Below are 50013 nucleotides of genomic sequence, written 5' to 3'. Positions count from 1 at the left end.
TCAACTCCCCATACGACACCTCCCGACCCTCGAACACCACCGCCACCGCATCCGGGGACTTCACCACCTGCGCCTCGAACAACCCCGGCAACGTCCCAACCGACACCGGCACCGCCGTGTCGTTCCACCCCACCAACACCCGCTCACGCTCAACCGCATCAAGCACCTCAACACCCGAAACCCGCAAGCCCGGATCGGCCACGACCAGGGTTTCGAGCAGCCGGGCAAAACGCTCGGTGTGCGCGGCCACATCCTCGGACCCGTATATCGCCGGATTCGCGTTGACCGTCAACCGGATCCCGTGTCGCCCGCGGTCGTAGACCACGAAATCCAGATTCTTCACCACCCCGTTGGACAGGTTGTGCACCGTGGCGTGGTGGCCGGCGAAGCGCAGCGCATCCTCGTCGAGCGCCATCACGTTGACGCTCGACACGAACAGGTCTCCACCCAACCCGACGCGTCCGAGGTCCCGGCGCATGTCCTCGAGCCGATAGTTCTGGTGCCGCAGCGCACCACGCATGACGGCACTGACCTGTCGCATCAGGTCGGCCAGCGTGGCACCGGAGTCCACGGGTATGCGCAGCGGAAGGGCGTTCGCAAGATCTCCGGGGACGGTGCGCTGCAGTTCGCTGGTACGGGCGCTCACCGGCAGGCCGAGCATCGCCTCGTCGCCCCCGGTCAGCCGCGCTGTATACAGAGCCGCCGCGGCCATCACCAGCACCGGTAGCGCGGTACGGTACCCCTTGGCCGCCGCACGCAGCCGTTCTGCCGTTTCCGGTGCCATGTCGACGGTGTGGCGCAGGAAACCGTTCGAGGCCGGGGCGATGCGTCCGGCCAGGCTGACCGGCTCCGGCGCGTCCGTCAGCGCCTGCGTCCAGTACTCCCGGTCAGCCTCGAACCGTTCGGATGCGCGGTAGGCCGCGTCCTGCTCCAGCAGGTGGCGCAGCGGTGGCAGTGCGGCCCCGCAGTCCTCCCGCCCCTCGGCCGTGGCCGTGTAGATCTCAGCGACCCGCCGGGCCACCAGGAACCCGCTGTAGCCGTCGCCCACCAGGTGATGTCCGCGCTGGTACCAGAGGAGCCGCTCCGGGCCGGCCACGAACAGCACCATCGTGTACAGCGGGCCGCGTTCGAGGTCCATCGGACGTGCCATCTCTGCCCGCATCCAGGCAAGCGCATCGGCCAACGGATCATCCGCGCCGCTGACGTCCACCACGTCGAGGGGCCAACCCGGCTGCGGATCGACGAATTGGCTCACCCGGTCCCCGACCTGTCGGAAGCGCAGCGACAGCGCCTCAGCCTCCGCCACCGTTCTGCGCAGCGCCGCCTCGAACAGAACGACGTCCACCGCGCCGTGGATCTCCACATACTCCGCGATCTGGTACGTCATGCCGGCAGGAGCGAACTGCTGCGCGAACCACACGCCCACCTGGCTCGCCATCAGGTTGAGGTCACCGTTCACAGAACCAGACATGCGTGCGCCTTCCAACTAAAACGGACAGACTTCTGACGTGTGATCAGTTCCGTACGCACATAGTCGGGCTTTCCCCGAGAAAGTGGACACGCGTTCGGTGATCATGCGGCGAGCGTGAGCCTAGCGGACTCGTACTGGTACCGGCCTTTGCAGATCGTGGGGCTGTTGTGTCCGTTGGCGGAGTGCCTGCGGCGGGTGTTGTCGCCGGTGAGCCACTGGACGACAGTCGACCCTGCCCCGGACGGAGTGACGCCCAACGCGCCGTACGCGTGGGCGAATTCACGCGATGTGTCCTGTCCTGGGCGTCGTGACCGGAGTGGGACACCACGGGGCCACGGCATCGGCCTTGAGCTCCTCCGAGGAGTGCCTCAGCGCTATCGGCGGTGTTCGCTTCTCCGGATCAAGCAGAGGAGTCGATTACCTGAAGGCTCTTCGGGCGCATATCCGTCCAGGAGGACTCAACAGAATTGAGGCACTCTGCACGCGACGCCTCCCCATATGCACCATTCCAGCCATCTGGAACAGCATTGCTCGCCGGCCAGAGCGAGTGCCGGCCCGCACCGTTGATCAGGACGAGAAACCTGCGGCGTCATTCTCGAACGGGTTCACAGCTCAGCCCTTACGGTAGTCACTCATCACTCATGGCCGTAAAAAGTCGTTCCGACCGTGGTGTCGGTGGTGGCAGCGAGGAGGACGGCGTCTTCCTGGCGGCTGCCGATGATGCGCACCTGACGCACGCCGGAGCGCAGCGCGTCGAGCGCGGCAGTGAGCTTGGGAAGCATGCCGTCCTTGGGCGGCTGGTTGCGCAACAGTTCGTCGAGCTCCCGGCTGCTCAGCCGCACGATGCGGGACTTCGGGTCAGCCGGATCCCGCAGCAGGCCGTCCACGTCGGTGACGTAGACGAGACGCTCGGCGCACAGGGCTGCCGCGAGGGCGGCGGCGGCGGAGTCCGCGTTGATGTTGTGCGGGACTCCCGCCTCGTCGGCTGCCACGCTCGCGACCACCGGCACCATGCCGGCTCGCCACACCATGTGCAGGACGTCCGTGCGCACCTCGGCCGGCTCGCCGACGTAGCCGAGGTCCACCGTGCCGCCGCCCGGGCGAAACGTACGGGCCCTGATCAGCCCCGCGTCCTCGCCGGACAGGCCGATGGCGCGTATGCCGCTGCGGCCGAGCTGGCCGACCAGGTCCTTGTTGAGGCGGCCGACCATGACCGTACGGACCACGTCGAGCATCTCCCGGTCGGTCGCCCGCAGCCCGTCCACGAAGCGCGTGACAAGGCCCCGTCGGGTCGCCTCCTCGGTCACCGCGCGGCCGCCGCCGTGCACCAGCAGCACGCGACGGCCGCCGCGCGCGAGCGTGGCGAGGTTCCGCGCGGCCGAGGACGACAGGAGGCTGCTGTCGAATGCGGCACCACCGTACTTGACGACGATCACCGGAGAGTCGTGCGCTTCGGCCACCGGGTTCATCGAACGGCGCCCGGCGTGGCGAGCGGTTCGGTGACGACTTCGGCGATACCGGCCCGCTGTTGAACTATCGGCGTGTTGACGGCGGTTCCCTTCCCTCGGACTCGACCAGCAGTTCCCCGTCCTTCTGCCGGCGGACCGTTGCCGCCACGGGCACCCGCTGTGACAAACGGGGCATTTGACAGTGGTGGGACGTCAGAGCACTGACAACCAAGATCAGCTTTCCGACCCTACAAGTTGGCCCGCCCGGCTGCAATCCTTTGATCTTCGCCCCGCGGTACCTCGAAGGCGCCGAAAACCCGTGCGACCTGGTGGTGTTCACAGAGGAGGCCCCGGCGCGGTCGTGTCGGTGGACGCGGAAGGCGTGTCGGTGGACGCGGAAGGCGTCGAAGTCGACGACGACGTCGGGTCGGGTTCTCTCATGAAGGCCTCGCGTCGAGGCGCGCAACCGGCCCGGGCTGAGGAGGCGACCGCGAGTTGATCAGAGCTAGCATTTCAGATCATGACGACGACTCAACCGCTGGACAAACAATCCGGGTCCACTAGGAGCGGTACTGGCACCGAGAACGGGACGAACGGCACAGGGACGAGCGCGAAACGCGGATTCCCGAAGATCGGCCCGATCCTGCCGGCCCGGCTGCGACCGGTGAACCGCCCCACCATGTGGATCGAGATCGCGCTCATCGGCATCGCCTACTACTGCTACCGGGTGACGCAGAACGCGGCGAGCACCGGCGGCTCGGCCCCCTACCACCGGGGCCGGGACATCCTGAGTCTGGAGCACGCGCTCCACATCGACATCGAGCATTGGCTCAACCACACGATCGCCAAGGTCGGCTGGCTGGTCGTGGGGATGAACTACTACTACGCGACGCTCCACTTCATCGTCACGATAGCCGTCTTCATCTGGGTCTACCTCAAGTTCCCTGACCGCTACCGCGCGGTCCGCACCGTGATGTTCGCGATGAACGGCGTGGCCCTGATCGGCTTCTACCTCTATGCCGTCGCCCCGCCGCGCCTGCTCGACCCGACCCGGTTCATCGACACGTTCTGCGTCCACCACACCTGGGGCGAGCAGACCTGCAGCGGAGTGGCGGGCCTGTCCGGCTCGATGACGAACGAGTTCGCCGCGATGCCGTCCCTCCACATCGGCTGGGCGGTCTGGTGTGCCCTGGCGATCGCCCACCTGGCCAAGCGTAAGTGGGTGAAGATCCTGGGCATCCTGTACCCGGTGGCGACCTTCACGGTCATCATCGCGACGGCCCAGCACTACGTCATGGACGTGATCGGCGGCCTGGTCACCCTGGGTGCCGCCTTCCTGGTCCAGCGCATCCTGCAAGGACGGCCCGTCTACGGCGCGCTGCCGCATCCGGACCCCGTCCGGATGCCACAGCAGGGCGCGGCGGATGAGGACGACGTCGCCACGGCCTGGGCTTCCGCTCGGACCGTACGGCTGAAGGATTGACCTCCAGGACTTACGCGTAGGCGCGCCACCTACTGACGAGTAGGCGCGCCACCGGTCCAGCAGCGGGAACGGCAGCGGGACCGGCGGTGGGCCGGACCACGGGTCGGCGAGCACACTGGAAGGGCTGTTCCCCTGGAGCCGGCGACAGTCCTGGATGGTGGGCCATGCCAGAGGTCACTGATGCGGCACGGACCGTGATATTGACCGTGGACGACGATCCCGCGGTGTCCCGTGCGGTTGCCCGGGACCTGCGCCGTCGCTACGGGAGCGACCACCGGGTGGTCCGCGCAGAGTCCGGCGCGTCGGCGCTGGAGACGCTGCGGGAGCTGAAGCTGCGGGGCGCGCCGGTGGCGGTGATCCTGGCGGACTACCGGATGCCCCGGATGAACGGCATCGAGTTCCTCGAAGAGGCGCTCGATCTCTACCCGGGAGCCCGGCGGGTGCTGCTGACCGCCTACGCCGACACCGACGCCGCGATCGACGCGATCAACGTCGTCGACCTCGACCACTACCTGCTCAAGCCGTGGGAGCCACCCGAGGAGAAGCTGTACCCGGTGGTGGACGACCTGCTGGAGTCGTGGCGGGACACCGACGGCCTGGCGGTGGACACCACGAAGGTCGTCGGGCACCGCTGGTCGGCCCGGTCGTCGCAGATCCGGGAGTTCCTGGCCCGCAACCAGGTGCCGTACCGGTGGTACTCCAGCGAGGAGCCGGAGGGCATGCGCCTGCTGGCCGCCGCCGGGCTGGACCCGCGGCGGCTGCCGCTCGTGGTGGTACCGGACGGCACGGTGCTCGCGGAACCCGAGGAACGCGACCTGGCCGCCCACGTCGGGCTGTCGACCACCCCGGCGGCGGACTTCTACGACCTGGTCATCGTCGGCGGCGGCCCCGCCGGGCTCGGCGCGGCCGTCTACGGAGCCTCGGAGGGCCTGCGCACCGTCCTGGTGGAGCGGGAGGCGACCGGGGGCCAGGCGGGCCAGAGCTCGCGCATCGAGAACTACCTGGGCTTCCCCGACGGGGTCTCCGGCGCGCAGCTCACCGACCGGGCGCGCCGCCAGGCCACGAAGTTCGGCGCGGAACTGCTCACGGCGTGCAAGGTCACCGGGCTGGAGGTGAACGGGGCCGCCCGCACGCTGCGCTTCGCCGACAGCTCCGCCGTCTCGGCCCAGGCCGTGATCCTGGCGACGGGCGTGTCGTACCGGCAGCTGGACGTGCCGGGAGTCGCCGAGCTGACCGGGCGCGGGGTCTACTACGGCTCGGCGCTGACCGAGGCGGCCGCCTGCCAGGGGCAGGAGGTGTTCATCGTGGGCGGGGCGAACTCCGCCGGCCAGGCCGCGATGTTCCTCGCCCGCCATGCCCGGCAGGTCACCCTGCTGGTGCGGGCGCCGGAGCTGGCCGCCTCGATGTCCTTCTACCTGCTGCAGCGGGTCGAGGACGCCCCCAACATCTCCGTGCGCACGGACACGGTCGTCGAGGCGGCCCACGGCAGGGAGCACCTGGAAGGGCTGACCCTGCGCAACCGGGTGACCGGGCGGTCCGAGGCGGTCGACGCCCAGTGGATGTACGTCTTCATCGGCGCGGAGCCGCTGACCGACTGGCTGGACGGCACGCTGCTCAGGGACCCCCGCGGCTTCGTGCTGACCGGCCCCGATCTGAGCGCCGACGGGCGCCCTCCGGCCGGCTGGGTGCTCGACCGGTCTCCCTATCATCTGGAGACCAGCGTGCCAGGGGTGTTCGCGGCCGGGGACGTGCGGGCGGAGTCCGCCAAGCGGGTCGCCTCCGCGGTCGGCGAAGGCGCCATGGCCGTCATGCTCGCGCACCGGTACCTGGAGCAGTCATGACTGCCGCCCGCCCGGCGGGCTGCGACGAGCAGGAGCTGCGCACGCTCTTCCTGTTCGAGAAGCTGACCTCCGGGCAACTCGCCCAGCTGTGCCGGGACGGCCGTGTGGAGTACTTCGGCCCGGGCCCCGTGTACCGGGAAGGCGATCCGGCCGTGAACTTCTACGTGCTGTTCCACGGCACCGTGGTGCTCTCGCGCCGCGTCGGCGGCCAGGAGGTGGATGTCAGCCGCACCTCCGCGCCCGGGGTGTACGCCGGGGCCTTCCAGGCGTACCTGGGCGACCAGGTGCCACAGGTGTACAACAACTCGCTGCGGGTCACCGAGCGGTCCCGGTTCTTCGTCCTGCCCGCGGCAGCCTTCGCGCAGATCGTGCGTGACTGGTTCCCGATGGCCGTCCACCTGCTGGAGGGCCTGTTCTTCGGATTCAAGAACACCCAGGACGCGGTCGGGCAGCGGGAGCGGCTGCTGGCCCTCGGAACGGTGACGGCCGGGCTCACCCACGAGCTGAACAACCCCGCGGCCGCCGCCGTGCGCGCCACCTCCGCGCTGCGCGAGCGCATCGCCAGGGCACGTCGGGAGTTCGCCGCACTCACGGCCGAGCCACGCCGGGGCGAGGACCTGGCGTGCCTGAGCGATCTTCAGGACCTGACCCTCGGCCGGATGGGGCAGGCCCCGCCGCTCGGCCCGCTCCAGGCCACCGACCGGGAGGACGAGGTCGGTGACTGGCTGGAGGAGCACGACGTCGCCGACGGCTGGGAGCTCGCGCCGGTCCTCGTCCAGGCGGGGCTGGGTACCGACTGGCTGGACCCGATCGCGGGTGCGCTGCCCGCCGAGGTGCTCGGCACCGCGCTGACCTGGCTGACCTGCACGGTCGAGGCCGAACTGCTGCTGAACGAGATCGAGGACGCGACCCACCGCGTCTCCGCGCTGGTCGGGGCGGCCAAGCAGTACACGCAGCTGGACCGGGCCCCGTACCAGCGGGCGGATGTCCACGAGCTGCTGGACAGCACGCTGTTGCTGCTCGCAGCGAAGATCGGCCCGGAGATCACGGTCGTGCGCGAGTACGACCGCACACTGCCCCGTGTCCCCGGCTACCCCGCCGAGCTGAACCAGGTCTGGACGAACCTGATCGACAACGCCGTCTGGGCCATGCGCAGCGCCGGAGCCGGCGACGGCACCCTCACCGTCCGGACCGCGCGGGACGGGGAGCAGGTGCTGGTCGAGTTCCGCGACACCGGCCCCGGCGTGCCCGCCGATGTGCAGAGCCGGGTCTTCGACCCGTTCTTCACCACCAAACCCGTCGGCGAGGGCACCGGCCTGGGCCTGGACGTCTCCTGGCGCATCATCGTCAACCGGCACCGCGGCGACCTGCGCCTCGAATCCGCGCCCGGCGACACCCGCTTCCAGGTCCGCCTCCCGATCCACCCCGCAGCGACCGACGCCCCGCCGGAGCAGGCCTGAAGCGATCAGCGGGGCGCGGCGGGCAGCGGCAGGCGGCGGCTCTACGCCTCAAGGGTCTTCGCGGCGTCGCGGATGACGTCGAGGACGAAGTCGGGGTGCGAGAGCATGGGCACGTGGCTGCTGTCGACGGCGTAGGTCTTCGCGCCGATGCGCTCCGCGGCGGCCCGCTCCAGGTCCGGGTTCACGGTGCGGTCGTTGTTGGCGACGATGTACCAGCTGGGCTTCGTGCGCCAGGCGGTGCCGGGAACCTGCTGATTGAACAGCTCCGCGACCGGCACGGCGCCCGTCGCGAGGACGAACTTCTGCTCGGCTGCCGGCAGATCGCCGCAGAAGTCGCCGATGCCCGACTCGAGGAGCCAGAGGCGGCCGTCGGTGATATCGAGGTGCTCGAAGACGGGCATGCCCGCGAACTTGTTCTGCTGGTCCTGCGAGGTCTCGTCCTCGTCGGGGGCGAGCGCGGCAATGTAGACCAGAGCGCCCACGCGGTCGTGGATGCCGGCCTTGGTGATCAGGGTGCCGCCGTAGGAGTGACCGACGAGCACGACGGGGCCGGGCACGTGGTTGATGGCACGGGTGACACACGCGACGTCGCCTTCGAGTGAATCGAGGCCGTGCTGCGAGCTGAGGACCTCGTGCCCTTCAGCCTGGAGCGTGGGGATGAGCTTGCTGAAGCACGACCCGTCGGCCCAGAGTCCGTGGGCGAAGACGATGCTGGCCTTGCTGGTCATGGTTTCCCTTTCGTGGACACCGAGCCGCGACGGCAGAACTACACTGGGTGTCCACGCTATGACCGTTCGCAGCGAGCCGCGACTGCCGCCCGGCCCCGGACCGCTCCGGCGGCCCGCCCCGGAGGTGGCCCTCCGGTCGGCGGGCCGGCGCCCTGCGGCCGGGACGCCCGCGACCTCATCGGCGCCACGATCGCGGCGACGTGGCGACCTGACAGCACCTGGCCCAGCGCCTCGCAGAGGTTCCGGTGCCACCAGCCGGAGTGCTCGGCCTGGTACGGGCTGCTGAGCCCGGCGTCCTCCGCGGCCGACATCGGACGACGGTTCTCGGCCTCGAACCGCGGAGAGCGATGCCTTGCCGACGCAGCGTCAGATCCAGTGGCCCGATGATGGTTTGCGAGTAGCAGACCGCGAGAACGAGGTGCGGTATGACGCCCAGTCCGTCCCCCAGCCCAGCCACCCGACCACCCGATCACCTGGCCACCCGACCACCCACCCCCGGCGCGGTCGTGCTGTCCGGGGTCAGCAAGGCGTTCGGCGCGGTACGCGCCGTGGACGGCATCGATCTGGAGGTCGGACCCGGCGAGTTCTTCTCGATGCTCGGGCCCTCCGGCTCGGGCAAGACCACCGTGCTGCGCATGATCGCGGGCTTCGAGGCCCCGAGCGCCGGCCGGGTGCTGCTCGGTGGCGTCGATGTCACCCGAATGGCGGCATTCGACCGCGACGTCAACACGGTGTTCCAGGATTACGCCCTCTTTCCGCATCTGTCGGTGCGGCAGAACATCGAGTACGGCCTGAAGGTGAAACGGGTGCCCCGGGCGGAGCGGGCCGAGCGGGTCGCCGAGGCGCTGGCGACCGTGCGGCTTCCCTCCTTCGGCGACCGGCGCCCCGCCGAACTCTCCGGCGGGCAGCGCCAACGCGTCGCGCTGGCCCGCGCCCTGGTCAACCGCCCGCCCGTGCTGCTGCTCGACGAGCCACTGGGCGCCCTCGATCTGAAGCTCCGTCAGGAGATGCAGCTCGAACTCAAGCAGATCCAGCGCGAGGCCGGCATCACCTTCGTCTTCGTCACCCATGACCAGGACGAGGCACTGACCATGAGCGACCGGATCGCGGTCTTCAACGCGGGGCGGATCGAGCAGGTCGGCACACCCGCCGAGGTCTACGAGCAGCCGGCCACCGCGTTCGTGGCAGGCTTCGTCGGCACCTCCAACCTGCTCCGGGGCGCCCTCGCCGCCCAGGTGTTCGGCGAGTCGGGGACGTACTCGGTGCGTCCCGAGAAGATCCGCATCGCCCGTCCCGACGAGCCGACCGGTCCCGACGAGTACGTCGTCACCGGGACGATCGGCGAGGTCGTCTACGCCGGCGCGCAGACCCGCTTCCTGGTGGACCTGGCGGCGGGCGGGCGGCTGGTCGCCGTCCGGCAGAACCTCGAAGAACCCGGCGCCGATGCCACCCGGCGCCGGGGGGCGACCGTCCTGCTGGCCTGGCAGCGACAGCACACCGTCCGCATCAACCCCTGACCACAGTGAGGCAGTTCATGAGCATCCCGCACCTTCCGCACCTCCAGCACGCCCCGACCCCGCGCACCCGCACCCCACGCACCCGGATCCGGACCCGCACCGGGACCGGGACCCTGCGCACCCTGGCAGCCGCCTCCGCCCTGCTGCTGGCCACCGCATGCGCATCGAACGCCGGTGGCAGCAGCGCGAGCACCGGGTTCGCCCCGCCGAGCATCCCCGCGCACAAGTCCCTGGGCCCCGGCGAGGGGACCGTCAACATCGTCGCCTGGGCCGGCTACGTCGAGTACGGGCAGGACAGCAAGACAGTCGACTGGGTCACCCCGTTCACCCGGCAGACCGGCTGCAAGGTGAACCTCAAGGTGGCGGGCACCTCCGACGAGATGGTCGCGCTGATGAAGACCGGCCAGTACGACACCGTCTCGGCCTCCGGCGACGCGACGCTGCGCCTGATCGCCGGCGGCGACGTCGCGCCCGTCAACACCGCGCTGGTGCCCAACTACGCGGACATCTACCCCGGGTTGAAGAACCAGCCGTGGAACTCGGTCAACGGCGTGCCGTACGGAATCCCGCACGGCCGCGGCGCCAACCTGCTGATGTACAACACCGACAAGGTCACCCCCGCCCCGACCTCCTGGGGCGCGGTCTTCGCCGCCAGTTCCCCTTACGCCGGGCACATCACCGCGTACGACAGCCCGATCTACATCGCCGACGCCGCGCTCTACCTGATGAAGACCAGGCCCGAGCTCGGCATCCGGAACCCCTACGCCCTCACCCCGGCCCAACTGGACGCCGCAGTGGGGCTGCTGAAGGTCCAGAAGAAGCAGATCGGCTCCTACTGGAGCGACTACACCAAGGAGCAGGCCGCATTCGACTCCGGCGATGATCTGATCGGCACCACCTGGGAGGTGATCCAGCAGGCGGTCGCCACCGACGGCAAGGTGAAGACGCAGGCGATCCTGCCCGCCGAGGGCTCCACCGGCTGGTCCGACACCTGGATGGTCTCGGCGCACGCCCAGCACCCCGACTGTGCCTACCAGTGGATGAACTACATCGTCTCGCCGTCGGTCAACGCCCAGGTCGCCGAGTACTTCGGCGAGGCCCCGGCCAACTCCAAGGCCTGCGCGCAGATCACCGACAACCCCGGCTTCTGCGGCGAGTACCACGCCACCGACGAGAGCTGGTGGAAGAACGTCTACTTCTGGACCACGCCCACCGCGCAGTGCGCCGACGGCAGCGGCCGCAACGACTGCACCACCTACGCCCAGTGGGTCACCGCCTGGAACGGGATCAAGAGCTGATGGCCTCCCCCGCCGCGGCCCGAACGCCGGTACGCACCCCGGCACGCACCCCGGTGCGCAGGCTGGCCGGGGCGCTGTCCCGGCACCCCGGCCTGCGGCTGACAGCGCTGCTCGCGGCGCCGATGACCTGGCTGGTCCTGGCGTACCTGGGGTCGCTGACGGTGTTGCTGCTGTCGGCGTTCTGGACCACCAACGAGTTCACCTCCAACATCGAGCACCGCTGGACCGCCGACAACTTCCGTTCGCTGCTGACCGATCCGCAGTACCGGGAGGTCGCCCTGCGCACGCTGGGCATCGCGGTGTCGGTGACGGTGATCGACGCGGTGATCGCGCTTCCGATGGCCTTCTACATCGCCCGGGTGGCCCGACCCGGGAACCGGCGCCTGCTGCTGGTGGCGGTGCTGACGCCGCTGTGGGCCGGGTACCTGGTCAAGGCCTACGCCTGGTGGGTGATGCTCAGTCACGGCGGCGTGCTGGACTGGATAACCGCCCCGTTCGGCGGGCACTCCCCCGGGTTCGGCGTGCCGGCGGTGGTCATGGTGCTCGCGTACCTGTGGCTGCCCTACATGGTGCTGCCGCTGTGCACCGCGTTCGAGCAACTGCCCGACAGCCTGCTCGCCGCCGCGGCGGACCTCGGTGCCGGACCCTGGCGGACCCTGCGCACCGTCGTGCTGCCACTGGCCAGGCCGGCGCTCATCGCCGGGTCGATCTTCACCTTCTCGCTGAGCCTGGGCGACTACCTGACCGTGCAGATCGTCGGCGGCACCACGTCCATGCTCGGCAACGTCATCGCGTCCAACGTGACGCTCAACCTGCCCCTGGCGGCGGCGGTGTCCTGCGTGCCGGTGCTGCTGATCATCGGCTACCTACTCGCCGTGCGCCGCACCGGCGCACTGGACAGCCTGTGAGGCCCTGGTGCAACTCTCCCGCACTGCCCGGATCCTGCTCCGGACGGCGACGGCCCTGGGGTTCGCCGTCATCTACGCCCCGCTGCTGCTGGTCCTGGTGAACTCCTTCAACGCCTCGCGCTCGTTCGCCTGGCCCCCGTCCGGCTTCAGCACCCGATGGTGGGCGGCCGCCTGGCAGGAGACCGGGTTGCGCACGGCACTCGTCACCTCACTCAAGGCCGGACTGGGCGCGACCGCGGTCGCGCTGGTGCTGGGCACCATGGCGGCCTTCGCCGCCACCCGGTACCGGTTCTTCGGCCGGCAGTCGGTCTCGTTCCTGCTGATCCTGCCGATCGCCCTGCCCGGCATCGTCACCGGCATCGCGCTCAACGCCGCGTTCCGCACCGTGCTGAGCCCGCTCGGGGTCGGCTTCGGCCTGTTCACCGTCGTCGTCGGGCACGCCACCTTCTGCATCGTGGTGGTCTTCAACAACGTGTCGGCGCGGCTGCGACGCATCGCCCCCTCGACCGAGGAGGCGTCGGCGGACCTCGGGGCGCACACGTTCCAGACCCTCTGGTACGTCACGCTCCCGGCCGTGCGCGGCGCGCTCCTCGCCGGCGCCCTGCTGGCCTTCGCGCTCTCCTTCGACGAGATCGTGGTGACCACCTTCACCGCGGGCCCCGGCACCCAGACCCTGCCGCTGTGGATCTTCGACAACCTGGCCCGCCCCAACCAGGGCCCGGTGGTGGACGTCGTCGCCGCGGTGCTGATCGTCCTGGCGGTACTCCCGGTCTACCTGGCCCAACGCCTCTCCGGCGAGCCACTGCGCTAGGCAGTGTCCTGGCGATCAATCATCCGGCCAGATCTGGTTCTTCGACGTTCACAGACGGGCCCACTACAGCTGGCTGAGGACCGTCGGGTCCGTGATCTTCGTGTCGTCAGCCAGCATCATCGCCTTACTGAGGATCACGGCCAGCATGCGGTCGCCCTCGAAGGGAAGGTAACCGGCCTGCGGGGCGGCCGGGTCGGACTTCGGGACGATGCACAGGTACTGGTCGTTCGGCGTCATCAGGATGTTCCCCGAGCCGAGGTGGATCTTGTACGTGTGGCGCTCACCCTTCACGTGCAGGAAGCGGCCTTCGATGGTGCAGCGGTCGGCGATCGCCAGCCGGGGGACGAGCCGCTCCAGCAACACGCGGCGCGTCTCGGCGCTCTGGGTGAGCTCCCCGAAGCCGTACGACGTCCAGTACTCCCGGAAACGGCCCTCGGGTCCGCCGTCCTGCCAGGTCGGGTCGTTGCCGACGCTGGCCACACCCACGAACAGGTCGATGTCGCGCAGGACTTCGGACAGCACGAGCGGCGGTACATCGGCGATCGGGACGGACTCGGCGAGGACCTCGTGACGCTCGCCGTACCACAAGGTGTGCCGGCGGCCGAGTTCGTCGAGCCTCTTCAGGCGCTCCACCGAGAGCCGGTCACCGGGCAGGCCGCGGGCGATGACACCGATCTGCTTGCCCTCACCCACCGCGCGTGGTGAAGCCGACCGCGCGGCACCCGCCACCATCCTCAGGGCGAGCCTGTCACACCCGACTCGAGGTGCTGCGGCTGCCTCATTGCCGCCCGGCTCGCCCGTCGCTTGCGCGGCTGCCCGACCTACTGGCGCTCACTGGGCGGTAGGCGGTACACGGTTAGGTAGTTCTACCGATGCCATGGCCACCAGGGACGGCGATGATCGTCTTCGCAGGCACCGCGTTCGCGGGCTGCTTCCGCCCCTTCGTGGTGCGAATCCGCCGCCTCGCGCGCGGCCAACGCTGCCACAGCACTGGAGAACGTTCCTATGTCCCGCCATTCCCATGTCGCCGTCCTCACCCTCTCCCTTGCCGTCGCTGTCGGGCTCACCGGCTGTTCGTCCGTCGGCGCCACGACGACATCGACCTCCGCAACGAGGTCGACCTCCGCGACGACGTCAACCTCCGCAGCGGCATCGACCCCCGCGACGACGTCGACCTCCGCGGGTGCCGGAAGCACGTCAGGTATGTCCACCGCACCCGCGATGACGCAGGCACTGCAGGCGATAGCCGCAAAGGTGGGCGGGTCGCCGATGAAGGTGCTGGAGATCGACCTGACCGATGACAGCATGGCGATCCAGGCGGTCGACCCCGCGAAGCCCACCGAGGTCAACGAGTTCACGTACCGCGACGGGAGCGTCCAGGACCCGCAGCCTGTCGACATCAGCGGCAGCGACCCCGGAGCCCTGGAACAGAACCTTTTCGACGACTCCTCGATCAAGCCCGCTGTTGTCGCCAAACTGATCGTCGACGCAGTCCCCGCTTCGAAGATCGACGGCGCCAAGGTCGTCAGCACGATCATCAAGCGCAACCTTCCGTTCTCTGCCGACATCCAGATCGTTGTCAATGTCAGTGGCACTCGCGCCACCAAGCAGGTCCGGGCGACGGCCGACGGCACGGTCACGGGGATTGTCTGACGGCCCGCCACGCTCCCTCGGCCGGCCGACCGGCAGTGGTGAGCGCGAGGTCGGAGCGGGCACGCGTCGTGCGGGCGGCGACGCATCCAGAGCGCTCACGGCTGCCAGTGGAGCAGCAAATCGGCGATAACGGCTTCCTCGATGGGTTTGACACCCAGTCGATTGTTCATCAGGTGCACGTAGTGGAAGAGGAGGTGCGCCGGGGTGCGGGCGGCCGGGTGGGCCAGCCGGTCCCGCAGGGCCCGCTGGTAGTCCAACAGGGCGGGGGAATGCGGGCCCTGGCGGATCGCGGTGGTGCGGGCGCGCAACGGTGCCTCGGCACGGGCGGCCGAGTCGGCTGCGTGCTGCCGGGCGAGGGCGGAGTGCGGGCCGTTCTGCCCGGTCCAGTACCACCGCATGTTGTAGAGGAAGGAGCGGTGCTGCGCCTGGGGCAGCAGGTCGACGGCGAGGCGGGTGAGGAGGGTGGCGTAACCGAACCGGCCGGCCCAGTACGTGGCTCCGAAGAGACCGAGGGCCGTGTCACTGGAGGCCTGGAAGAGCAGCTCCGCGCCCGCGAGCCCGGCCGGGCCGCCGTACTTGGTGAACTCCGGTTCGTAGAGCGCCTTTTCGACTCCCTGGTGAAGTCCCTCGCGGCCGATGTCCCGGAGCATGCGGTCGGCCGTCGGCTCCAGCTCCGCGAGCGCGTCGAGCGGGCCGGCGATCCGCAGCCGGATCTGGAGGCCCCGGTGGTCGGCGAAACGGAGGAAAAAGTACCGCCCTTCGGGGATCAGGCACCGCGCCTCGCGAATGACGGCGCGCAGCGCTGGGTGCTCCAGTACGGCCTGGGTCCCTTCGAAGGAGTCGACGAGGATGCGGTAGTAGAGCCAGTCCTGTTCCATCGGGCCTCCTGGCAGCGGGAGCACGGTTCCTGAGTCACGGGTCACGGGGTCACGGGTCACGGGGTCATGGGTCACTGGGTCATGGGTCACGGGGTCATGGGTCACGGGGTCGCCGGATCACACCCACGGAGTCACTGGTCGAGGCGGAGCAGCGCGGCCAGTTCCGCGGCGTGCGCCCGGCCCGACTCGTCCGTCAGCCACCAGTGCCCGGGGCCGGGCAGCACCTCGGCCAGGACGACGCTGCCGTGGTCGGCCCGCTCGACCGCCTTGAGCAGCACGGCGAGCGAGTGCGCGGACCGGAGGTCCACCCAGAACGGCTTGGCAGGCAGGCCTGAGGCGGGTTCCGACCCCAGGTGCACGAAGCACTGCTGCGGGATGCCGCGGGCCGTGCGCCAGCCGTCCACCCGGGCGAGGTGCGCGGTCCGGCTCTCTCTCGCCCGCCGGCGCGGGATCTCCGTGGCCGGCACGGTCCAACGGGCGCGGCCGAACACCACCCGGCCGTCGCAGACCCGGGCGGTCGGGCCACGGTCGGGAGCCCCGAGGGCGGCGCCGCGTTCGTCACTGGTCCGGAACAGCGAGGTCCATGGCTGCGAAAGAGTGGCCAACAGCCTGATCGGGCCCTGGAGTTGGGTGACCGGGAGCACCCCGAGGTAGGGCAGTGCGACGGGTGCGCCGTCACGGTCGTAGAGCTGGAGGGTCCCGGTGCCGGGTTCATGGGCCAGCAGCAGCCCGGCCAGGTCCCCGAAGCCCTCCGTCTCGTCCGACCGCCGCAGGTCCGTGGGCCAGCGCAGCACAGGGAACAGCGGCGCGACAGGTGTCTGGGCCATCGAGTAGTCCCCGCCGGCCGACAACTGGTAGACGTGGCAACCCGGGTGGAGCGCGGCCACCCAGGACCGCAGCGGCGGCGTCATACGCTCCCCGATGCCCGGCACGGCCGCCCAGCGGGCCAGCAGGCCTCCCGGGCCCGGGCTCACCCGGTTGACCACCAACAGGTACTCACCGCGGTGCAGGGCGCTCGCGCTCGCACTGGCGAGCTGGTTGAAGACCGTCACCGCCGGGGCTCCGACGGTGCCGTGTGGGCGCAGGTCGGACTCGATCCCGGGCGGGGAAGCGAGGTCCACCGCCTGGGCGCGGCGGACCAACGCGGCGTGGTCCTGCCGCAGGGCGAAGCTGTACAGGAAGTCCAGGATGTCCCCGCAGACCCCGCCGCGGCCGTAGCGGGCGGTGAAGTGCTCGACCAGCATGCCGTACAGCGCGGTGCGGACGATCCTCGTCCGCACCCGGTCCGCGACCAGGGCCAGGTCCTCGGCGACCGACCGGGGCAGGCACGGGGTCCCGACGTCACGGGCCGGGGCGTTCTCGTGGAACAGCGGTTCGGTGGCGAGCCAGGGGGGCACCTCCGCGTCGACGGCGCCCAACGCATCGGCGGCCGCGCGGCGGACCGCCGCGTCGAGCCCCAGCCGTTCCGCGGCGGGTGCGGAGGGCAGCCGCTGCTCTGCGGCCGCCAGGGTGTTCATCGCCTCGGCCAGGTCGGCGCCCCGCGCTCCGCCCGGGGTGCCGACCTGCTCGGCGAAGGCGGTCAGGGCGGTCCGCTGGTGCGCCGTCCAGGGGGTGTCCGGCAGGAGCAGTCCGATGGCCGCCCAGCGGCCGGCCCTGGCCCGCTCGCCGGGTGAGCCGGGTGAGCCGGGTGAGCCGGGTGAGCCCGGGGCACCGGACGGGCCGCGGGACCCCACGCCCCAATCCCTCAGCGGCCTCGGCCCGGCACCCGGCCGGAGCCCGTCGGCCTGGTCGAGCTGCCGCGCGTACAGGCCGGCACCGGCCGGGACGTCCCGGTGGTGCGGGAGCAAACCGGCCCCGACGCTGTACTCGGGGAGGAGCACGTGCCAGTTGCCGTTCACTCGGCGCAGGCTCTCGTTGACCCGGTAGCGGAACCGGTCCTGGAGCCCAGGCGCCGCCGCACAGGCCCGCAGCAGGTGCACCGCCAGGTGGCGGGGGGACACGAGGTCGGTTCCGGACTTCACCGGCTCCGGTTCGGAGTTCTCGCCCAAGGTGGCCAGGCCCAGGGTCGTGAGCGCGCCGAACGGGCTGGTCTTGATGGCCGCCCGGGTGAGGTAGGACACCGCGGTCCGGGCCAGCCGGCTGCCCGGTGCCGTCCGCGCGCCCACGTCGCCGGTGTCGGTGCGCAGCAGTTCACGGGTGAACGACGGACTGGCCAGGGCCAGGGTCGCCGCGATATCCGGGCGCCGCAGCGCTCGCATCGCGTGCTGCAGGGCGGCCCGGTCCGCCGCGTCCCCGAGCGCCGCCGCCTCGGCCTCGGCGGCGAGGGCCTCGGTGAGGCCGCGCTGCCAAGCGGCGAGCAGCTCCCGGCCGGGCTCGTCCAGCCGGGGGGCGACCAGGCGGGCGGCGCGCTGCGTCGCCTCGGTGAGCCGGGAGTTGTGGACGTCCCGTCGTAGCCGCAGGGCGGCGCGCCGGACGTCGGTCCGGTCCTCCAGAGCGGGTATCAGACGGTGCAACAGTTCCGTGAGTGGGGTGCCGGCGCGGCCCGCCGCGGCGTGCTGCTGCCGCGCGCGGTCCAACGCGTGAAAGGTCTCCGGTGTCGCGAGGGCGTCGAGGTCCTGCGGCGAGAGCCCGGACACCCGAAGGGAGAGCAGCGGGAACACGGCGCCGGGACGGCTCGTCACGCTCGCCCCTGCGGGCCCAGGGCCCGCTCGGCCTCGGCCGACCAGCCGGGGTCGTTGACCGGCTCCCAGTCGCCGCGTTGCGGCCCGAGCCCGGCCGGCCGGCTGCCGAGCAGGAACTCGCCCACCGAGGACTCCCGGAGGTAGTCCAGCCCCAGGACGCGGGCGGCCAGGTCCGAGTCGCCGCCGCCCAGGGCGCACGGGGCGAGCCCCATCGTGGTGGCCACCAGGTACATCGTCTGGTACAACACGCCGACGTTCTTGAGCGTTGCCGCGTAGGCCAGGCTCCGGTACTTCCAGGACAGCCGCTGGAACCGCGAGGTGACGGTGATCAGCAGGTCAGCGGGGTCGGCGCCGCCGGCCGACAGCCGTGCGAGGGCCAGCAGTGCCTCGCAGTCCTTGCGGTCCCGGTTGACCAGGACGAGCTGGTGCCCGACGGGGTCGTAGTGGTAGATGCCCTGGGGAACCCCGGCACAGCGGTGGACGGTGAGGTAGAGCTCCAGGTCGTAGGCGGCTCCTCCGGTGGGGTAGGGGCGGGAGCTGGCCGGATAGGGCATGCCCTCGTGCGGACGGGCCTCGGTCAGGGAGCGGACGCGGGCCGACCGGTAGAGGAACTCACCGAGCTGGTCCAGGCTGATCGGCTCGGCTGCGTACTGCCGCACCGACCGACGGCCCTCCAGGGCGGCGGTCAGCGAAGGGTCGCGCTCCAGCAGGCGATCGATGCGGGGGCGGGGCAGCGCGATGGCGCAGCGGTCGGCGGCGGACTCCGCGGCGGGCACAACGGCGAAGGAAGCGGTCGGCTTGGTGGCAGGCTGCGGATCGATGACGCCGCGGTGCGGGAAGACTCCGCCAAACGGGTAGTCATGTCGGCCGAGTCGGCTGCGAGCGTGGAACAGCAGGTCGTGGAAGTCCCACTGGCGCAGCGTCTCGTCGCGTTCCTCGCCGAACTCGCCGCGCTCGGCCAGGTCCAGCAGCCCCGCGCCGGCCAGGTGTCCGACCAGGTACCGCACCGTCCCCACGGGCAGGCCGAGCGTGGCGGACAGCTCGGCTGCGGTAGTGGCCCGGCCGGTTGCGGCGGCCAACGCCTGGGCGCCGGAGCTGCGTAGCCGCACGCGGTGCGCGGACAGCGGCGACTCCAGGACGAGACCGTCCTGGTAGGCGCGGATCAGGGCGAACCCGGACATCCGCAGCGGGGCGTCGGCCGCGACCGGGGTCGGCCGGTGTGCGACGGCGGCCATCGGCTCGATCCACAGCGCGTCCCGGCCGTCCTCGCCCGCCACGTGGTAGCGCAGCAGCCGGCCCAACCGCTCGGCCACGACGTCGGCTTGGCACTGAGCGGCGTCGGCGAGCGCACCGTGCAGGTCCACCGGCCGATGTCTCATCAGCTCGATGGCAGCGCGGAGTTCCGGAGCGAGCTTGCGCAGCCGGAAGACGGCCGAGGGGTGCTCGACCAGGAGGGCGTCCTCCTCGGCGGTCAGCCGCACCTCCTCGCGCAGCGAGAGCCGGACGGGTGCGCCGGCGGCCGGCGCGGCGGTTCCGGCAGTGGGGGCGAGCTGGGTGGTCACAGGAACATTCCGATCGGATTGAGGTCCTCTTCCCGGGTCGGGGCCTTCAGCCAGCCCTGCTGTACCGGGACGTCGTAGAGGCGGCCGGGAGCGTAGCGCGGCCAGAAGTGGCGCATGCCCGGCACCATCACCTTGACCACTGGCAGGCCGATGTCGGCCCTGGTCTGGTCGAGCACCAGGAGCTCCATTCCGCGGGCCTGGACGGTCCGTTGGATCAGCCGGACGTCGTCCAGCAGGTCGGACTGCGGGCGGTACGGATGGTCGGCGGCGGTGCGTGCCGGGACGCCGTCCAAGGGCCGCAGGTACGGCTGGTTGGCCACGGTCGCCGTGCGCCACCACCGCAGTTGGTCCGGGTCGTCGAAGGCGTACTGCCCGGAACCGTCGCTGGGCATCGACAGTACGGCCGGGAGGAACTGGTTCATCTCGGTCAGCGCCCGGGAGATCGCGATCCTCATGTCGAAGTGGGCGCCGAAGGCCATCAGGATGTCCTCGGCCGGCTTGTCGGTCCGCCGCGAGATCGCGGCGGCGACCGGGATACCGAGGTCGGAGGTGAGGTCCAGGACCCAGGTCTCGCGGTGGAACGAGCTGTAGGTCTCCTGCCAGTGGGTGAAGTACGGCTCGCGGAAGCTGTCCAGGTCGATCGCGGGCCGTCGTACGCGGTTGTACCACCACATGGCCACGCTGTCCCGTTCGACCAGTTCCATGAACCCCTGGACGATCGCGTCCTCCAGGCTGCTGCCGGCCGCGTTGCCGTTGGAGTCGGCCCCTGCGTACGTCGGTCCGGGCGGGGCCGGGTACTGGTAGTAGAGGTACGAGGTGGGGACGTACTTGTGCCGGCCCTCGGTAACGGACCACACCGGGGTCCACTCCAGTGCGGCGGACTCGTCGAGCGGGTCGCTCACCCGGTGGAAGTGACAGTCCCGGGCGTTCCAGTCCGCCCGCTCCCGGTACTGCCGCTCGCTGTAGAGCTGGAGGGAGTTGGGGTGCAGGGCGGCGTCCCCGAGGTCCCGGTACGAGGCGGTGATCCGCTCCTCGTCGCCCTGGAAGGCGCCGGAGTAGCGTTCGACCGCCTCCGCGAGCGCACTGGCCCGGGCCTGGAGATCGCTCATCCCCTTGCCGGCGCTCTGGCTGCGCAGGCCGACGCGGACGCCTCGCAGGCTGGAGGTGTGCAGCGCGAAGTTGTGTCCGGCCAGGTAACTGTGCAGCCCGCTGGTCCCGGTGGGCTGCTTGGTGAGCGACGAGACCACCCCGCTCACCGGGCTGACCAGGTGACCGTACTCGGCCAGGAACTGTTCGGGGTTCATCGCCCGGTGGCCGCCGTCCTCGGTCGTCGACTTGGGACGGGCGGACAGCGCGACGGGCCGGCGGGCACGTTCCGCCTGGAGCCCGGGGACACCGCAGTCGGGGCACTGCGGCCGTCGGAGCAGGGGGTGCCGCTCAGCCTGGAGGGTGAGGGTGTCAAGCGTGAAGACCTCGCGGGTGTCCGCCTCGCGGCTTCCCGCCAGCCACTTGGCTGCCTGGAGCGAGGCCAGCCGGGCGGCGAGGCCCACGGTGACCGGCAGGTCTGCCCGGGCCGTCACCGGAGCGCGCTCCAACCCGGCCGCCTGCTGGACGAACGAGGACACCAGCCGGTTGCCGCCCACCCGCGCCGACAGGCATCGCCAGCAGGCGGACTCGCCGGGCTCGAAGACCGGCCCGATCCACACCGAGTCCCCGACCGGCCTGGCCAGCAGCCAGGGCCGCTTGCTGGCCAGGGCCTCGCGGTTGACCTCGGCGAGGCCGGGGTGGAGGTAGTCGTCGGTGAGGACCACGGTCAGCGCGGGGTCCCCGTCCGGTGCGCCGACCCGAAGTCCCAGTTGCCCGGCCGCCTCGGTGAACCACTCGGTGCGGGTCGAGCCGAGCGCCACCACCTTGAGGCCGGCCCGCGCCACGGCGTGCTGCGCCTCGTCCCCGTCCAGCCCGGCGAGTTCCCAGTAGCCGCCGGCCCGGTCATCGCCCTCCGGGTCGACCTCGATGACGAGCCCCGCCGCGGTCAGACGGTCGATGGCGCGCGCCACCTGCTCGGGCGCGAACTCGTCGGCCAGGTCGCCGGTGATCTGCTCCCTGGTCCGCCGGGCACCCAGCAGCGGCGCCATCCGCTCGACGAGCCGTCCGTGCAGCACCGTCTGACGGCGCTCGGCTATCAGGAAGACGCCTTGTCCGGGCACCGCGTGGGCACTCAGGTAGCGCTTGAAACTGACGACTTTCGACACATCCATCTCCAGGGTGGGTGAGGGCTCGGCGGCTGCCAGGCGTGGTTCTCGAAGCGGCAGGGCCGCCGCCCCCTCAGCAGGAGCGGCGGCCCCGGTGCCCGCGGGTCGGGCTAGATCTGGGACTCGGCCAGGCACGACAGCGTGCCGGCGGTCCCGAAGCAGGCGTAGGCGGCCTGGGCCAGCTCCTCGACCTCCATCTCGATCTCGATCTCGGCGGCCGCGACGGCGGTGGTGGTTCCGTGCTCGGTGATCATGGATTTCTCCTGAGGGGTGACGGGACCGCGGGTCAGGCAGCCAGGCAGGCGAAGGTGCCGAACGTGCCGATGGTGCCGTTGCAGGCCAGCGCCACGCTCGGCGAGGTCAGCTCCTCCACCTCGATCTCGCCGTACTCGGTGGTCTCCTGAATGTCCATGACGTTCCTCCTTGCGTTGAGCCGGACCTTCGGTCCGGCGTTGGATCCGGGACGGTGACGCGCATTCGTCGCTCAGGCGGCGAGGGTGCAGGTGTAGATGGTGGACTGAGCCGCGACCGGCGAGGTCAGTTCCTCGATCTCGACGTCGAAGTACTCGGTGGTTTCCTGGGTGTCCATGTGTTCCTCCTGAAGAACTCGGGTGCTGGTGGGTCAGCTGGCGATGCTGCCGAAGGTGCCGAAGCAGAAGAAGGTGGTGACCGCCGCGCTCGCGGTCAGCTCCTCGACCACGATCTCGGTGACCTCGATGTCGCTGTTCTCCACGGTGTGCTCCGCTCTGGTGGTAGTGGTGGTGGTGGTGCGTCGCCGGCCGACCTCAGTCGGCCAGGGATCCCCAGGTGCCCAGGCTGAAGGCGGTGCTGACCGTGATGAGCTGGGCGCTGGGGGTCAGGTCCTCGACGACGAGGTCCTCCGCGAGGACGTCGATGGCGATATCCATGACGACTCCTTCCGGGTTCGGCCGCGTGGCCGGTGGCCGAGCGGCGGTGGGGAGCGGCGGACCTGTGTCCGCCGTTCGTGGTCCCAAGGTCCTTCGGGGCCGTCGACATCAGGTGGACATCACGTCGACGGCCGGCCATTGACCGCTGCCGGCCGATGCGTCGCACAGGATCTGCTCGTGGACCCTCCGCAACTGCCTGCCGGGGTCGACCCCCAACGTCTCCCGGAGCACCGTCCGGGCCTCGTGGTAGGCCCACAGCGCCTCCGCGCGTCGATCGGCGCGGTGCAGGGCGGTCATGAGGAGCGCGCGGAAGCGCTCGTCCAACGGGTGCTCCGCGACCAGCCCGGACAGTTCGGCCACCACCGGATCGACCATCCCGAGGGCCAGTTCGGCGGACAGCCGCATCGCCAGCGCCGACCGCCGCAGCTCTCCGAGATGGACGCGGTGGCGCTCGACGTACTCCCCCGGCACACCGCTCAGCGGGACCGTGCCCCGCCACAGGCCCAGCCCCTCCCGCAGGTGCCGGGCCACCGCGGCGTGGTCGCCCGACTGCCGGGCCACCCCGGCGTGTTCCAGCGACCGCTCGAACACCCGCAGATCCAGCGCGGCCGGCCGGACTCTGACCACGTATCCCCCCGACTCCGAGGCGATGACGGAACACGACTCGCCTCTCGGCGGTGTCAGTGCACGACGCAGCCGGTACACGTACGTGTGAATCGACCGCTCGGCGGTCGCCGGGGCGCGCTCCCCCCAGACAGCCTCCACCAACCGGTACACCGAGGTGTAGGACCCGTCCTGGAGCAGCAGGGCGGCCAGGACCGCCCGCTGCTTAGGCTGGCCGAGGTCCACTTCGCCGTCCTCGTCCCGGGCGGTCAGCGGGCCCAGGACCGAGAAGCTCAGCCCCGCCCGGCATTCGGCCCTGAGGGGCGGCGGCAGGGGGCGGGCAGTGGCGGGGCGACGCTCCGCTGTGATTTCGCTGGCCGTCGTGAAGATGTCCGGCATGGTTCGTGATCTCCCGTTCGTCAAAACTCGGAGGCTGTACCGTGAGCGCTCCGGCCAGGTCAACCGACGCGGTCCCCCGTCCTCCGTCCAGGACGATCGCCCCGGTCCCGGATCGTTCGTCCTCGTAGCCAGCACGCTATGGACGTCGGGTGGACAACGCATTGACAGGAGTTCCGAGGGGCATCCGTCAAACGGACGGTCATCGTGCCTCTACGAGCCGAGTCGAAGGAGACGGATCCCGGGTAGGGCCGGGGTCCGAGCTGATCGTTCACGGGTCGTTCTCATGCGCGAGTTTCGAGACATACCCGGTCCACGGCCATCGGTCGGGCTCGGGCGGAGCACCGAGCCTGATGCCCTGGTACATGCGAACCTTGCCGCCGTTGATCGTTGGGCGGGTCTGCCGAAGGCCGGGGATCGCGGCGAGCAGGTTCCGGCCGAAGGTCTCGCGGGTGCCCTTGTGGTCGCGGCCGGACAGGTCGCACCAGTCCCGCCAGGCATCCCGGAGCAGGTCGGCAGGGTCCCGGAGATCCGGGCCGAGCCCCGGCCGTCGGCAGGCGCGCGTCAGAGATGACGGCCAGGGACTTGTCCAACAGCGGGGAGAGCCCGAGTTTGAAGTTCCCCCGCCGCCTGCGGTCCGCCCCGCCCCGCGGCAGCCCGCAGTGGCACGCGATCCGCTGGAGCCGACCGTGACCTTGTCAGGAGTTCCTCAGGGTTGAAATCAGGGACAGTCCTGAGGTGCGGACACCGCACGCGGCCCTAACGTCGGCGCGGCGGGCGACCGATGCCCTCGACCGATGTCCCGATGGAAAGGCGCGCGAGTGTTCCGGAACAAGGTGCTACCGGCACGGGCTTCGAGCCCGACCTTCGTCGGCGCGGAGAGCGCGGGCGACCTTGTCCGCCTGGCCGGTGTGCACAAGCTCTACGGTCGTGGTGACAATCGGGTGCGGGCGCTTGACGGGGTGGATGTCGGTTTCGAGGCCGGGACGTTCACCGCGATCATGGGGCCTTCGGGTTCGGGCAAGTCGACGCTGCTGCAGTGTGCGGCGGGCCTGGACCGGGTCGACGCGGGTCAGGTCCTGCTGGACGGGGCGCCGTTGCACGAGCTCTCGGAGCGTGCACTGACGGAGTTGCGTCGTGAGCACATGGGTTTCATCTTCCAGTCCTTCAACCTGATTCCCTCGCTGACGGTACGTCAGAATGTGGAGCTGCCTCTGCGGTTGGCGGAGCGGGAGATCGACGCGGTGGCGATCGAGCAGGGCCTGGCGCAGGTGGGGCTGGCCGAGCGTGACGGGCACCGGCCCGGCGAGTTGTCGGGTGGCCAGCAGCAGCGGGTCGCGATCGCGCGTGCGCTGGTGACCAGGCCGAAGGTGATCTTCGCGGACGAGCCGACCGGCGCGCTGGACTCGAAGACCGCCCGGGAGGTCCTGGCGCTGCTGCGCGGGGTCGTCGAGGAGCACGGGCAGACGGTGGTCATGGTCACCCACGACCCGGTCGCCGCCTCGTACTCGCAGCGGGTGGTCTTCCTCGCCGACGGCAAGGTGACCGGCGAGCTGTTCGAGCCGACGGCCGAGACCGTCGCGCTGCGGATGGCCGCGCTGGAGCCCGGCGAGAGCGGGACGAACCCGTGCTGAAGATCGCCGTAGCCACCCTGCGTTACCGTCTGATGGGCTTCGTGGGCGCCTTCCTCGCCCTCGCGCTCGGCACGACGATGATCGGCATGATGACGCTGACCCTGGCGGCCACCTTCGGCACGCCACACCCGGGCCCGCAGCGGTTCAAGCAAGCCCACACGGTCGTCGCGCCGCAGGGCTTCGAGTCACGCCCGATGAAGGCCCCCGCGGTCCTGCCCGCCGACGTCGTGGCCGAGGTCAGCGCGGCGGGCAGGACCACACCCGACCGCAGCTTCCCCGTGCGGCTGAACCCCGGCCCAGGCGCGACCGGCCACCCCTGGTCCTCGGCCGCGTTCGCGGGCTACCACCTGGCGGCCGGACGCGCCCCCCAGGCCGAGGACGAGATCGTCCTCGCCGGCGACCAGTCCCTGATCGGACGTCAGGTCCTGGCCGCCACCCCGGACGCCACCGGCCAGTACAAGGTCGTCGGAGTCACCGACGCGCTCTGGTTCGAAAACCCGGCCTTCTTCAGCGACACGCAGGCCCAGCGCCTCTCCCCCGGCGTCAACGCCCTGGTCACCGACCAGAACGCCGACCAGCTGTCCGCCCTTGTGGCCGGCCGGGCCACCGTCCTGGCCGGCGACGACCTGATCCGCCTGGACACCGACACCACCGGCGGCGCCCAGGCCCTGGCCAACGCCCAGGCCATGGCCGGCAGCACCACCGGACTCGCGGTGTTCGTCGCCGTGTTCGTCGTCATCGCCACCTTCGCCTTCGCCACCGAACAACGCCGCCGCGAACTCGCCCTGATGCGGCTGGTCGGCGCAGCCCCCCGACAGGTGCGCCGCATGGTCCTCGGCGAAGCCCTGCTGATCGGCCTGGCCGCCGCGATCGCCGGCTGCATCCTCGCCCCGCTGTGCGCCATGCCCCTGCGCTCCTGGATGCTCGACCACGACGTCGCCCCGTCCTGGTTCACCATCCCCCTCAACCCCCTGCCCCTGCTGATCTCCTTCCTCATCGGCGTGGCCGCCGCCCTGGCCGGCTCCGCCGCCACCCTCGTGCGCGTCTCCCTCGTCAAACCGATCGAGGTCCTGCGCGAAGACGCGGTCGAGCGCCGCGTCATGACCCCCATCCGCTGGCTCCTCGGCGCCGCCATGCTGATCGGCGCCGTCGTCGCCGGCACCGTCATCAGCCGAACCGAGCCCTACCTCGCGGCCAGCGTCCGCAAATACGAGATGGTCCCGGTCCTCTACGTCGGCGCCGTCACCCTCCTCGCACCGATCCTGCTGCGCCCCGTCACCCGCCTGCTGATCGCCCCGCTCCGCGGCTCGGCCAAGGCCGGCCCGCTCCTGGTGCGCGAGAACATCCTCACCTCCCGCCGGCGCACCGCCGCAACCGTCGCCCCCATCGTGGTGGCCGTCGGCCTGGTCGCCACTCTGCTGACCATGCAGAAAACCGGCGACGCCGTGCAACTGACCCGCCAGCAGCAGGAAATCCACGCCGCCGACGTCGTCGTGCCCGCGGGCCCCGGCATCGACGTCCGAACCCTGGACGAACTCACCGCCGTCCCCGGCATCCGCGTCACCCCCACCACCTCGATGAACATCCGCATCGGCACCACCAAGGGCGACCAGATCGACTCACTGAGCACCAACGCCCTGCCCGCGACCGCCCTCGGCACCACCGTCACCCCACCCGTCATCTCGGGCTCGCTCACCAACCTGCCCGACAACTTCCTGATCATCGACGAACACGCCGCCCAGTCCGACGACCTGGCCGCCGGCGACCAAGTGGTCACCCTCCTGCCGAACGGCACACGCGTGACCTGCGTCATCGCCGCCATCGTCGCCCGCGGCCTGAGCGGCGACGACACCTACCTGTCCGCATCACTCACCGGCGCGATGACACCCACCCGCGTCTACCTCGACGCCCAGGCCGGCACCGGCCAACCCCTCGACCAACAACAAACGGCCGCGGTCAACCAGGCCCTCGCCGACACCGGCGCACACCTCGTCACCTACGACACCTACCTCGAAACCCAACGCGCCCACGCCGCCGAACAGAGCGACAACGCCGCCGTCATCATCCTCGGCATCGCCCTGGCCTACGCCCTGATCGCCGTCGCCAACACCCTGATCATGGCCACGACCGGACGACGCCGCGAATTCGCCCTCCTCGGCCTCGTCGGCACCACACGCACCCAGATCGTCAAGATCGCCACAGTCGAATCAGCCATCGCCGTCATCGTCGGCACCCTCCTCGCCGCCATCGCGACCGCACTCGCCGCACTGACCCAGCACATCTCACTCAACAAACTCATCACCAGCGCACCAACGGTGATCCCCTGGACCCAGATCAGCGAGACCATCGCACTCTGTGCCCTCGTCACCCTGGCCAGCGCAGCACAAGCAACCGCACGAGCGACCCGCCAACGACCAATCGAAGCCGCAGGCATCCGCGAATAGCACACTGCCACCAGGGCCGATACGTCTGTGGTTGGGCTTTTCGCAGGCCGGAGGGAGTTTCCGATGACCGCACGGCGGGCGCGTCCGCCCGCACCTCTGCGGCCCGCCGCCGCGTACATTGACCAGCACGGCCCGCACGCCGCACCGGTCCAGCCTCAGCACTACGTTCCGAGCCCCGCCTCGACGGTGCCGAGCCGGGTGCGGCGGGGACGGTCCCAACGGTGAATCCGTCCTCGTCGGTGTGGGCGAGGACATGGCGGATGCGGGCTCCGGCCGCGCTGTCCCGCCAGCGGGCTTCGGTGTCACGCGGGTCGATCAGGAGGTAGTCGCAGCCGCGCTTCGAGAGTGCCAGCGCGCCGACGATCGCCAGCCACCCGTGGTCGAGCCGTAAGCCGACCAGCGTGCCGGGCGGGACGTGGTGGCGGGCCAGCTCCGCGGCGAGGTGGTCGCTCACCAGGTCCAGTTCACGGTAGGTGATCAGGAACTCCCCGCCGCGCCCCGGCCCGCACGCGTCAGCCGGTGTACATCTGGACGACCTTCACGATCACCAGGATCACGGCGATCAGCAGGTAGCCGCGCAGGGTCAGCACCCATGGGCAGCGCGAAACCGGGCTCGGCCACAGCTGCTCTTGGACGACACCCCTCACGTAAGAGTTTCGGCACTGCACGGCGTATCCCCACCCACCTTGGGCGGGAAGCCACTTGGGGTCACCCCTTAATCCGAGGAGACCTGTCCTGACCCTGGGCGTCTCTCGACGTCGTCGGGTCAGTGGCCTGTATCCGTGCAGACGCCTCACCGAACGAGGTGTCGCGCCGCCAGTATGGCGCACACCGCTGACAGGCTGTCAAGCCTGACCTTCACCTTTCATTCGCAGGTGCAAACCAGACGCAACTTAGCCAATCATGCGCCTGCTCCACTCGGACAACTGCGCCCGTCAGAAGTCGCCCCGGCCGCCAAGAGGTCGCCAGGATCTGTCCGCGGAGGGTTGCGCCACCTGCCCGTGGGCGGCCTATAGTCGGTGATGGTTTTGCGAGGGCACCTCGTTCGGTGAGGCGTCTTCACGGACACAGGCCACTGATCCCACCCGTCGAGAGACGCTCCGGATCAGGACAGATCTTCCCGACCTAAGGGTTGATCCCAAGTGGCTTCCCGCGCATGGGGGCACCTCCCGGCCGAAGGCTGGGGGAGCCGCGGGATCACGCCGTGAAGTGCCAAAGCTCTGACGAGTTGGGGTGTACCGGTCCATCGGGACCGGTCCGCTCCTTGCCGTGTCGACACGGCGCACACGATGTGCGCCCCCGGCCGGAAGGAGGCGAGAGACATGGATGCAGATTGCAGTAGTCCGGGTCACAAACGGCCCCACATCCACCTCTCCTCGTCCCGTTCCGGCACGCGCTGACCCGTTCCCGCACGGCCGCTCCCCGGCCCGCCGAACATCGCGCGCGCCCTCCAACAGCCTTGGTGCCTACGGAGGTTCACATGACCATGTTGGCGTTCGCCCCGACCACCCGTCGCCCGCACACCACCGCCACTGCGCCGATCACCGTCACTCCGGCCGGCCGGAAGCTGTCCCGCCTGCTGCAGACGGTCCGCCGCCGCGCTGCCGCTCCCGCAGCGACCCCGACCGCGCGCGCGACGCTTGCCGCGGAAGCGACGGAGGCCGGTCGCCGGCCCGGGCCGGCGGCGCGCGGCTGCCTGCGCCTGACGCTGGACGACGGAATCTCTCGGCTGTACCTCCTGGACGCCCGCGACTTCGCCACCACGACGTCACCCGAAGTCGCCTACGACGCCCGGGTCCACACCGCCTACCTGCTGACCCTCCAGGGCCACCGCCCCGAGTGGCTCGGCCGGCACCTCGACCTGCCCACCGTGGCGACCAGCCGCATCGCCGAACACGCCGAGCGCTCCGGCCCGGACGGACCCGGCACGATGCCTCCGCGTACCTGAACCCACCGCCGAAGCCCTTTGGCCGCCCAGCCGCACCGCACCGAACGGCGCCACCTGCCACAACAACCGGTCCATCATGCCCGTCAACCCGAGAGGCGGCACGCCCGTGCTCACCGCACTCGACCACGTCCAGCTCACCGCACCGCCCGGCAGCGAGAACGAGTTGCGCGCCTTCTACACCGGCGCGCTCGGCATGACCGAGATCCCCAAGCCGCCCCAGCTCGCCGACCGTGGCGGCTGCTGGTTCGCCGCCGACGAAGGCCGCATCATGCTCTACCTCGGCATCGAGGGCCGCTTCCGCCCCACCACCAAGGCCCACCCCGGTCTGCGAGTGAGCGGCATCGACGCCTTCGCCGAGCGCGTCGCCGCCCACGGCGCGCCCGTGGTCTGGGACGACAGCCTGCCGCCGGGCCGCCGGTTCTACAGCCACGACCCGGTCGGCAACCTGCTCGAGTTCCTCGAACCAGCTCCCTGAGCTCGCCGCGCAAGCGCGGTGAGCGAACCTGCCGGCCGGCCGGACGGGGGCGCACCGGGCCGTTTCCCCGTCCGGTTGTCCAGTGACGGCGCCTCTCCCGCTCCATGATGGCCAGTTGACTGTCCGTCAGCTTTCGTACAGACATTCTCGGGTGTCAGGGCCGAGTCTGCCGGGAACCCCTCTCCTCGGAAGTCCACTGGTATAGGTTGCACGCTGACGGACCCATCCTCGTCGCCCTCACCAGCCGTACGATCCTGGTGCAACCGGCCTCGGCTGCTGCCGTGTTCGGCATCCGGCGCGGACCTGCCCGAGGAGGATTGTGAGCAGCGCCAACCAAGTGAGTGATCTGCCGCGACCGGTCACCGTCGTCGACGAGCAGATCGGCGTGAACGGTGCCATCGCGGCCGCGTTGACCCGATGGGTGGGCTCGATGCCCGTGCTGTACGCGGCCCTTGTCGTCGTCGGCGGGTGGATGGCGCTGGCGACCTGGGGCCCGCTGCACCGGGCCGATCCCTATCCGTTCCCCTTCCTGCTCTTCCTGGACAACGTGGTTCAGCTCGTCCTGTGCCTGGTGATCCTGGTCGGCCAACGGGTGCTCGGCGCGGCCGCCGACAGCAGGGCGGTGCAGACCTACGAGAACGCCGAGGCGATCTTCGAGCACGTGGCGGAGCTGCAGGGACATCTCGACCGGCACGACCGGGCGCTCAGCCGCGGGGTCAGCCTGCTGGAGTCCAGCCCGCACCCCTGGATCGAGCGGCACCGGGTGCAGCCACCGCCCCAGGCCATCGACCACGCGGTGACCGTCAACGGCCGGATCGCCGCCCGGCTGACCCAGCGGCTGGGCACCGTGTGGGCCTTCTACCTGGCCGCCGGGACCCAGCTGGTCTGGATCGTCCTGGCCCAGCTGCGAGTTCAGCGGTTCGACCCCTACCCGTACGCCTTCATGTCGTTCCTCTCCACCCTGGCCCAGCTCATCTTCATGATCGTGATCATGGTCGGTCAGGACGTCCTGAGCCAGGCCGCCGACCGCCGCTCCGAGCAGACCTTCCTGGACGCCGAAGCCATCCTGCACGAGTGCCGACGGATGAAGGCACGGCTCACGGCCCAGGACCGGGTCATCGACAGCCTCACCGGCTACACCACCACCCAGGTCACCGAGCACCTGGCGCGGGCCATGCACGAAACCTATGGCCATGCCGACCTGGAAGCCGACGGGCAGGCCGCCGACACCCCCGGTCAGGTCCCGGACATCGGCGGCCTGCCGACCCCCTGGGACGAACTGCCCGAGGAGGTCAAGGAGTCCAACCGAACCCAGGCGCGGCAGATCGGCGAGCAGCTGGCCACGATCGGCTGCCTCATGGTGCCGACCTTCAATCCGGCGCTCGACTTCGCCTTCGAGGAGGACGAGGTGCGATTGCTCGCCCGGCTGGAGCACGAGAGCCGCAGGGGCGGGCAGCCATCCGCGGTGGTCGGGCGCGAGCCGGGCGCGGACGGCCGTACGCAGCACGATCAGGTGCCCTGGGAGCAGCTGTCCGACCGGACCAGGCTCGCGAACCTGGAGGCCGTGCGGCGCATGCCGGCCGTGCTGGCCCGCGCGGGCTTCCAGGTCCTGCGCGACGGCAGCGGCGCGCAGGACGGCCCGCACGAGGCGGACTTCACCGCCGACGAGTGGGACACCCTGCAGCGGGCGCTGATGGCCTCCGGCGTGCTGGTGGCGCTCGCGGAGGGGGTCATCGACCCCGAGGAGCTCTTCGCACTGGTCAAGAAGCTGCGGGAGACCAGCATCACGCACCCGCGGCGGTTCATCCGCGACCTCACCGCGGCCTCCACTTTCGACACCGGTGTGCCGGCCGGCACCCGGTACGCCGACTACCAGGGTCCCGCGCTGGAGACGATCCGCGCCGCCACCGCGATCGTCGCCCGGACCGCACCGGCGCAGCTCGCCGACTTCCGCACGCTGCTGGCCGAGATCGCCGCGGTGGTCGCCGACGCGAACAAGGAAGGCGGCTTCTTCGGCCTGGGCGCCCAACGCCGCTACGGCAACGAGGCCACCGCCATGGCAGCCGTCAGCCGGGCGGCCGGACTCGACGAGGCGGGGCGATCCGGTTGAGCGGGCAGCGGAGCAGGATCGGCGGACCGGACATATGACGGGATCCCTGCTCGCCACCGCCCTTGTCGCCTTCCTCGGCACCACCATCGACGACCTGATCGTCCTGACCGCGCTGTTCATGGCCCGCAGCCTCAGCGGCCGCCCGCACGCCGCCGCGATCGTCGCAGGCCAGTACGCCGGGTTCGCCGCCGTCCTCGGCCTCGCTCTGCTCGCTGCGGCCGGCCTGCGGATCCTGCCCGACCGATGGGTCGGGCTCCTCGGGCTGATCCCGATCGGCTTCGGTGTCTGCGGACTGTGGCGACTGCGCGGCGCTCCTCAGGGCACCCCGCCCGCGGTCGCCGCCACCGCACCCCGGATCGCGATCATCGTCTTCGCCAACGGCGCCGACAACATCAGCGTGTTCACGCCCCTGTACCGCACCCTGCACACGGCCGGCTCCCTCCTGGCCACCGCGCTCTTCCTGGGACTGATCGGCCTCTGGTGCGCCACCGGAGCGCTGCTGGGAACCCACGCGGCGGTGGTGGCCGGCCTCGGACGGGTCAGCCACTGGCTCATACCAGCCGTCTTCATCACCGTTGGCGTCCTCATCCTGATCGCCAGCCGCACCCTCTGACCAGTGGCAGACCCGGTCGTGCGTCATACCGCTCCGGTGCCTGTGGTGTGACGGAGCCGGACCGAAGGTGGTCCGTCATCACCCGGTACCGCGTCGACCCCGATCGACGGATTGACGGTGCGTCCGGAGCGGTTGTTACCATCAACGGAATCAACTTCCCATGGGGAAGTATCCTGGCGAGGAGCTTGTCCATGGCCACCAACTGCCTGACCGGGCAGCACGCACACCACGACGTCTACGCGGCCCAGTGCCCCTGCCGCGCCATGCTGGACCTGCTGGCGAACAAGTGGTCGGCCCTGGCCATCGGAGCCCTGGAAGAGGGCCCGCTGCGCTTCGGTGCCCTGCAGCGACTCCTGCAGGGCGTCAGCCCCAAGGTGCTCACCCAGACCCTGCGGCGCCTGGAGGACGTGGGGCTCGTCGACCGCACCGTCTACCCTGCGGTGCCGCTGCACGTGGAGTACGCCCTGACCGGCCTCGGCCTCAGCGCGGCTGTCCCGCTGCGGCTGCTGCGGACCTGGGTCGAGGAGAACATCGACGACCTCGCGAGCGTGCCGAGCAGCCAGGGGACGGAACCGTCGATGGTGCGTCAGCCACCGGTCGGACCGGCGCCGAGGACGTTGTCGAGGTAGGCCGCCAGCGAGGCGCGCAGGGCTTCGGGTTCCGTCTTCTGATCGTCGATCAGGTGTGCCACGAGGTCCGCGCGGATGGCGGCCAGCAGTGCGTGGGCGGTGAAGTCCGCGCCGTGGACGCCGGGCACCCGGTCCAGTGCCAGGCAGAGGTTGTGGTGCCACCAGCCGTAGTGCTCGGCCTGGTACGGGCTGCTGAGCCCGGCGTCCTCCGCGGCCGACATCAGACGACGGTTCTCGATCTTGAAGCGCAGCGCGGTGTCGAGGAGGTCCCTCACCTGCTGGCGCGGTGGGACCTCGCCCCTGTCCCGCGCCTCCCTCACGGCTTGCCGCAGGGGTTCGAGGCGGGAGGCGATCACCGCGGCGATCAGGCCGGCACGGTCGCCGAAGCGACGGAAGAGCGTGCCCTTGCCCACGCCCGCGGCTGCGGCGATGTCGTCCATCGACACGGTGTGGGGGCTGCTGCTGGCGGCGAAGAGGGCGTCGGCGGCGGCCAGGACGGCCTCTCGGTTGCGCAGGGCGTCCGCCCGCTCGGTGCGCTGGGCCACCGGTCCTCCTTCGTCGTCGGCCTACCCCGGCCCTTGGAACGGGTCATGGTACTCGGCGGGGTCGCGTGCGTCCGAGCCGCCGTAGGCGGCCAGGCCCAGGTTGCGCAGGGTCTCGAACCAGAACGCCGGGTCGTCGTGGAACATCAGCTGCTTCATGACAGCTCCCGCTCGACGAAGGCGCGGAAGGTGCCCGCAGGGCGGCCGGTGAGGCGCTGGACGGTGTCCGTGGTGCGGTCCTCGGCCCCTTCGGCGATGGCACGGTCCAGGCCGGCCAGCATGGCGGCGAACTCCAGCGGTATCTCGGCCGCCCAGCGGTCGCGCAGCTGCTCGAACGTCAGGTGCCGGTGTGCCACGGGCCGGCCGGTCACCTCGGCGATGGTCGCGGCGACGTCCGCGTAGCTCAGCGCCTGCGGCCCGGTGAGGATCAGGTCGGCGTTCGGGGCCTGTTCGTCGCTGAGGGCGCGGACGGCGACGGCGGCGATGTCGTCGGCGTCGACGAACCCGACCCGGCCGCCTCCCGTGGCCGTCAGGACGGCGCCCTGCTCGCGGATGCTGCGCGCGTGCGGGGTGGAGCCGGTGAAGTTCTGCATGAACCAGGAGGGCCGCAGCACCGCCCACTGCTCGAACAGGCCGGGCAGCTCCTGGTGGACCCGGCCCACCGCCGGACCGCCTGCGGGGATCGCCGAGGAGCCGAGCAGCACCGCGCGGTGCACGCCGGCCGCGCGGGCCCGGCGGAGGAAGGGCAGCATCACCGCCGCCGGGTCCGAGGAGCCGATCGGCGGGACGAGGTAGACACGGCCGACGCCGTCCAGGGCCTCGCCGTGGGTCGCGGGCTCGTTCCAGTCGAAGCGGACGGCCTGGGCGCCCTCCACCGGGGTGGCGCTTCGCGCGGCGGCCTTGACGCGGTGGCGCCCGGCGATCAGCCCGGCGGCGACCCGGCGGCCGGTGGTGCCGGTGGCCCCGATGACCAACGTGGTGCTGGCGGTGTTCATCGCATCGCTCCCGTGAAGTCGGCACCGGGCTGCTGGACGGCGAGGGGGTTCCAGTAATCACGGTAGGAGGTGATGCGCCAGCGGGACACCCAGACAGAAGCGGACCGTCAGTCCGTATAGCTCGAAGCATACGGACTGACGGTCCGTTTTGTAAACCGGGCACGGTCGGTAGCGCGATCAGCGGTTCGGCGACCCGTAAGACCCGTCTGCCGCTTGAGCGTTCGGAGCGAAATCCCGCGTTGCCCGACCCGCGTCAGGCGCCCGACCCGGTGGTCCCGGCCGGACCCTGGGCGGGGAGCTGGAAGCCGAGTGCCTTGAGGGCGGCTTCGGCGGCCTGCCGGTCCTGCTCGGCGCTGCCGCCGGAGATGCCGAGGCCGCCGATCAGCTTGCCGTCCTCGACGATCGGGTAGCCGCCCCCGACGGCCATCAGGCGGGGGTGACCGGCGAGCGGGGCGATCTCGGGGTCGCCCACGTAGGCGTTCCACGTGTGGGTGGCGTAGCCGAAGGACGCCGACGTCCAGGCCTTGTCGACCGCGACCTCGCCGGCGAGGAACGGCGTGGCGTCGGGTCGCTGGAAGGCCCGGAGGTGGCCGCCGGCGTCGGTGACGGCGACGCAGGCCTCGAATCCGATCTCCTGGGCGGCGGTGTGCACGGCCTCGATGAGGGCGTTGGCGGCCGCGAGGGTGATGGAGGCGGCGGAGGTGGACCTGGTGAGGGTTGCGGTGTTGGTCATGACTGCCTTCTCTTTACTCGACTGGGGCAGGCGTGATGGTTGATGGTTGGCCAGGAGGGAAGCACCGTCAGCGCAGGGCCGAGACCGGGGTCGGGACGACGCGGGTGACCACCGTTGCTTCGGGGATCAGCAACTCCATGACGGCCGGGCGGATCTCGTTGCGCCAGCGGTCACTCTCGTAGACGGCCGCGTACAGCTCCTCGCGCTGGGCCTCGTCCTCGAAGCGGCGGATCCAGAGGTAGCCGTCCGGGCTCTCCTCGTCGATGAAGGACGCGGTGATGTCCATTCCGCCCGCGGCCTGGAACGGGATGACGACGTCCTCCATGTAGCGGACCCACTCCTCACGGCGTCCGGGCCGGGCCTGGTAGCGGCGTATCTCGTAGAACACGGCAGGAACCCTTTCTTGACCGGCAGTTCGGCAGGTAGCTCAGGTGATCGGCAGCTCAGGCGATGACGCGCAGGACGAGCTTTCCGCGGGTGCGGCCGGTCTCTCCCCGGGTGTGGGCCGCGGCGGCCTGCTCCAGCGGGAAGACCTCCTCGACCTCCACGCTCACCTGGCCGGCGTCGATGAGTTCGGCGATCCGGGTCAGCGCCGGGCCCTGCGGCTCGACCAGGAACGTGGTCGAGCGCACCCCCTTGGCCAGGGCCGCCTCGGCCAGCTCGGGTCCGGCGCCGGGGATGGCGACGAGCAGTCCGCCGGGGCGCAGCACGTCGAGCGAGCGGGTGCTGGTGTTGTCGTGCGCGTCGCCGACGAGGTCGATGACCACGTCGATGTCCTTGACGGCGTCCTCGAAGCGGACGGCGGTGTAGTCGACGACCTCGTCGGCGCCCAGTGCGGTGAGCCACTCGTGGCGGGCGCTGCTGGCGGTGCCGATGACGTGGGCACCCAGGTGCTTGGCGAACTGGACGGCCAGGTGTCCGACGCCACCGGCGGCGGCGTGGATCAGCACGCGCTGGCCGGGGCGGACGTCGGCGGCGTCGACCAGCGCCTGCCAGGCGGTGAGGGCGGCCAGCGGTACGGCGGCGGCCTGCTCGTGGCTGACGGTCGCGGGCTTGCGGGCGAACTGCCGGGCCGGCGCGGTCACGTACTCGGCGTAGCCGCCGGCCGCACGGGGGAACCACGGCATGCCGTAGACCTCGTCACCGACCTTGAGGGTGGTCACGCCGAAGCCGACCTCCGCCACGACGCCGGAGACGTCCCAGCCCAGCGTGAACGGCGGCTCGCCGAGCACACCGGCCATGCCCGAGCCCTCGCGGGTCTTCCAGTCGACCGGGTTGATCCCGGCGGCGTGCACCCGCACCAGGACCTCGGTCGGCAGCGGCACCGGACGGGCCACCTCCGCCACCCGGAGCACCTCGGGGCCACCGAAGCCGTGCTGGACCACCGCGCGCATCGAGGATGTGGACATGCGTCATCTCCCTGCATGAACTGATCGGACGTTATGGGCGACGCGAGGCCGGGGGACCTGATCCGCGGGGCTCGTCCCGTCGCGGTTGCGACCGTAGTCCCGAGGACGCGGTTACCCGCAAGGGCAGCTACTTCCCATAGGGAAGTAGCTGCCCTTGCGGGTAACCGGTCGACCACGATGCCGGTCCGGCCCGCGCCGAGCCTGCCGATCTCGTTCAGCCGCGGGTCCAGGATCAAACGGCTCGGCGGAGGTCCCCCAGGACGATCTCGTCCAGCAGCGGGTGCCAGCGCGTCGGCAGGCAGTCGCGCACCGCCTGGACACCGATCGGGTCCGGCACGAGCCGGTAGCCCTGGAACCGTGCGACGATCCCCGGGTCGCGTTCGAACACGTCGGCCTCGATCCCGGCACCACGCAGACCCTGCGCGAGAGCCAGACCTCCCAGACCGGCTCCGACGACGGAAAATCGCACCACACACCTCCGGCCACTGACACGAACTTAGTTCGTTCTGACGATCTAAGTTCTACGTCGCCACCGAGGGGTACGACGCGCTGACCATCCGCCGGGTCGCCGCCGTGCTCGGCACCGGTCCGTCCTCGCTGTACGCGCACATCGTCAGGCCTTGCGCCGGGGCACGCTGCGCCCCGGCGGAAGGCGGCGGGTCAGACAGTGGTGGCCAGCCAGCCGATCTTCTCCGTCGAGTGCTTGCCGTCGCTCATGACGCTGCTGTTCACGCGCACTTCGTTCAGCCGGATCAGGAAGCCCGACTCGGTGACGTCGTGGACGCGGATGCCGGGCGTGTCGGGGCCGTTGAAGGTCTGCGTCAACGGCAGCACGATGACCTCCGACCCGGACGGGAACGGGGTCGGGAAAGTGACCCGGGTAAAGGTGGAGGTGTTGCCTCCCGTGGTCTCGATCGCGTTGTCGGAGCTGAGCTCGATCTTGCCGGTCTGAATCATGGTCATGGTCTGCTCCCTGAGGTCGTGTTGGCTACCGTCCGGCAACCGTGCCCAGTCTCACCGAGGCGGGAGCAGAGGGTTTCGGTCTCATCACAATGAGTGATCGATTTTCGGCCGCACTTTACGGGGGCGGCGCTGCCTCGGCCCGGCTCCTGCGAACGCCCGTGGACGACGGCATCACCCCCGCGAAGTCGATTCGCTGTCCACTACGACCCCACATCAGTCGAGCTTCTGTCCGTCAATGAGCGACTTACGGGGTCGTCATCTCGACCGAAAAGGGACAGGAAGGGGCGCTGCGGTAGGCCGCGACTGGTTCCCCGCGGGGTTCCGTGCGGCAGCCCAGCATGCGATGGATCGAGGTCCGCATCCGCGTCGGAAACGTCGCCTGCTGGGCCGACAGCTGACTTCAGGGGACCGATATGTCTGCCGCCCCCGGCCACATCGCCAGCCTCGATGACGGTCCCGCCGTGCCCGGCTGCGGGTCGGTCGTGGTCCAGCCGTGCTCCACCTGCTCACAGTCTCCGGGCGTTCCAGATACTGGCGCGGATGTCGATGACGGCGAGTCCGGCGGCCAGGGCTGCGGTGATGCCTTCGTCGGTGTTCTCGAAGGCCAGGCAGCGGGCGGGTTCTCTGGCGAGTTTCGCGGCGGCCAGCAGGTAGCACTCGGGGTCCGGCTTGAGGCGCTCGACGTGTTCGCGGGCGATGACGGCCTGGAAGAGTCCGGCCAGGCCGATGGCGGCCAGGCCGGCGTCCACCACGCGGCCGTCGTTGGCCGAGGCCACGGCCGCGGGCACAGGGGTGGCAAGGTGGCGTGCCACGGCCGTGACGCGCGGCAGCTCCCGCACGTGGTGGCTGCGGGTGAGCCAGTGGCCGCGGGCGATGGTCACGAACTCGCCGTCGGTGCAGGGCAGTCGCAGGCCGAGGTCGGTGTGCAGGCGTTGGCGCAGCAGGGTGAGGTCGGCGAGCGGCGCGTCGCGCAGCCACGGTTCGGGGACGGTGAGGTCCAGGTCGGTGAGGGTGGCGCGGGTGGCGTCGGTGTTGAGGGTGCTGGTGTCGGCGAGGGCGGTCAGTGCCAGGCCGGTGGCGGCGGGGCTGGAGTACGGTTCGCCGTCGATGCGCGGCCAGCCGCCGTCGTGGCTGGGCAACTCCCCGCCGGCGGCCCCACTGACGGCCAATTCCGTCCACTGGCCTGGCTGTTCGTGACGCTCAGCAAGCCTGGGCATCCTGTCACCGGGCTGCCGTCACGGGCAGCGTCCACCCGTGGGCCGGTACGGTCGCGTATCGCTGTAGGTCTTGGGGCGCTGAGCTGGTCAAGCCCAAGAGGCCCGCTGCGGTCGTTCCTGCAGCGGGCCTGAACGCCGGGCGTACGCCTTGGGTGTGGGTCCGGGTCAGTTCGCGAAGCTGAAGTCGCCGGCTGCTGGGGCGGCGATCTTGTCCACGCCGGTCAATGCGGTGAGCGTGGTCACCGGGGTGCTGCTGTCGTTGGTGGTGCCGTCGCCGAGCTGGCCCGAGCCGTTGGCCCCCCAGGAGCGGACCGTATTGTCGCCGAGCAGAGCGATGGTGTGTTCCCGGCCGCCCTCCAGCTGCTGGACGCCGGTCAGGCCGGGCACCGGAACGGGCTTGTTCCGGTTGTCGGTGGTGCCGTCGCCGAGCTGGCCCGAGGTGTTCTGCCCCCACGCGAGGAGAGTGTTGTCGCTGCCGGTCACGGCATGGCTGTGGTTGCCGCCGGCGGCGATCTGGGACACCACGCCGCTCCCCAACTCGGTGTCCACCGGGGTGTATCGGTTGATCGTGCTTCCGTCGCCGAGTTGGCCGGTGGCGTTGTGACCCCACGCCTTGACCGCGTTGTCGCCCGCCAGGGCGAGGTTGTGGTTGGCGCCTGCGGCGATCCGGGTCACCCCGGTCAGGCCGGTGACCGGGGCTGGGACGTTCCGGCTGGCCGAGGTTCCGTCGCCCAGCTGCCCGCTGATGTTGTAGCCCCACGCCCAGACAGTGCCGTCCTCACGCAGCGCGAGGCTGTGGTTGAGGCCGGCCACGATCGCGATCACCTTGTTGAGGCCTTCGACCCGGACCGGGACGCTGCTGTCCATGGTGGTGCCGTTGCCGAGCTGGCCGTAGTTGTTCTTGCCCCAGGCGACCACGGTCCGGTCGGCCAGCAGCGCCAGGCTGTGCGCACCGCCGGCCGCGATGTCGCTGGCGGTGGACAGGTTGACCACCTGGCCGGGCGCGTTGTGGCTGAACACCGAGCCGTCGCCGAGCTGGCCCGAGCCGTTGGCCCCCCAGGACTGCACCGTGCGGTCGGTCAGCAGGGCCAGGCCGTGGCCGGCCGCAGGCCCGGCACCGCCGGCGGCGATCTTCACCACCTCGGCGCTGGTCAGCCCGAGCACCGTGGTGGCGGTGGTGCGGAAGTCAGTCCAGGTGCCGTCGCCGAGCTGGCCCGCACGGTTGTTGCCCCAGGCCTTGAGTCGCTTCTCCTGCACGTCATCTCCCGAGCATCGATACGGTGGCCGCGAGCGGTTCCGCGCGTGGGAGACCAGCCCAACGGCCTGTCACGGCAATCCTGGTAGGTCGTCTGGTCACGGGCCCTTGCCAAACCGCCCTCATCACTCGAACGAGTGGGCCAATTCTCGGATCAAACGGTCGGTCGTCCGCATTGCCCGCCCCTTCGTTCCTCCGGCCGGGTGGGGTTGGACTGGCGGCGGTTTTTTCTACTGAGGAGTGGGGAGGGTCGGGCCGTGCCGCGGCGGTTGGGCTGCGGGTCGGAGAAGGGTGCCGGGTATGGCTCAGGGTTCTGTGAAGTGGTTCAACGGGGAGAAGGGGTTCGGTTTCATCGAGCAGGATGGTGGGGGTCCGGACGTGTTGGTGCATCACTCGGAGATTCAGGGCAACGGGTACAAGTCGTTGGATGAGGGGCAGCGGGTGGAGTTCGAGATCACGCAGGGGCAGAAGGGCCCGCAGGCGCAGCAGGTGCGCGCGCTCTGACCTGCCGGGCCCCGCGCCCCGCGCCGCCGGCCAGGACGACGCCCAGTCCGAGCAGGGGCGAGTGGAGCCCCGGCCCGCGACCGGTCTCATAGCCTGCGGATGAGGCCGGTCGCGTCAGCAGGAGTGGCGAAGCAGACCTCCGACGGGCAGGTGAACGGCAAACCCGTGGACGCGGCGAACGCCGCCTGTCCCACGGCTACGGGGGCGGCGACGCAGATGTTCACTCGATCCGGCGAACGGTCGGCTGAGGTGTCCCGGCGTGCGAACTTCTGTGGTGAGTATGGGTCAGGTAGCGAGTCGATCTTGCTCCCTTGTCATGCCGTCAGGCGGACGCGCTGCTTCCCCGGGAGCGAGGAGCCCGGGTGCGCTGTCGCGCCCGGACGGCTCCTCGAATCGAAGTGAGGAAGCATTGTCCCCCGACACCTCCCGTACCAAGGTCTACAGCGATCGCACGTACCTGCACACGACGTTGGTGCGTCACGCGGGCACCACAGTGGCGCTGGCGCTGGCGGCCGACCGCCGGATCTACTACAGCGTGCTCGACCTGGACAGCAGGCCCGCCGACGCCACGAAGGGACTGACCGACCCGAAGGCGGAGCCGAGCCAGCTCGACGTGCTGCACTGGGCGGACGATCCGAGCGAGCTGCGTTTCCCGAGCGAGATCGCCAAGGTCGGCTTCGCCCTGATGGGCGCCACCCGGCTGCCCGCCGTACGACGGGGCACCCGCACGGAGGCGCCTACGGACGAACTGCTGAGCCCGACGGCGACGGACACCTTCCTCTCCAGCACCGCCCGCCTCACCGCCGAGGCACCGTTCCAGGCGCTCTCGGACGGCAAGTACCTCTACGTCTTCCGCCAGTCGGTGGCGGCCGACCACGGGGACGCGCTGCTGCGCACCAGCGAGGGAACGTACACCGGAGACCGGGAGAGCCCGCGGCTTCAGCTGGTGGAGGGAGAGAAGATCGGCCTGGCGGTCGACGCGCTGCTCTGTGACCGATTCATCGTGTCCGGCCCGCAGTTGCTGCCGGTGCCCGAGGTGCGCTACCGGCGCAGCCGCCACCGGACCAGGCCGGACTCGGCCAAGGACGGCCTGGGTACCACTGACATGGACGGGCGGGACTTCCACGAACCCACGTTGGAACTGGGCTTCCTGGGCAGGGTGACCGGTGGCCGCTTCGCGGCGGTGCTGCTGCCCACCGAGGTCGGCGACCTGCGCCACTGGCAGTTCTTCGTCGACAAGCCCGACGCCGGGGTGATCGACGCGGTCAACGTCGAGCAGGGCAAGGACGGGCTGTTCCACACCCAGGGCTCGCGGCTCTACACCAGCCCCGACGCCAGGTACAGCGACGCCGTGCTGGAGCGCGCGCCCGGCAAGTGCCCCTTCACGGGCAAGGACCTGGTGCCGGCCGAGAGCGGGGAGGGCTTCGCCGAGACGGCGCTCTCCTTCGACGGCGAGACCGGTCGGCTCGCGGTGGACACCAGGACGCCGCTGCCGCTCGGCGCGGGCCCGTACACCGTGGAGCTGTGGCTCAGTCCGCAGGCCTGGGGCAGCACACTGCTGTCCGCCTCCGGTAAGGCTCCCGCCGCCAAGGCGGACACCACGGCGGTGACGCCCGGGCGCTGGCGGCTGGAGCTGACGGCGGCCGGCAAGGTGGCCGTGCAGCACGACGCGGACGGGGCGGGGACGGCGGCCACCTCCGCGGTCGAGGTGCCGGTCGGCGAGGGGGTCTACACCCACGTGGCCGTGGCGTACGACGGCACCGGTGCCACGTTGTACGTGAACGGGGTTGCGGGCAAGGCGGCCGAGCTCCCGGCCGGCAAGGGCGAGCGGACGCGGCTGACGGTCGGTGCCCAGGAGGTCGGCGGCAAGGCCGAGGGCTGCTACCGCGGGGTGATCGACGAGATCCGGATCTGGGACCGCGCCCTCCGGGCGGCCGAGCTGGCCGAGGACCGCTCCTACCGGTTGGTCGGCGACGAGCCGGGCCTCACCGGCTACTACCGCTTCGACGCAGGCTCGGGCACCCGGGTGTTCGACGCGACGCAGCGGGCGGCGCACGGCAGGCTGACCGGCGGGGTGAACTGGGTGACCTCGCAGGCCCCGATCGGCGACCACCCGGGGATGCGCCGGGAAAGCTTCGCGCTGTCCGGCCGTACCGTCTCCTCGGGGCTGCGCGCGCTGCTCTACCACCAGCAGGAGGAGGCACCCGCCGGGCACACCCAGCAGCTCGCACCGGCGAAGAAGCAGGCCCGGGTGCTGGTGGCGTGGGCGTCCGCCAAGGACGGCGAGTCGTCGCCCAAGGTCGCCGCACTGGACCTCGCCGTGGCCCGGGACGGCCGGCTCGCACAGCTCCCGGACGTCCTGGACCTGGACGAACTGGGCGCCACTGCCAAGCCGGTGGACGCCGAGCAGGTCAACACCCTGATGGCCGAGGTCGCCGTGCTCAGGAAGGAGGCGGAGAAGAAGAAGGCCGAGTTGGCCTTGGTCGAGGACGACCTGGCCGCCTTCGAGGACCTGCGGGCGGAGACCGATAAGGCATGGGATGACCTGCACACGGCTCAAGAGGAGCAGAAGCGGGCGGCGAAGGCCGACCCCGTCACCGAGGGCACCGTCGTCCTGATCCGCATCTCCTCGGACGGTGACAGGGACGGCACCAAGCGGGGCAACCTGGTGGCAGCCGAGCCCGCCACCGGAAGTACGCGAGTGCTCGCCTTTGCCCCCGGGGTGACCGACGAGACGGCCCAGTGGCAGTTCGTGCCGGTCGGCACGACCAAGTGCACCGGCGACAAGGACAAGTGGCGCCTGAAGCACGTGGGCAGCCAGCAGTGGCTCGACCTGGACTTCCGCTCCAAGGAGAAGGGAGGCGAAGTTCCGCTGGCTCTGAAGGCCAGCGAACGGGATGCCATCCATCTGACGGTCGAACGGAATGGGAGCAGCTATGCACTGGGCACTTACTGGGGCAAGGTCGGCACCAAGCCGGAGTTGAAGGAGGGAGAGTCTGCCCTCTGGAACCCCCGTGCGGAAAAGACGGGGTGGCTTACCGTCATCAAGGCGGTCGGTACGGTCGACCTGGCCGAGAAGGTGGAAAAGGCTCACGCCGAGGCCCTGGCCCTGGAAGCCCGCCTGCAGGACGCCGACAACCTGAACAAGGGGGGCAGTCTCCGGGCCCCCTACGACGCCGCCAAACGCAGGCTGGAGGAGAAGGAGGCCGAGGTCGGCAGGGCCACCGGCGGCGCCTCGGGCCGCAGCACGCTCAGGCTGGCGATGCCGAGCCTGGGCCGCGACAGGTCCGGCCTGGGCCGGGCGGGCGCCGTGCTGAGCTTCGCCGCCACCCGGGACACGCCGTACCTGCTGGACAGCGGCTCCGGGCAGCTGGGGCTCTACTTCCGTGACGGCGAGGGCAAGTTCACCGCCGCCTACTACGACACCTCGGTGGGCCGCTCGGTCAAGCAGCTGGCGGCGGGCGACAGCGCGCAGCTGCTGCTGACGGCCGCCGACCCGAGCACCGACCTGGCCAGGGTGACGGTCACGGCCGAAGCCACCGGCAGCCCGGACCGGTGCAAGCTCACCCTGACCGAGACCGCCGCCGACGGCACCACCGTGACCGACCAGGAAGTCTGGGACCTGCTGCCCCGCGACGTGGGCCGGGCCGCCGACGCACTCAACGGCGTACGAGAGCTGCCGCAGGCCGTCGGTGAGGTCAGCACGCTGGAAGGCGGCAAGCTGACCCTGGAAACCGGGACCCTCCGGCAACTGACCGCGGGCACACTCCTCCTGGTCGGAGACCAGCCGTACCTGGTGACCGCGGATGCGGCTGCCGGGGCCACCGAACTGGCCGTCGGGTACGGCCCGATGGACGTGCCGGAGGCAGCCGGGCGGGCCGTCACGACGGTGAACCACACGCCCGGGCTGGTAACGGTCAGCCGGGCGGGGGCAACCACAGCCTTCGGTTCCCGGCTGGTGGAGGCCGCCTACACCCACCGCACCGGCACCCTGGCGAACGGCACCGCGACCGACCTGGCCGGCGTCAAGCCCAACTCCTGGTGGGGCGACACTCCGGGCCGGTCCTGGAAGTTCAAGAACGGGGCCGAGCCGCTGGACCTCCCGTACTCCCAGGTGACGGGGGCCGCCGCAGCGGACGATCTCACCCTGGAGGCCTGGGTCAAGCCCACCGCTACCACCGGGCCGGCCAGGATCATCAACTTCTGCCACCCACCCTTCGGCCGGTACGCATTGGCCCTCGGGGAAAGCACCGGCAGCGGCCGCCGGGTGCTGGCCCTGGTCGGCGACCAGTCGGTCACCACCGAAGAGAGGGTGGCGGACGGCGAGTGGACGCACCTGGCCGCCAGCTTCGAGCAGTCCTGGGCACTGCGCTTGGCCGGGCGCTCCTCGGCGGTGGCCGGGCACAGCGACGCGCTCAACCTCACGGGGGACTGCACCGTCGAGGTGCACGTCGCCGTCGACGAGTTCTCGGGCTACCAGGGCCTGATCTCCAAGGGCCGGCTGAAGGGCGGCCGGGAGCACGGGGTGCCCTTCCAGCTCGGAGTGGACGAGAACGGCCGATTGGTGCACTCGGTGGAGCTCGCCGACGGCACCGTGCGCAGCCACGTCTCCACCGGATCCCTCACCGCGGGCAAGGCACACCGTGTCGCGGTGGTCCGCCGGGCCGGGCAGCAACTCGTCGAGAGCAAGGGCAAGAAGACCATCACGTACACCGAGAACGGCGAGGCGGTCAGCCGCGAGGTGGACGTGATCGACTCGATGCTGCTGGACAGGTGGTTCGACGTCGCGTTCTACATCGACGGCGAAGCGGCCGGCGAAATGCGCGACCACGACCTGGTGCCGGCCAAGTCCAGCGGCCCGCTGGAGCTCGGCTGCGGCTGGTCGGGCGCCGATCCGCGCCACCTGGCCGGCACGGTGAGCGAGGTGCGGCTGTGGAACCTCGCCCGGGACAAGGCCCGGCTCGGCAGCGGCGCGCGCGGTGACGAGGGCCTGGTCGCGCACTGGCACTTCGAGGAGAACGAGGGCAACACCGCGGCCGACGAGACGGGCACGCACCCCCTGCGCCTGCACGGCGCGACCTGGACCAAGAACCCCGACCCGCTCGGCTCGACCTTCCGGATCTACCTGAACGGCCGCCCGGTCGTGGTGAAGCCGCGCACCGCGGACCCTGAGCGCCTCGGGTACTTCGGCACCTACGTGTTCTGTCTCGGCGGCCGCTACCCGTGGAGGACGGACGGAGGCAGGCAGGCCCCCGACCAGCTGTACCGGGGTGAGCTGGAGGAGGTGCGGGTCTGGCGCACCGTCCGGACGGAGGAGAACATCCTCGACAACCTCTTCGGGCGCCTGCGGGGCGAGCGCGCGGACCTGATCGCCGCGTACTCCTTCGACGACGCCTCCACCGAGGCGAACAGCAGGCTGGTCACCGACAGCGGTCCGCGCGGTCTGCACCTCAGGCTCGCCCAGGACGCCGCCAAGCGGCCCACCCCCGTGCTCTCCACCGCGCCGGTCTCCGGGGACGCGGCAGAGGTGCAGCCGGTCTTCGTGAAGACACCCAGCGCCTACCTGGCCACCATCCAGAACGCCCCCGCCGTGCAGGAGTACGCCGACCTCCAGCGGGACCACTACGGGCGCAGCAGCGGCGCGCTCAAGCGGGTGTACGCCTACGTCCGGGACGGCGCCTGGCACCTGGTCACCGGGTACAAGGTCGGTGACCTGGTCTCGGAGTGGGTCGCCCAAGTGCAGTTCGACCCCCAGATCACCGGGTACATCGAGGGCGCCCCGCCGGTGCCCTCGGAGAACCTGATCGCCACCAAGAGCCCCAAGCTGTTCAGCTACATCGACGCCACCAAGGTCGAGTTCGAGCGGGCCGACAGCGTGGTCAACACGCTCTCCTCCAGCCGTGAGCGCAGCGTCACGGCCGCGCTGGAGCTGGCGGTGGGCAACGAGGCCTCCGCCGACTCGCTGCTGATCAGCGCGCCTCTCGGCTTCGGCATCGCCAAGCCGATCGTCGAGGGCGGCTTCGACTGGGGTGTGCGGGCGACGACGGAGTTCGCCAACGCCTGGGGCGACGAGACCGAGGTCTCCCAGGGCTGGCAGACCGGGCGGCTGACGGCCGTCGGCCTCTCCGGGGGCTGGGAGACCCCGGACGCCGACAAGCAGCTCAACAAGGACAACGGGCGCCGCTTCGCGCCCTCCAACACCGGCTACGCCCTGGTGCAGTCCGAGACGGCCGACGTCTTCGCGCTGCGGCTCGCGCACAACCGGGCGCTGGTCTGCTACCGGATGGTGCCCAACCCCGACATCCCGCGCGACTGGAACCTCATCCCCTTCCCGATCAACCCCCGCTACACCAAGCAGGGCAGCCTCGACGGGTCGGTCGGGCAGGACGTGCACGGCAACCGGGTGATGGAGGAGGAGTACCAGGGCCTGACCGGGGGCGGTGAGCTGAGCTACTTCAAGCCGCGCGAGGCCTACGCGCTCAAGCGGCGGATCATCGAGGACCAGCAGCGCCTGCAGACCTTCTACGACGCGGTCTCCACCGAGACCCACCGCGCCGACCCCACGGCCGAGCGGGCCCGGCAGGTGCTCTCCGGGTTCGTCGGCCCGATCAAGGACCCGGCGCAGCGCGACGGCAAGGCCAGGCCGGCCGACGCGCAGGCCAAGCGGAGCCTGGTCAACACCTACGTCTGGTCGGCGGACGGCGGCTTCTTCGCCGAGACCACCGAGACCATGGACTCCGTCACCGAGGTCACCTCCGGCAGCTACCAGCTCTCCGGCTCGCTGGCCGGCTCCGTGGGAGGCGGCGTGAAGATCTTCGGCATCGGCGCGAACGCCCAGTTCGACGCCTCGGTGGGCGGCGGCATCGCGGTGACCCGCTCCCGCGGCAAGGAGTCGACCCGCTCGTTCAGCCTCGACATCACCTGCGACGTGCCGGGCGACCTGCAGAAGTACGACGCCAACGGGGATCCGGAGTACGACAAGGAGACGGGCGCGGCGATCGAGGTCCCGGGGCGGGTGGACGCCTACCGGTTCATGACCTTCTACCTGGACACCGACACCCAGAACTTCGAGGACTTCTACGGCAAGGTGGTCGACCCCCTTTGGCTCGGCGGCGACAGCGCCCACGCCGCAGCGCTGCGCCAGGCCCAGCAGTCCGACAAGCGGCCGCCGTGCTGGCGGGTGCTGCACCGCGTCACCTACATCAGCCGCAAGCTGGCCGGCGAGCCCGGCGCGGGGGCCTCGGCGCTGGACAGGTCGATGGCGCAGGAGGACATCTCCAGCAACTACGAACTGATCCGCCGGATCGACCCGTACGTCCGCGACCACACCGCCGACCGGGGTGAGCTGGAGGTCGCGGTCAAGGAGGCGCTGACCACCCACCTGCCCGGACTTCTGCCGCACACCGCGCAGGTGGCGGACTACTTCGCCCTCTACTACGGGCTGGACCAGTGACCGCCGTCCCCCTGGGGAGCACCGGGGTGACGGCGGACGGCCTCACGGTGGGGTGAACGCCGCACGATGACCTGCGCCGGGCGGGGCCTGCACCGGGCCCGACGGGCCCCGCCCGGCGCAGGAGGGTGCAGGTCGAAGCAGCGCGGATCCCGCGGCGGGAGGCCGGAGCAAGCGGCCTCTCGTGAACAGGGTCAGGCGTCACCGTCGTGGTTGCTGAGCGCCGTTGGCCTCGGACCAACCTTCCGTCTTCAAGAAGTGCGAACTCGTCACGCGCTGCCGCTGTCGCGTGGCAGGCGTCGGACCGCTCGTGCGGTCAGCGGCAGGCAGACCAGTTGGGCTGCGCCGACGGCAACTCGCTCCGCCTGGTCGCGGGTTCGCACGAGCGCCTTCTTGAACCCGAGCCCGAACCCGAACCCGGCAGGTGCCGGTGAGCTGTAGGCCGTCAGGCAGCACAGGCCGCCTCCTTCCAGCCCCCTGGTGTGGCGGGTGGGAGCGTGGACGGCGAAGGTGCTCAGGAGTTCTCGCACGATCACCGCTGCCGCTGTCCGGGAGAACCGCTCGGCGGGGCACTTGCGTAGACCCAGGCCGAAGCCCACGAATCCGGCGTCCGCTCGGCCGCGTTGCTCCCATCGCTGCGGGTCGAAGGCATCCGGCTCGGTGTGGCCCGTCCGCTGGTGCCGGCCGATGTCGAACAGGAGCTGGGTTCCGCGCGGGATCGTCACGGCCGGGCTCAGCGGGATGTCGTCCGCCACGAGTCGCTGGATCGTGGCGTGCAGGGGGTAGAGCCGCAGTGCTTCCGAGAGGAGGTGGTCGAGGTAGCGGAGATCGCTCTCGGCGACCCGTTCGACGACGTGCGGATGCCGGGATGCTTCGAGCACGGTGTGGCAGACGCCTTCGGAGAGCTGGATGACGCCGGTGTTGAAGAACACGCCCTGCAGGTGCTTCGCCCTGGCGGTCGTGTCGAGTGTGCTGTCGGGGCCGAAGATCTCGGGGCAGCCGCCGTGCTCGGTCACCGTGGTCCGCACGAGGTCGAGGAGTGCCAGTGCGGCGCCGGCGTCGCCGGCGGGCCGAAGTCCCTTGGAGGTGCGCATGGAGTTTCTGGCGGAGCGGCCGATCAGCGCGATCTGCTCATGCGTCGGCGTGGTGCTGAAGGCCAGTTCGAACATGAGGCGGGCGGAGATCGGGACGGCG

42 protein-coding genes, 2 pseudogenes and 2 riboswitches (1 of these 46 running past the window's edge) are annotated in these 50013 nt (G+C 70.7%); of the genes and pseudogenes, 17 read left to right on the top strand and 27 right to left on the bottom strand.

The window, feature by feature from the left end; all coding sequences use genetic code 11:
* The 3 genes from ACFZB9_RS30980 to argB all read right to left on the bottom strand — a co-directional run.
* Window positions 1-1471: condensation domain-containing protein (locus ACFZB9_RS30980; protein ID WP_391452657.1), on the bottom strand; the 1471-nt coding region annotated here is incomplete at its 3' end.
* Between the two features lie 400 nt (window positions 1472-1871).
* Window positions 1872-2039 (bottom strand): MbtH family NRPS accessory protein, encoded by a 168-nt coding sequence (locus tag ACFZB9_RS30975; RefSeq protein WP_391452672.1) that lies wholly within the window; start codon window positions 2037-2039, stop codon window positions 1872-1874.
* 67 nt (window positions 2040-2106) lie between these two features.
* Complete coding sequence (argB, locus tag ACFZB9_RS30970) at window positions 2107-2940, bottom strand: acetylglutamate kinase (protein WP_391452655.1); 834 nt, start codon at window positions 2938-2940, stop codon at window positions 2107-2109.
* Between the two features lie 499 nt (window positions 2941-3439).
* Here argB and ACFZB9_RS30965 point away from each other — a divergent pair, with 499 nt between their 5' ends.
* The 3 genes from ACFZB9_RS30965 (at window position 3440) to ACFZB9_RS30955 (ending at window position 7703) form a co-directional block, all read left to right on the top strand.
* Window positions 3440-4402, top strand: a complete 963-nt coding sequence (locus tag ACFZB9_RS30965) for a phosphatase PAP2 family protein (protein ID WP_391452653.1) — start codon at window positions 3440-3442, stop codon at window positions 4400-4402.
* Between the two features lie 164 nt (window positions 4403-4566).
* Window positions 4567-6243, top strand: a complete 1677-nt coding sequence (locus ACFZB9_RS30960) for an FAD-dependent oxidoreductase (protein WP_391452652.1) — start codon at window positions 4567-4569, stop codon at window positions 6241-6243.
* Entirely contained in the window at window positions 6240-7703 is a 1464-nt protein-coding gene (locus ACFZB9_RS30955; protein WP_391452650.1) for an ATP-binding protein, read from the top strand. The genes ACFZB9_RS30960 and ACFZB9_RS30955 overlap by 4 nt, the downstream gene beginning before the upstream one ends.
* 41 nt (window positions 7704-7744) lie before the next feature.
* Here ACFZB9_RS30955 and ACFZB9_RS30950 read toward each other — a convergent pair whose 3' ends face one another.
* Window positions 7745-8431 carry an alpha/beta fold hydrolase gene (locus ACFZB9_RS30950; RefSeq protein WP_391452649.1) on the bottom strand — a complete coding sequence of 229 codons (687 nt, stop codon included), beginning with the start codon at window positions 8429-8431 and terminating at the stop codon, window positions 7745-7747.
* 425 nt (window positions 8432-8856) lie between these two features.
* Here ACFZB9_RS30950 and ACFZB9_RS30945 point away from each other — a divergent pair, with 425 nt between their 5' ends.
* The 4 genes from ACFZB9_RS30945 to ACFZB9_RS30930 are packed head-to-tail and all read left to right on the top strand — an operon-like array spanning window position 8857 to window position 12965.
* Window positions 8857-9948, top strand: coding sequence for an ABC transporter ATP-binding protein (locus ACFZB9_RS30945; protein WP_391452647.1), 1092 nt, complete (start codon window positions 8857-8859; stop codon window positions 9946-9948).
* Between the two features lie 17 nt (window positions 9949-9965).
* Window positions 9966-11246, top strand: coding sequence for an ABC transporter substrate-binding protein (locus ACFZB9_RS30940; protein WP_391452645.1), 1281 nt, complete (start codon window positions 9966-9968; stop codon window positions 11244-11246).
* A complete protein-coding gene (locus ACFZB9_RS30935) occupies window positions 11246-12154 on the top strand; it encodes an ABC transporter permease (RefSeq protein WP_391452643.1) in 909 nt (302 codons plus the stop codon). The genes ACFZB9_RS30940 and ACFZB9_RS30935 overlap by 1 nt, the downstream gene beginning before the upstream one ends.
* A gap of 7 nt (window positions 12155-12161) precedes the next feature.
* Entirely contained in the window at window positions 12162-12965 is an 804-nt protein-coding gene (locus ACFZB9_RS30930) for an ABC transporter permease (RefSeq protein ID WP_391452642.1), read from the top strand.
* Window positions 12966-13028: 63 nt separating this feature from the next.
* Here ACFZB9_RS30930 and ACFZB9_RS30925 read toward each other — a convergent pair.
* A pseudogene (locus ACFZB9_RS30925) lies at window positions 13029-13505 on the bottom strand (hypothetical protein); the annotation flags it as partial.
* 663 nt (window positions 13506-14168) lie between these two features.
* On the opposite strand from ACFZB9_RS30925, the gene ACFZB9_RS30920 reads away from it, so the two are divergent.
* Entirely contained in the window at window positions 14169-14618 is a 450-nt protein-coding gene (locus ACFZB9_RS30920) for a hypothetical protein (protein WP_391452641.1), read from the top strand.
* 95 nt (window positions 14619-14713) lie between these two features.
* On the opposite strand, the gene ACFZB9_RS30915 is transcribed toward ACFZB9_RS30920, so the two are convergent.
* From ACFZB9_RS30915 to ACFZB9_RS30880, 8 genes are all read right to left on the bottom strand, one after another.
* A complete protein-coding gene (locus ACFZB9_RS30915) occupies window positions 14714-15496 on the bottom strand; it encodes a thiopeptide-type bacteriocin biosynthesis protein (protein WP_391452640.1) in 783 nt (260 codons plus the stop codon).
* A 131-nt stretch (window positions 15497-15627) separates the two neighbouring features.
* Window positions 15628-18177 (bottom strand): hypothetical protein, encoded by a 2550-nt coding sequence (locus tag ACFZB9_RS30910; RefSeq protein ID WP_391452638.1) that lies wholly within the window; start codon window positions 18175-18177, stop codon window positions 15628-15630.
* A complete protein-coding gene (locus ACFZB9_RS30905) occupies window positions 18174-19739 on the bottom strand; it encodes a SagB family peptide dehydrogenase (protein WP_391452636.1) in 1566 nt (521 codons plus the stop codon). The genes ACFZB9_RS30910 and ACFZB9_RS30905 overlap by 4 nt, the downstream gene beginning before the upstream one ends.
* Complete coding sequence (locus tag ACFZB9_RS30900; protein ID WP_391452635.1) at window positions 19736-21991, bottom strand: TOMM precursor leader peptide-binding protein; 2256 nt, start codon at window positions 21989-21991, stop codon at window positions 19736-19738. The genes ACFZB9_RS30905 and ACFZB9_RS30900 overlap by 4 nt, the downstream gene beginning before the upstream one ends.
* 110 nt (window positions 21992-22101) lie before the next feature.
* The gene (locus ACFZB9_RS30895; protein WP_391452634.1) at window positions 22102-22245 is read right to left on the bottom strand and encodes a thiocillin family RiPP; all 144 of its coding nucleotides are present in this window, start codon (window positions 22243-22245) and stop codon (window positions 22102-22104) included.
* A 32-nt stretch (window positions 22246-22277) separates the two neighbouring features.
* Window positions 22278-22403 carry a hypothetical protein gene (locus ACFZB9_RS30890; RefSeq protein ID WP_391452633.1) on the bottom strand — a complete coding sequence of 42 codons (126 nt, stop codon included), beginning with the start codon at window positions 22401-22403 and terminating at the stop codon, window positions 22278-22280.
* Between the two features lie 373 nt (window positions 22404-22776).
* The gene (locus ACFZB9_RS30885; RefSeq protein WP_391452632.1) at window positions 22777-22899 is read right to left on the bottom strand and encodes a hypothetical protein; all 123 of its coding nucleotides are present in this window, start codon (window positions 22897-22899) and stop codon (window positions 22777-22779) included.
* Between the two features lie 108 nt (window positions 22900-23007).
* Window positions 23008-23901, bottom strand: a complete 894-nt coding sequence (locus tag ACFZB9_RS30880) for a BTAD domain-containing putative transcriptional regulator (RefSeq protein ID WP_391452631.1) — start codon at window positions 23899-23901, stop codon at window positions 23008-23010.
* An 833-nt stretch (window positions 23902-24734) separates the two neighbouring features.
* Here ACFZB9_RS30880 and ACFZB9_RS30875 point away from each other — a divergent pair.
* Together ACFZB9_RS30875 and ACFZB9_RS30870 are read left to right on the top strand one after the other, a co-directional pair.
* Window positions 24735-25532 carry an ABC transporter ATP-binding protein gene (locus ACFZB9_RS30875; RefSeq protein ID WP_391452670.1) on the top strand — a complete coding sequence of 266 codons (798 nt, stop codon included), beginning with the start codon at window positions 24735-24737 and terminating at the stop codon, window positions 25530-25532.
* A complete protein-coding gene (locus ACFZB9_RS30870; RefSeq protein WP_391452630.1) occupies window positions 25526-27976 on the top strand; it encodes an FtsX-like permease family protein in 2451 nt (816 codons plus the stop codon). Before ACFZB9_RS30875 ends, ACFZB9_RS30870 begins: the two co-directional genes overlap by 7 nt.
* Here the strand turns inward: ACFZB9_RS30870 and ACFZB9_RS30865 are convergent.
* Entirely contained in the window at window positions 27897-28454 is a 558-nt protein-coding gene (locus tag ACFZB9_RS30865; protein ID WP_391452668.1) for an AMP-binding protein, read from the bottom strand. The two genes, ACFZB9_RS30870 and ACFZB9_RS30865, sit on opposite strands and share 80 nt — an antisense overlap.
* A 34-nt stretch (window positions 28455-28488) precedes the next feature.
* A complete protein-coding gene (locus ACFZB9_RS30860) occupies window positions 28489-28623 on the bottom strand; it encodes a hypothetical protein (protein WP_391452629.1) in 135 nt (44 codons plus the stop codon).
* Window positions 28610-28788: riboswitch (M-box (ykoK) riboswitch) on the bottom strand. (Overlaps the previous gene by 14 nt.)
* 221 nt (window positions 28789-29009) lie before the next feature.
* Window positions 29010-29216, top strand: a riboswitch (M-box (ykoK) riboswitch).
* A 240-nt stretch (window positions 29217-29456) separates the two neighbouring features.
* On the opposite strand from ACFZB9_RS30860, the gene ACFZB9_RS30855 reads away from it, so the two are divergent.
* The 5 genes from ACFZB9_RS30855 to ACFZB9_RS30835 all read left to right on the top strand — a co-directional run bounded on the left by ACFZB9_RS30855 (window position 29457) and on the right by ACFZB9_RS30835 (window position 33751).
* Entirely contained in the window at window positions 29457-29924 is a 468-nt protein-coding gene (locus tag ACFZB9_RS30855; RefSeq protein WP_391452627.1) for a hypothetical protein, read from the top strand.
* A gap of 106 nt (window positions 29925-30030) precedes the next feature.
* Window positions 30031-30399 (top strand): VOC family protein, encoded by a 369-nt coding sequence (locus ACFZB9_RS30850; RefSeq protein ID WP_391452626.1) that lies wholly within the window; start codon window positions 30031-30033, stop codon window positions 30397-30399.
* 319 nt (window positions 30400-30718) lie between these two features.
* Window positions 30719-32509, top strand: coding sequence for a DUF1003 domain-containing protein (locus ACFZB9_RS30845; protein WP_391452625.1), 1791 nt, complete (start codon window positions 30719-30721; stop codon window positions 32507-32509).
* A 34-nt stretch (window positions 32510-32543) separates the two neighbouring features.
* Window positions 32544-33122: a cadmium resistance transporter gene (locus ACFZB9_RS30840; protein WP_391452623.1), complete on the top strand. Its 579-nt coding sequence runs from the start codon at window positions 32544-32546 to the stop codon at window positions 33120-33122.
* A gap of 191 nt (window positions 33123-33313) precedes the next feature.
* Window positions 33314-33751 (top strand): winged helix-turn-helix transcriptional regulator, encoded by a 438-nt coding sequence (locus ACFZB9_RS30835; RefSeq protein ID WP_391452621.1) that lies wholly within the window; start codon window positions 33314-33316, stop codon window positions 33749-33751.
* On the opposite strand, the gene ACFZB9_RS30830 is transcribed toward ACFZB9_RS30835, so the two are convergent.
* From ACFZB9_RS30830 to ACFZB9_RS30780, 11 genes and pseudogenes are all read right to left on the bottom strand, one after another.
* Complete coding sequence (locus ACFZB9_RS30830) at window positions 33709-34296, bottom strand: TetR/AcrR family transcriptional regulator (protein ID WP_391452619.1); 588 nt, start codon at window positions 34294-34296, stop codon at window positions 33709-33711. The genes ACFZB9_RS30835 and ACFZB9_RS30830 overlap by 43 nt on opposite strands.
* A gap of 21 nt (window positions 34297-34317) precedes the next feature.
* Window positions 34318-34452 carry a hypothetical protein gene (locus ACFZB9_RS30825; protein WP_391452617.1) on the bottom strand — a complete coding sequence of 45 codons (135 nt, stop codon included), beginning with the start codon at window positions 34450-34452 and terminating at the stop codon, window positions 34318-34320.
* On the bottom strand, window positions 34449-35288 hold the full coding sequence (locus ACFZB9_RS30820; RefSeq protein WP_391452615.1) for an NAD(P)H-binding protein: 840 nt from the start codon (window positions 35286-35288) through the stop codon (window positions 34449-34451). The genes ACFZB9_RS30825 and ACFZB9_RS30820 overlap by 4 nt, the downstream gene beginning before the upstream one ends.
* Window positions 35285-35368: pseudogene (locus ACFZB9_RS30815) on the bottom strand (nuclear transport factor 2 family protein); the annotation flags it as partial. The pseudogene ACFZB9_RS30815 and the gene ACFZB9_RS30820, both read right to left, overlap by 4 nt.
* 173 nt (window positions 35369-35541) lie before the next feature.
* On the bottom strand, window positions 35542-36021 hold the full coding sequence (locus ACFZB9_RS30810; RefSeq protein ID WP_391452613.1) for a heme-binding protein: 480 nt from the start codon (window positions 36019-36021) through the stop codon (window positions 35542-35544).
* 67 nt (window positions 36022-36088) lie between these two features.
* Window positions 36089-36409, bottom strand: a complete 321-nt coding sequence (locus ACFZB9_RS30805) for an NIPSNAP family protein (protein WP_391452611.1) — start codon at window positions 36407-36409, stop codon at window positions 36089-36091.
* A gap of 55 nt (window positions 36410-36464) precedes the next feature.
* Window positions 36465-37430: an NADP-dependent oxidoreductase gene (locus ACFZB9_RS30800; RefSeq protein ID WP_391452609.1), complete on the bottom strand. Its 966-nt coding sequence runs from the start codon at window positions 37428-37430 to the stop codon at window positions 36465-36467.
* Window positions 37431-37662: 232 nt separating this feature from the next.
* Entirely contained in the window at window positions 37663-37899 is a 237-nt protein-coding gene (locus ACFZB9_RS30795) for an NAD(P)-binding protein (protein WP_391452607.1), read from the bottom strand.
* 191 nt (window positions 37900-38090) lie between these two features.
* Window positions 38091-38393: a hypothetical protein gene (locus ACFZB9_RS30790; protein ID WP_391452605.1), complete on the bottom strand. Its 303-nt coding sequence runs from the start codon at window positions 38391-38393 to the stop codon at window positions 38091-38093.
* Window positions 38394-38899: 506 nt separating this feature from the next.
* The gene (locus ACFZB9_RS30785; RefSeq protein ID WP_391452603.1) at window positions 38900-39532 is read right to left on the bottom strand and encodes an HAD family hydrolase; all 633 of its coding nucleotides are present in this window, start codon (window positions 39530-39532) and stop codon (window positions 38900-38902) included.
* A gap of 243 nt (window positions 39533-39775) precedes the next feature.
* Window positions 39776-40867 carry an RCC1 domain-containing protein gene (locus ACFZB9_RS30780; RefSeq protein WP_391452602.1) on the bottom strand — a complete coding sequence of 364 codons (1092 nt, stop codon included), beginning with the start codon at window positions 40865-40867 and terminating at the stop codon, window positions 39776-39778.
* A 298-nt stretch (window positions 40868-41165) separates the two neighbouring features.
* On the opposite strand from ACFZB9_RS30780, the gene ACFZB9_RS30775 reads away from it, so the two are divergent.
* Together ACFZB9_RS30775 and ACFZB9_RS30770 are read left to right on the top strand one after the other, a co-directional pair.
* The gene (locus tag ACFZB9_RS30775; protein ID WP_391452600.1) at window positions 41166-41369 is read left to right on the top strand and encodes a cold-shock protein; all 204 of its coding nucleotides are present in this window, start codon (window positions 41166-41168) and stop codon (window positions 41367-41369) included.
* Window positions 41370-41778: 409 nt separating this feature from the next.
* Window positions 41779-48822 (top strand): LamG-like jellyroll fold domain-containing protein, encoded by a 7044-nt coding sequence (locus ACFZB9_RS30770; RefSeq protein WP_391452598.1) that lies wholly within the window; start codon window positions 41779-41781, stop codon window positions 48820-48822.
* A gap of 266 nt (window positions 48823-49088) precedes the next feature.
* On the opposite strand, the gene ACFZB9_RS30765 is transcribed toward ACFZB9_RS30770, so the two are convergent.
* Window positions 49089-50013, bottom strand: partial view of a cytochrome P450 gene (locus ACFZB9_RS30765; RefSeq protein WP_391452596.1) — the 3' portion only. Its footprint extends 455 nt past the window's final position; the window shows 925 of its 1380 coding nt (coding positions 456-1380); its start codon lies beyond the right edge, outside the window; the stop codon is at window positions 49089-49091.

The sequence above is a fragment of the Kitasatospora sp. NPDC008050 genome, from assembly GCF_042957465.1.
Classification (GTDB): Bacteria; Actinomycetota; Actinomycetes; order Streptomycetales; family Streptomycetaceae; genus Kitasatospora.
Note: the sequence above shows the minus strand (reverse complement) of the source record. Positions and strands in the feature narration are given on the sequence as shown.

What these genes read in the sequence shown, in the direction of transcription:
- argB (WP_391452655.1), bottom strand. Translation starts at nt 2,940, where the DNA reads ATGAACCCGGTGGCCGAAGCGCACGACTCTCCGGTGATCGTCGTCAAG.
- ACFZB9_RS30965 (WP_391452653.1), top strand. Translation starts at nt 3,440, where the DNA reads ATGACGACGACTCAACCGCTGGACAAACAATCCGGGTCCACTAGGAGC.
- ACFZB9_RS30960 (WP_391452652.1), top strand. Translation starts at nt 4,567, where the DNA reads ATGCCAGAGGTCACTGATGCGGCACGGACCGTGATATTGACCGTGGAC.
- ACFZB9_RS30955 (WP_391452650.1), top strand. Translation starts at nt 6,240, where the DNA reads ATGACTGCCGCCCGCCCGGCGGGCTGCGACGAGCAGGAGCTGCGCACG.
- ACFZB9_RS30950 (WP_391452649.1), bottom strand. Translation starts at nt 8,431, where the DNA reads ATGACCAGCAAGGCCAGCATCGTCTTCGCCCACGGACTCTGGGCCGAC.
- ACFZB9_RS30945 (WP_391452647.1), top strand. Translation starts at nt 8,857, where the DNA reads ATGACGCCCAGTCCGTCCCCCAGCCCAGCCACCCGACCACCCGATCAC.
- ACFZB9_RS30940 (WP_391452645.1), top strand. Translation starts at nt 9,966, where the DNA reads ATGAGCATCCCGCACCTTCCGCACCTCCAGCACGCCCCGACCCCGCGC.
- ACFZB9_RS30935 (WP_391452643.1), top strand. Translation starts at nt 11,246, where the DNA reads ATGGCCTCCCCCGCCGCGGCCCGAACGCCGGTACGCACCCCGGCACGC.
- ACFZB9_RS30920 (WP_391452641.1), top strand. Translation starts at nt 14,169, where the DNA reads ATGTCCACCGCACCCGCGATGACGCAGGCACTGCAGGCGATAGCCGCA.
- ACFZB9_RS30915 (WP_391452640.1), bottom strand. Translation starts at nt 15,496, where the DNA reads ATGGAACAGGACTGGCTCTACTACCGCATCCTCGTCGACTCCTTCGAA.
- ACFZB9_RS30895 (WP_391452634.1), bottom strand. Translation starts at nt 22,245, where the DNA reads ATGATCACCGAGCACGGAACCACCACCGCCGTCGCGGCCGCCGAGATC.
- ACFZB9_RS30890 (WP_391452633.1), bottom strand. Translation starts at nt 22,403, where the DNA reads ATGGACATTCAGGAGACCACCGAGTACGGCGAGATCGAGGTGGAGGAG.
- ACFZB9_RS30885 (WP_391452632.1), bottom strand. Translation starts at nt 22,899, where the DNA reads ATGGATATCGCCATCGACGTCCTCGCGGAGGACCTCGTCGTCGAGGAC.
- ACFZB9_RS30880 (WP_391452631.1), bottom strand. Translation starts at nt 23,901, where the DNA reads ATGCCGGACATCTTCACGACGGCCAGCGAAATCACAGCGGAGCGTCGC.
- ACFZB9_RS30855 (WP_391452627.1), top strand. Translation starts at nt 29,457, where the DNA reads ATGACCATGTTGGCGTTCGCCCCGACCACCCGTCGCCCGCACACCACC.
- ACFZB9_RS30840 (WP_391452623.1), top strand. Translation starts at nt 32,544, where the DNA reads ATGACGGGATCCCTGCTCGCCACCGCCCTTGTCGCCTTCCTCGGCACC.
- ACFZB9_RS30835 (WP_391452621.1), top strand. Translation starts at nt 33,314, where the DNA reads ATGGCCACCAACTGCCTGACCGGGCAGCACGCACACCACGACGTCTAC.
- ACFZB9_RS30825 (WP_391452617.1), bottom strand. Translation starts at nt 34,452, where the DNA reads ATGAAGCAGCTGATGTTCCACGACGACCCGGCGTTCTGGTTCGAGACC.
- ACFZB9_RS30820 (WP_391452615.1), bottom strand. Translation starts at nt 35,288, where the DNA reads ATGAACACCGCCAGCACCACGTTGGTCATCGGGGCCACCGGCACCACC.
- ACFZB9_RS30810 (WP_391452613.1), bottom strand. Translation starts at nt 36,021, where the DNA reads ATGACCAACACCGCAACCCTCACCAGGTCCACCTCCGCCGCCTCCATC.
- ACFZB9_RS30800 (WP_391452609.1), bottom strand. Translation starts at nt 37,430, where the DNA reads ATGTCCACATCCTCGATGCGCGCGGTGGTCCAGCACGGCTTCGGTGGC.
- ACFZB9_RS30790 (WP_391452605.1), bottom strand. Translation starts at nt 38,393, where the DNA reads ATGACCATGATTCAGACCGGCAAGATCGAGCTCAGCTCCGACAACGCG.
- ACFZB9_RS30775 (WP_391452600.1), top strand. Translation starts at nt 41,166, where the DNA reads ATGGCTCAGGGTTCTGTGAAGTGGTTCAACGGGGAGAAGGGGTTCGGT.